This is a genomic window from Vibrio neptunius, from assembly GCF_000967495.1.
GTDB lineage: Bacteria > Pseudomonadota > Gammaproteobacteria > Enterobacterales > Vibrionaceae > Vibrio > Vibrio neptunius.
Window position 1 is genome coordinate 1 of sequence record NZ_JXXU01000030.1, and the last position, 57,671, is coordinate 57,671.

Annotated in this window: 55 protein-coding genes (1 of these 55 running past the window's edge); 27 read left to right on the plus strand and 28 right to left on the minus strand. The window is 44.9% G+C overall.

Features of this window, described 5'->3' with window-relative positions:
- Positions 1 to 495: hypothetical protein (locus tag TW84_RS24550; RefSeq protein WP_045975694.1), on the plus strand; the 495-nt coding region annotated here is incomplete at its 5' end.
- Positions 496 to 734: 239 nt separating this feature from the next.
- Here TW84_RS24550 and TW84_RS11055 read toward each other — a convergent pair.
- The 9 genes from TW84_RS11055 to TW84_RS11095 form a co-directional block, all read right to left on the minus strand.
- The gene (locus tag TW84_RS11055; protein ID WP_045975695.1) at positions 735 to 1,466 is read right to left on the minus strand and encodes a hypothetical protein; all 732 of its coding nucleotides are present in this window, start codon (positions 1,464 to 1,466) and stop codon (positions 735 to 737) included.
- 17 nt (positions 1,467 to 1,483) lie between these two features.
- On the minus strand, positions 1,484 to 2,224 hold the full coding sequence (locus TW84_RS11060) for a hypothetical protein (RefSeq protein WP_045975696.1): 741 nt from the start codon (positions 2,222 to 2,224) through the stop codon (positions 1,484 to 1,486).
- Between the two features lie 125 nt (positions 2,225 to 2,349).
- A complete protein-coding gene (locus tag TW84_RS11065) occupies positions 2,350 to 3,081 on the minus strand; it encodes a hypothetical protein (protein ID WP_045975697.1) in 732 nt (243 codons plus the stop codon).
- Positions 3,082 to 3,205: 124 nt separating this feature from the next.
- A complete protein-coding gene (locus TW84_RS11070; protein WP_045975698.1) occupies positions 3,206 to 3,949 on the minus strand; it encodes a hypothetical protein in 744 nt (247 codons plus the stop codon).
- 124 nt (positions 3,950 to 4,073) lie between these two features.
- Positions 4,074 to 4,823 (minus strand): hypothetical protein, encoded by a 750-nt coding sequence (locus TW84_RS11075; RefSeq protein WP_045975699.1) that lies wholly within the window; start codon positions 4,821 to 4,823, stop codon positions 4,074 to 4,076.
- Between the two features lie 124 nt (positions 4,824 to 4,947).
- Positions 4,948 to 5,685, minus strand: coding sequence for a hypothetical protein (locus TW84_RS11080; protein WP_045975700.1), 738 nt, complete (start codon positions 5,683 to 5,685; stop codon positions 4,948 to 4,950).
- A 124-nt stretch (positions 5,686 to 5,809) separates the two neighbouring features.
- Positions 5,810 to 6,541 carry a hypothetical protein gene (locus TW84_RS11085; RefSeq protein ID WP_045975701.1) on the minus strand — a complete coding sequence of 244 codons (732 nt, stop codon included), beginning with the start codon at positions 6,539 to 6,541 and terminating at the stop codon, positions 5,810 to 5,812.
- A 125-nt stretch (positions 6,542 to 6,666) separates the two neighbouring features.
- Complete coding sequence (locus tag TW84_RS11090; protein ID WP_045975702.1) at positions 6,667 to 7,404, minus strand: hypothetical protein; 738 nt, start codon at positions 7,402 to 7,404, stop codon at positions 6,667 to 6,669.
- A gap of 54 nt (positions 7,405 to 7,458) precedes the next feature.
- A complete protein-coding gene (locus TW84_RS11095) occupies positions 7,459 to 11,754 on the minus strand; it encodes a LysM peptidoglycan-binding domain-containing protein (protein WP_045975703.1) in 4,296 nt (1,431 codons plus the stop codon).
- A 576-nt stretch (positions 11,755 to 12,330) separates the two neighbouring features.
- On the opposite strand from TW84_RS11095, the gene TW84_RS11100 reads away from it, so the two are divergent.
- The gene (locus TW84_RS11100) at positions 12,331 to 12,942 is read left to right on the plus strand and encodes a DUF1007 family protein (protein ID WP_052707916.1); all 612 of its coding nucleotides are present in this window, start codon (positions 12,331 to 12,333) and stop codon (positions 12,940 to 12,942) included.
- 31 nt (positions 12,943 to 12,973) lie between these two features.
- The gene (locus TW84_RS11105) at positions 12,974 to 14,050 is read left to right on the plus strand and encodes a nickel/cobalt transporter (protein ID WP_420806542.1); all 1,077 of its coding nucleotides are present in this window, start codon (positions 12,974 to 12,976) and stop codon (positions 14,048 to 14,050) included.
- 149 nt (positions 14,051 to 14,199) lie between these two features.
- Here TW84_RS11105 and TW84_RS11110 read toward each other — a convergent pair whose 3' ends face one another.
- Together TW84_RS11110 and TW84_RS11115 are read right to left on the minus strand one after the other, a co-directional pair.
- Positions 14,200 to 16,026 carry a M4 family metallopeptidase gene (locus tag TW84_RS11110; protein WP_045975704.1) on the minus strand — a complete coding sequence of 609 codons (1,827 nt, stop codon included), beginning with the start codon at positions 16,024 to 16,026 and terminating at the stop codon, positions 14,200 to 14,202.
- A 391-nt stretch (positions 16,027 to 16,417) separates the two neighbouring features.
- On the minus strand, positions 16,418 to 16,993 hold the full coding sequence (locus tag TW84_RS11115; RefSeq protein ID WP_045975705.1) for an aldolase/citrate lyase/malate synthase family protein: 576 nt from the start codon (positions 16,991 to 16,993) through the stop codon (positions 16,418 to 16,420).
- 161 nt (positions 16,994 to 17,154) lie between these two features.
- Here TW84_RS11115 and TW84_RS11120 point away from each other — a divergent pair, with 161 nt between their 5' ends.
- Positions 17,155 to 18,684 carry a DUF3612 domain-containing protein gene (locus TW84_RS11120; RefSeq protein ID WP_045975706.1) on the plus strand — a complete coding sequence of 510 codons (1,530 nt, stop codon included), beginning with the start codon at positions 17,155 to 17,157 and terminating at the stop codon, positions 18,682 to 18,684.
- A gap of 503 nt (positions 18,685 to 19,187) precedes the next feature.
- On the opposite strand, the gene TW84_RS11125 is transcribed toward TW84_RS11120, so the two are convergent.
- On the minus strand, positions 19,188 to 19,622 hold the full coding sequence (locus TW84_RS11125) for an Mpo1 family 2-hydroxy fatty acid dioxygenase (protein WP_045975707.1): 435 nt from the start codon (positions 19,620 to 19,622) through the stop codon (positions 19,188 to 19,190).
- 100 nt (positions 19,623 to 19,722) lie between these two features.
- The gene (locus TW84_RS11130; RefSeq protein WP_045975765.1) at positions 19,723 to 21,081 is read right to left on the minus strand and encodes a diguanylate cyclase; all 1,359 of its coding nucleotides are present in this window, start codon (positions 21,079 to 21,081) and stop codon (positions 19,723 to 19,725) included.
- A 189-nt stretch (positions 21,082 to 21,270) separates the two neighbouring features.
- Here TW84_RS11130 and TW84_RS11135 point away from each other — a divergent pair, with 189 nt between their 5' ends.
- Complete coding sequence (locus tag TW84_RS11135) at positions 21,271 to 21,870, plus strand: alpha-ketoglutarate-dependent dioxygenase AlkB family protein (protein WP_045975708.1); 600 nt, start codon at positions 21,271 to 21,273, stop codon at positions 21,868 to 21,870.
- A gap of 4 nt (positions 21,871 to 21,874) precedes the next feature.
- On the opposite strand, the gene TW84_RS11140 is transcribed toward TW84_RS11135, so the two are convergent.
- Positions 21,875 to 22,786, minus strand: coding sequence for a DMT family transporter (locus TW84_RS11140; RefSeq protein ID WP_045975709.1), 912 nt, complete (start codon positions 22,784 to 22,786; stop codon positions 21,875 to 21,877).
- Between the two features lie 90 nt (positions 22,787 to 22,876).
- Between TW84_RS11140 and TW84_RS11145 the strand changes: the two genes are divergently transcribed.
- A complete protein-coding gene (locus TW84_RS11145; protein ID WP_045975710.1) occupies positions 22,877 to 23,764 on the plus strand; it encodes a LysR substrate-binding domain-containing protein in 888 nt (295 codons plus the stop codon).
- A gap of 295 nt (positions 23,765 to 24,059) precedes the next feature.
- Positions 24,060 to 25,211, plus strand: a complete 1,152-nt coding sequence (locus TW84_RS11150; protein ID WP_045975711.1) for a GGDEF domain-containing protein — start codon at positions 24,060 to 24,062, stop codon at positions 25,209 to 25,211.
- On the opposite strand, the gene TW84_RS11155 is transcribed toward TW84_RS11150, so the two are convergent.
- Complete coding sequence (locus TW84_RS11155; protein WP_045975712.1) at positions 25,198 to 25,485, minus strand: hypothetical protein; 288 nt, start codon at positions 25,483 to 25,485, stop codon at positions 25,198 to 25,200. The two genes, TW84_RS11150 and TW84_RS11155, sit on opposite strands and share 14 nt — an antisense overlap.
- 354 nt (positions 25,486 to 25,839) lie before the next feature.
- Complete coding sequence (gene ppnP, locus TW84_RS11160; protein WP_045975713.1) at positions 25,840 to 26,121, minus strand: pyrimidine/purine nucleoside phosphorylase; 282 nt, start codon at positions 26,119 to 26,121, stop codon at positions 25,840 to 25,842.
- Between the two features lie 171 nt (positions 26,122 to 26,292).
- Between ppnP and TW84_RS11165 the strand changes: the two genes are divergently transcribed.
- The 4 genes from TW84_RS11165 to TW84_RS11180 all read left to right on the plus strand — a co-directional run bounded on the left by TW84_RS11165 (position 26,293) and on the right by TW84_RS11180 (position 29,985).
- Entirely contained in the window at positions 26,293 to 27,609 is a 1,317-nt protein-coding gene (locus TW84_RS11165; RefSeq protein WP_045975714.1) for an ABC1 kinase family protein, read from the plus strand.
- A gap of 180 nt (positions 27,610 to 27,789) precedes the next feature.
- Positions 27,790 to 28,233: a DUF2850 domain-containing protein gene (locus TW84_RS11170; RefSeq protein WP_045975715.1), complete on the plus strand. Its 444-nt coding sequence runs from the start codon at positions 27,790 to 27,792 to the stop codon at positions 28,231 to 28,233.
- A 136-nt stretch (positions 28,234 to 28,369) separates the two neighbouring features.
- A complete protein-coding gene (locus TW84_RS11175) occupies positions 28,370 to 29,464 on the plus strand; it encodes a mechanosensitive ion channel family protein (protein ID WP_045975716.1) in 1,095 nt (364 codons plus the stop codon).
- A gap of 62 nt (positions 29,465 to 29,526) precedes the next feature.
- Positions 29,527 to 29,985, plus strand: coding sequence for a hypothetical protein (locus TW84_RS11180; protein WP_045975717.1), 459 nt, complete (start codon positions 29,527 to 29,529; stop codon positions 29,983 to 29,985).
- On the opposite strand, the gene TW84_RS11185 is transcribed toward TW84_RS11180, so the two are convergent.
- The 3 genes from TW84_RS11185 to TW84_RS11195 form a co-directional block, all read right to left on the minus strand.
- Positions 29,982 to 30,722 (minus strand): helix-turn-helix transcriptional regulator, encoded by a 741-nt coding sequence (locus TW84_RS11185; protein WP_045975718.1) that lies wholly within the window; start codon positions 30,720 to 30,722, stop codon positions 29,982 to 29,984. The genes TW84_RS11180 and TW84_RS11185 overlap by 4 nt on opposite strands.
- A 186-nt stretch (positions 30,723 to 30,908) precedes the next feature.
- Positions 30,909 to 32,153, minus strand: coding sequence for an MDR family MFS transporter (locus tag TW84_RS11190; protein WP_045975719.1), 1,245 nt, complete (start codon positions 32,151 to 32,153; stop codon positions 30,909 to 30,911).
- Positions 32,154 to 32,301: 148 nt separating this feature from the next.
- Positions 32,302 to 33,471, minus strand: a complete 1,170-nt coding sequence (locus TW84_RS11195; RefSeq protein WP_045975720.1) for an MBL fold metallo-hydrolase — start codon at positions 33,469 to 33,471, stop codon at positions 32,302 to 32,304.
- Positions 33,472 to 33,580: 109 nt separating this feature from the next.
- Between TW84_RS11195 and TW84_RS11200 the strand changes: the two genes are divergently transcribed.
- The 8 genes from TW84_RS11200 to TW84_RS11235 all read left to right on the plus strand — a co-directional run bounded on the left by TW84_RS11200 (position 33,581) and on the right by TW84_RS11235 (position 42,746).
- Positions 33,581 to 34,186 carry a TetR/AcrR family transcriptional regulator gene (locus TW84_RS11200; protein WP_045975721.1) on the plus strand — a complete coding sequence of 202 codons (606 nt, stop codon included), beginning with the start codon at positions 33,581 to 33,583 and terminating at the stop codon, positions 34,184 to 34,186.
- A 437-nt stretch (positions 34,187 to 34,623) separates the two neighbouring features.
- Positions 34,624 to 36,018 carry an exopolysaccharide biosynthesis glycosyltransferase VpsL gene (vpsL, locus tag TW84_RS11205; protein WP_045975722.1) on the plus strand — a complete coding sequence of 465 codons (1,395 nt, stop codon included), beginning with the start codon at positions 34,624 to 34,626 and terminating at the stop codon, positions 36,016 to 36,018.
- A 20-nt stretch (positions 36,019 to 36,038) separates the two neighbouring features.
- The gene (locus tag TW84_RS11210) at positions 36,039 to 37,229 is read left to right on the plus strand and encodes an outer membrane beta-barrel protein (RefSeq protein ID WP_045975723.1); all 1,191 of its coding nucleotides are present in this window, start codon (positions 36,039 to 36,041) and stop codon (positions 37,227 to 37,229) included.
- A gap of 4 nt (positions 37,230 to 37,233) precedes the next feature.
- Complete coding sequence (vpsN, locus tag TW84_RS11215; protein WP_045975724.1) at positions 37,234 to 37,752, plus strand: exopolysaccharide export protein VpsN; 519 nt, start codon at positions 37,234 to 37,236, stop codon at positions 37,750 to 37,752.
- Positions 37,753 to 37,761: 9 nt separating this feature from the next.
- The gene (gene vpsO, locus TW84_RS11220; protein ID WP_045975725.1) at positions 37,762 to 39,966 is read left to right on the plus strand and encodes an exopolysaccharide regulatory tyrosine autokinase VpsO; all 2,205 of its coding nucleotides are present in this window, start codon (positions 37,762 to 37,764) and stop codon (positions 39,964 to 39,966) included.
- Entirely contained in the window at positions 39,966 to 40,658 is a 693-nt protein-coding gene (locus tag TW84_RS11225; protein ID WP_045975726.1) for a VpsP family polysaccharide biosynthesis protein, read from the plus strand. The genes vpsO and TW84_RS11225 overlap by 1 nt, the downstream gene beginning before the upstream one ends.
- Before the next feature lie 137 nt (positions 40,659 to 40,795).
- The gene (locus TW84_RS11230; protein ID WP_045975727.1) at positions 40,796 to 41,371 is read left to right on the plus strand and encodes a hypothetical protein; all 576 of its coding nucleotides are present in this window, start codon (positions 40,796 to 40,798) and stop codon (positions 41,369 to 41,371) included.
- 55 nt (positions 41,372 to 41,426) lie between these two features.
- Positions 41,427 to 42,746: an O-antigen ligase family protein gene (locus TW84_RS11235; RefSeq protein WP_045975728.1), complete on the plus strand. Its 1,320-nt coding sequence runs from the start codon at positions 41,427 to 41,429 to the stop codon at positions 42,744 to 42,746.
- A 46-nt stretch (positions 42,747 to 42,792) separates the two neighbouring features.
- On the opposite strand, the gene TW84_RS11240 is transcribed toward TW84_RS11235, so the two are convergent.
- From TW84_RS11240 to TW84_RS11265, 6 genes are all read right to left on the minus strand, one after another.
- Complete coding sequence (locus tag TW84_RS11240) at positions 42,793 to 43,494, minus strand: DsbA family protein (protein ID WP_045975729.1); 702 nt, start codon at positions 43,492 to 43,494, stop codon at positions 42,793 to 42,795.
- Positions 43,495 to 43,504: 10 nt separating this feature from the next.
- The gene (locus TW84_RS11245) at positions 43,505 to 44,005 is read right to left on the minus strand and encodes a thioredoxin domain-containing protein (RefSeq protein WP_045975730.1); all 501 of its coding nucleotides are present in this window, start codon (positions 44,003 to 44,005) and stop codon (positions 43,505 to 43,507) included.
- Positions 44,005 to 46,107: a protein-disulfide reductase DsbD family protein gene (locus TW84_RS11250; RefSeq protein WP_045975731.1), complete on the minus strand. Its 2,103-nt coding sequence runs from the start codon at positions 46,105 to 46,107 to the stop codon at positions 44,005 to 44,007. Before TW84_RS11250 ends, TW84_RS11245 begins: the two co-directional genes overlap by 1 nt.
- Positions 46,108 to 46,198: 91 nt before the next feature.
- Complete coding sequence (locus TW84_RS11255) at positions 46,199 to 46,564, minus strand: hypothetical protein (protein ID WP_045975732.1); 366 nt, start codon at positions 46,562 to 46,564, stop codon at positions 46,199 to 46,201.
- 80 nt (positions 46,565 to 46,644) lie between these two features.
- On the minus strand, positions 46,645 to 47,067 hold the full coding sequence (locus TW84_RS11260; RefSeq protein WP_045975733.1) for a GNAT family N-acetyltransferase: 423 nt from the start codon (positions 47,065 to 47,067) through the stop codon (positions 46,645 to 46,647).
- Positions 47,068 to 47,116: 49 nt separating this feature from the next.
- Positions 47,117 to 47,755, minus strand: a complete 639-nt coding sequence (locus tag TW84_RS11265) for a LysE family translocator (protein ID WP_045975734.1) — start codon at positions 47,753 to 47,755, stop codon at positions 47,117 to 47,119.
- Positions 47,756 to 47,967: 212 nt separating this feature from the next.
- Here TW84_RS11265 and TW84_RS11270 point away from each other — a divergent pair, with 212 nt between their 5' ends.
- The 3 genes from TW84_RS11270 (at position 47,968) to TW84_RS11280 (ending at position 49,893) form a co-directional block, all read left to right on the plus strand.
- Positions 47,968 to 48,792 carry a helix-turn-helix transcriptional regulator gene (locus TW84_RS11270; RefSeq protein WP_045975735.1) on the plus strand — a complete coding sequence of 275 codons (825 nt, stop codon included), beginning with the start codon at positions 47,968 to 47,970 and terminating at the stop codon, positions 48,790 to 48,792.
- A gap of 76 nt (positions 48,793 to 48,868) precedes the next feature.
- Positions 48,869 to 49,585 carry an AzlC family ABC transporter permease gene (locus tag TW84_RS11275; protein WP_071209559.1) on the plus strand — a complete coding sequence of 239 codons (717 nt, stop codon included), beginning with the start codon at positions 48,869 to 48,871 and terminating at the stop codon, positions 49,583 to 49,585.
- Positions 49,585 to 49,893 (plus strand): AzlD domain-containing protein, encoded by a 309-nt coding sequence (locus tag TW84_RS11280; RefSeq protein ID WP_045975737.1) that lies wholly within the window; start codon positions 49,585 to 49,587, stop codon positions 49,891 to 49,893. The genes TW84_RS11275 and TW84_RS11280 overlap by 1 nt, the downstream gene beginning before the upstream one ends.
- Before the next feature lie 175 nt (positions 49,894 to 50,068).
- Here TW84_RS11280 and TW84_RS11285 read toward each other — a convergent pair whose 3' ends face one another.
- The 3 genes from TW84_RS11285 to yegD all read right to left on the minus strand — a co-directional run bounded on the left by TW84_RS11285 (position 50,069) and on the right by yegD (position 53,634).
- Positions 50,069 to 50,683, minus strand: coding sequence for a fumarylacetoacetate hydrolase family protein (locus TW84_RS11285; RefSeq protein WP_045975738.1), 615 nt, complete (start codon positions 50,681 to 50,683; stop codon positions 50,069 to 50,071).
- Positions 50,684 to 50,875: 192 nt separating this feature from the next.
- Positions 50,876 to 51,877, minus strand: coding sequence for a porin (locus tag TW84_RS11290; protein WP_045975739.1), 1,002 nt, complete (start codon positions 51,875 to 51,877; stop codon positions 50,876 to 50,878).
- A gap of 404 nt (positions 51,878 to 52,281) precedes the next feature.
- On the minus strand, positions 52,282 to 53,634 hold the full coding sequence (gene yegD / locus TW84_RS11295; protein WP_045975740.1) for a molecular chaperone: 1,353 nt from the start codon (positions 53,632 to 53,634) through the stop codon (positions 52,282 to 52,284).
- A 150-nt stretch (positions 53,635 to 53,784) separates the two neighbouring features.
- On the opposite strand from yegD, the gene TW84_RS11300 reads away from it, so the two are divergent.
- The 5 genes from TW84_RS11300 to TW84_RS11320 all read left to right on the plus strand — a co-directional run.
- Complete coding sequence (locus TW84_RS11300; protein ID WP_045975741.1) at positions 53,785 to 54,669, plus strand: LysR family transcriptional regulator; 885 nt, start codon at positions 53,785 to 53,787, stop codon at positions 54,667 to 54,669.
- A gap of 97 nt (positions 54,670 to 54,766) precedes the next feature.
- Complete coding sequence (dgcN, locus tag TW84_RS11305; protein ID WP_045975742.1) at positions 54,767 to 55,771, plus strand: N-acetyltransferase DgcN; 1,005 nt, start codon at positions 54,767 to 54,769, stop codon at positions 55,769 to 55,771.
- A gap of 8 nt (positions 55,772 to 55,779) precedes the next feature.
- Positions 55,780 to 56,760, plus strand: coding sequence for an N-acetyl-D-Glu racemase DgcA (gene dgcA, locus TW84_RS11310; RefSeq protein WP_045975743.1), 981 nt, complete (start codon positions 55,780 to 55,782; stop codon positions 56,758 to 56,760).
- Between the two features lie 348 nt (positions 56,761 to 57,108).
- Positions 57,109 to 57,417, plus strand: a complete 309-nt coding sequence (locus TW84_RS11315) for a helix-turn-helix domain-containing protein (protein WP_019276654.1) — start codon at positions 57,109 to 57,111, stop codon at positions 57,415 to 57,417.
- Positions 57,418 to 57,571: 154 nt separating this feature from the next.
- Positions 57,572 to 57,671, plus strand: partial view of a GGDEF domain-containing protein gene (locus TW84_RS11320; protein WP_240478168.1) — the beginning only. It continues 503 nt past the right edge of the window; the window shows 100 of its 603 coding nt (coding positions 1-100); the start codon lies at positions 57,572 to 57,574; the stop codon falls past the right edge of the window.

Genomic DNA, 57,671 nt, shown 5'->3' on the forward strand with positions numbered 1-57,671 from the left:
ATGCCAAAGCTCACGGCCGATCATGTTCTGAAAGTCCTCAATTCTATTTGTTACCGTATTCACACCGAGCCTGAATCGATGCGCTCCCATATGCGTGATTTATCGACGCTGCTCTATGGGGCCGACCCTAAACAAGCGTCCAAATATAGCTGGCTCGAAGCGTTTATTAGACAAGCGCAACTCAACCGCTTCACCGAGCACTGCTCCCCGTCTCGTGATACTCCTGACCTTTGTTTAGTCAAGATGCAGAACCAAAATGCGTATAATTTATGTTTTACCCAAGATGTCGATCAATGTATTTGTCATTTGCAGTCTTTGTGCGCGCAGCCGATTGAACTGGTGGCATACGGGAAGGCCAAACTGAGCCCAGATGCACTGCTTGAGGTACTCTCTGAACCGCAGATCCAAAAGAACCGCTGGTTTCCGTTGAGCGATAGTCAGCGAGATGGCATCGTTAAGACGCTCAAGGCAGAGCAAACTCTCACCTCGCGTTGATTGTTTTTCAATGGGCAGGTAACAAACCATACAGGTTTGGAGGCGGTGGTTCGCCCTAAGCCTTTTAGTCGGCTAGCGCGGATATGCCCCATTGTGTTTCAAGCACAGGCTCCAAGCCCGGGCAACACTGCTGTTTTGGCTTAAATTTGATGTCTGAAAAACGATTTATTGGTGAGTTATTGGTGTGTGTCCTAAATATAAAATATAAAAGGCTTGCTGTTTAGGAAACCTGTGAATACTTACTCTTCCTCGACAACAGTAATAAAGGGGGCTAAGTGTTTTACTATTTGAGCTTGCTCCTCGTGGGAGGCGGCATAACTTGACAAGTAAAAGTTTACATTGGCGTTATAAAGGTCTTCTTCACTGTCATCGTCATTATCATCCATTTCGATCATTGGGAACATATGCCAATGAACAAGGTTGTTTTTATATTGGATGCCTGCAATGTAGAATTGATAGTTAAGCAAAGAATTAAACGGCAACACTCGCTGCCTAGGTATATTGACTACTCCGGCCATTTTAAACGACATTAACAGCCCAGCGCCGGCGCCAACAAACATCATCGGCCCCACCAGCACCACACCGATAAGCGAAATAGCAACGCCCACATAGCCCGAGTAGCGTAAGGCGGCAAAGCAGGCGTCAGGGACCAGAGTCAGCTCGGTGACTATCATGCCTTTTTCGGTTAAGGTCACGGTTTGTTTTACATCTGGGTTACCAGCGTAATAGTAGTAACTACTCAGCGCGAAAACGAACAATGAAAATGCAATTATTCCAATCCATCCTAATTGGGAGCCAATCCACAAAATAAAGCTAGCTGTCGCTAGCCATATTATGATTGCCCCATAATCGGTAGGCGGCACTTTGACTACTTCAAATTGATAGACTACCTTGGCATCTTGTACCGCTTGCTGCTGGGCTTGTTGATACTCTGGGGTTAGCTCCGGTAACGAGTCAACAGATACATACATTAGTTAGGCACCATCAACTACAGATGGTAGTAGTCTTCATGTTCAACTTTGATGAACCTCTTCAAGTGGCGCATCATTTCTATTTGCTCTTGCTCTGTACTGGCATAGGTCAGGAAATAAAATTCTTTGTTATCGCTGAACAGGTCATCCTTTTCACCACCGTCATTTTCTAGCCTTATACGAGGCACGACTCGCCGAAGAATGAGGTTATTTTTGAACTTCATACATTGATTGTCAGCCATTTCATATTCAATGTTAGGATTGAAAGGGCGAACTCTGATTCTAGGTTGATTAGTAACCCCAGCCATTTTAAACGACATTAATAGCCCAGCGCCGGCGCCAACAAACATCATCGGCCCCACCAGCACCACACCAATAAGCGAAATAGCAATACCGGCATAGCCAGAGTAACGTAAAGCAGCAAAGCAGGCGTCAGGGACGAGAGTCAGGTCTGTGACTATTATCCCTTTTTCGGTTAGGGTTACTGTTTGTTTTGTATCTGGGTTGCCAGCGTAGTAGTAACTACTCAGCGCGAAGACAAGTATGGAAAACAAGACAATGCCAACCCACCCTATTAAAGAGCCTAACCACAAAAGTAGGCCAGCTGTCGCTACCCATATCGAGATTGCCCAATAATCAGTAGCAGGAACTATCACCTCTTCAAATTGATAGACCACCTTGGCATCTTGTACCGCTTGAAGCTGGGCTTGTTGATACTCTGGGGTTAGCTCTGGCAAAGCGTCTAAAGATATATACATCAGTTAGGCACCTCCACTTGTACCTGATAGCTGTTACTTCTTGTTTAGCACGCACTCTCTAGCTCGCGGAACCCACTTACACCGCCAGCACACATAGGCTTGCTGTTTAGGAAGCCTGTGAATGCTCACTCTTCTTCTGTAAGGATAACCAATTGTTTTAAGTGTTTTAAAAACTGTTCTTGCACTTCAGGAGAAGCGATACAGCAAAAGGAATAAAATATCCTATTTTCCCGATAAATCGCCTTCTTCTCTTCACTCTCCACTGCTTTTTCTATCTTCGGCAACAATTGGGATTCAATCAGTCCGTGTTTATAACGGCCTTCAGGAACGATATAAATGCTATAACTTGCGTTAGGGGCAAAAGGCCGCACTCGCTGCCTAGGTCTATTGACTACACCGGCCATTTTAAACGACATTAATAGCCCAGCGCCGGCGCCAACGAACATCATCGGCCCGACCAGCACCACACCGATAAGCGAAATAGCAATACCGGCATAGCCAGAGTAACGTAAAGCAGCAAAGCAGGCGTCAGGGACGAGAGTAAGCTCGGTGACTATTATCCCTTTTTCGGTTAAGGTTACTGTTTGTTTTGTATCTGGGTTGCCGGCGTAATATAAGTAGCTAGCCAAAGCAAAAGCAAGCAAGGTAAACACCGTCATTCCAAGCCACCCTAGTAGTGTGCCTAACCACAAAATAAAGCCCACTAACACTAGCCATAGTAAGATTGCCCCATAGTCGGTAGCAGGAACTATCACCTCTTCAAATTGATAGACCACCTTGGCATCTTGTACCGCTTGAAGCTGGGCTTTTCGATACTCTGGGGTCAGCTCTGGTAACGAGTCTACAGGCACATCCATTAGTTAGGCACCTCCATTTGTACCTGATTAGCTGTTACTTCGTGTTTAGCGCACTCTCTAGCTCGCCGAACCCAATTACACCGCCAGCACACATAGGCTTGCTGTTCAGAAAGCCTGTAAATACTTACTCTTCTTCTGTAAGGGTAACCAATTGTTTTAAGTGTTTTAAAAACTGTTCTTGCACTTCAGGAGAAGCGATACAGCAAAAGGAATAAAATATCCTATTTTCCCGATAAATCGCCTTATTCTCTTCACTATCCACTGCTTTTTCTATCTTCGGCAACAATTGGGATTCAATCAGTCCGTGTTTATAACGGCCTTCAGGAACGATATAAATGCTATAACTTGCGTTAGGGGCAAAAGGCCGCACTCGCTGCCTAGGTCTATTGACTACACCAGCCATTTTAAACGACATTAATAGCCCAGCGCCGGCGCCAACAAACATCATCGGCCCAACCAGCACCACACCAATAAGCGAAATAGCAATACCGGCATAACCAGAGTAACGTAAGGCAGCAAAGCAGGCATCAGGGACTAAAGTCAGCTCGGTGACTATTATCCCTTTTTCGGTTAGGGTTACTTTTTGTTGTGTATCTGGGTTACCGGCAAAATAGCAGTACGTCAGAAAGCCTCCGGAAAACAATATAACCAGAAGAACACCTGCCCAGAGACCGTCTTGTACTGCGATCCACATCATCCATAAGGAAAATAAGCCAAACAACGACCATATAGAAATTGTGCCGTAATCGGTAGCAGGAACTATCACCTCTTCAAATTGATAGACTACCTTGGCATCTTGTACCGCTTGAAGCTGGGCTTGTCGATACTCTGGGGTCAGCTCTGGTAACGAGTCTACAGGCACATCCATTAGTTAGGCACCTCCATTTGTACCTGATTAGCTGTTACTTCGTGTTTAGCGCACTCTATAGCTCGCCGAACCCAATTACACCGCCAGCAAACACAGGCTTGCTGTTTAGGAAGCCCGTGAATACTTACTCTTCCTCGACAACAGTAATAAAGGGGGCTAAGTGTTTTACGATTGTAGCTTGCTCCTCGAGGGAGGCGGCATAGCTTAAAAAGTAAAAGTTTCGATTGGAGCGATAAAGGTCTCTACCTTCTTCATCATCCTCAGCATGAACCATTTCGATCATTGGGGACATATGCCACTGAACAAGGTTGTTTTTATATTGGATGCAAGGTGCAATACGAAATTCATAGTTAAGCAGAGAATTAAACGGCAACACCCGCTGCCTAGGTCTATTGACTACTCCGGCCATTTTAAACGACATCAATAGCCCAGCGCCGGCGCCAACAAACATCATCGGCCCGACCAGCACCACACCGATAAGCGAAATAGCAATACCAGCATAGCCCGAGTAACGTAAGGCGGCAAAGCAGGCATCAGGGACGAGAGTCAGGTCTGTGACTATCATCCCTTTTTCGGTTAAGGTTACTGTTTGTTTTGTATCTGGGTTACCAGCGTAATATAAGTACGACAGTATACCGGCAGTCAAACATAAAATAATGACAGCGAGCGTCCAGAGGCCATCGGATACCGCCCACCATACAAGCCATAAAGAACCTGCCCCAAACAACGACCATAAAGAAATAGTCCAGTAATCGGTAGGAGGCACCTTTACCACTTCAAATTGATAGACTAACTTGGCATCTTGTACCGCTTGCTGCTGGGCTTGTTGATACTCTGGGGTCAGCTCTGGTAACGTGTCTACAGATACATACATCAGTTAGGCACCTCCACTTGTACCTGATAGCTGTTACTTCGTGTTTAGCGCACTCTATAGCTAGGCGACAGCCACTTACACCGCCAGCACACATAGGCTTGCTGTTCAGAAAGCCTGTAAATGCTTACTCTTCCTCGACAACATTAAGAAAGGGGGCTAAGTGTTTTACTATTCGAGCTTGCTCCTCGAGGGAGGCGGCATAACTTAAAAAGTAAAAGTTTCGATTGGAGCGATAAAGGTCTCTACCTTCTTCATCATCCTCAGCATGAACCATTTCGATCATTGGGGACATATGCCACTGAACAAGGTTGTTTTTATATTGGATGCAAGGTGCAATACGAAATTCATAGTTAAGCAAAGAATTAAACGGCAACACTCGCTGCCGAGGTCTATTGACTACTCCGGCCATTTTAAACGACATTAACAGCCCAGCGCCGGCGCCAACAAACATCATCGGCCCGACCAGCACCACACCGATAAGCGAAATAGCAATACCGGCATAGCCAGAGTAACGTAAAGCAGCAAAGCAGGCATCAGGGACGAGAGTCAGGTCTGTGACTATCATCCCTTTTTCGGTTAGGGTTACTGTTTGTTTTGTATCTGGATTGCCGGCGTAGTAGTAGTAACTACTCAGCGCGAAGACAAGTATGGAAAACAAAACAATGCCAACCCATCCTACTAGGGTGCCAACCCAAAAAATAAAGCCAGCGGTCACTAGCCATATTATGATTGCCCCATAATCGGTAGGAGGCACTTTTACTACTTCAAATTGATAGACCACCTTGGCATCTTGTACCGCTTGCTGTTGGGCTTGTTGATACTCTGGGGTCAGCTCCGGTAACGAGTCTACAGATACATACATTAGTTAGGCACCTCCACTTGTACCTGATAGCTGTTACTTGGTGTTTAGCGCACTCTCTAGCTCGCCGACAACCACTTACACCGCCTGCACACACAGGCTAGCTATTTAGGAAGCCCGTGAATATTTACTCTTCCTCGACAACAGTAATAAAGGGGGCTAAGTGTTTTACTATTTGAGCTTGCTCCTCGTGGGAGGCGGCATAACTTGACAAGTAAAAGTTTACATTGGCGTTATAAAGGTCTTCTTCACTGTCATCGTCATTATCATCCATTTCGATCATTGGGAACATATGCCAATGAACAAGGTTGTTTTTATATTGGATGCCTGCAATGTAAAACTCATAGTTAAGTAGAGAGTTAAACGGCAATACTCGCTGCCTAGGTCTATTGACTACTCCGGCCATTTTAAACGACATCAATAGACCAGCGCCGGCGCCAACAAACATCATCGGCCCCACCAGCACCACACCGATAAGCGAAATAGCAATACCGGCATAGCCATAGTAACGTAAAGCAGCAAAGCAGGCGTCAGGGACGAGAGTCAGGTCTGTGACTATCATACCTTTTTCGGTTAGGGTTACTGTTTGTTTTGTATCTGGGTTGCCAGCGTAGTAATAGTAACTACTCAGCGCGAAAACGAACAATGAAAATGCAATTATTCCAATCCATCCTAATTGGGAGCCAATCCACAAAATAAAGCTAGCTGTCGCTAGCCATATTATGATTGCCCCATAATCGGTAGGCGGCACTTTTACTACTTCAAATTGATAGACTACCTTAGCATCTTGTACCGCTTGCTGCTGGGCTTGTTGATACTCTGGAGTCAATTCTGGTAACGAGTCTACAGATACATACATTAGTTAGGCACCTCCATTTGTACCTGATAGCTGTTACTTCTTGTTTAGCACGCACTCTCTAGCTCGCCGAACCCAATTACACCGCCAGCACACATAGGCTTGCTGTTTAGGAAGCCCGTGAATACTTACTCTTCCTCGACAACATTAAGAAAAGGGGCTAAGTGTTTTACGATTCGAGCTTGCTCTTCATACGAAGCGGCAAAATACAAAAAGTAAAAGTTTCGATTGGAGCGATAAAGGTTTCTTGCTTCTTCGTCATCCTCATCATGATCCATTTCGATCATTGGGGACATATGCCACTGAACAAGGTTGTTTTTATATTTTATAGCGGGTGCGATATAAAACTCATAGCTAAGTAGAGAGTTAAACGGCAGCACCTGTTGCTTGGGTCTATTTACCACTCCGGCCATTTTAAACGACATTAATAGCCCAGCGCCGGCGCCAACAAACATCATTGGCCCGACCAGCACCACACCAATAATCGAAATAGCAATACCGGCATAGCCAGAATAACGTAAGGCGGCAAAGCAGGCATCAGGGACGAGAGTCAGGTCTGTGACTATTATCCCTTTTTCGGTTAAGGTTACTGTTTGTTTTATATCTGGATTGCCAGCGTAGTAATAGTAACTGCTCAGCGCGAAGACAAGAATGGAAAACAAAACAATGCCTACCCAACCTATTAAAGAGCCTAACCACAAAAGTAGGACCGCTGTCGCTACCCATATCGAGATTGCCCAATAATCAATAGGCGGCACTTTGACTACTTCAAATTGATAGATCACCTTGGCATCTTGTACCGCTTGCTGCTGGGCTTGTTGATACTCTGGGGTCAGTGCTGGTAACGAGTCTACAGACACATCCATTAGTTAGGCTCCTCCACTTTTACCGGATAGGTTTTAATTTGCGATGGCATAAAGCTATTCCTCTTTACCCTGTTTTTGGGCTGGTTCACCCACACTAGGCTCTGTTTGGGTTGGCATTGGCGGCATACGCAGTTGGGCCTGATGGGTTGGCATCAGTGATAGCTTTGACTCCGCTAGCTCTACCATAGGTCTGTACTTGCCGTTGCCATCCACAACCTCCGCTAAGGATTGCGCTTGGTAAACGCTGGCGAGTGCATGGCCGTTATCATACGGGTTATTAGCATGGCGACCAACAAACACGTTGACCTGCTCTTGCCTGACCGTGCCTTGCCCTTGTGCCACTAGGTGTTGCAGCGGTTTAGGTAAGGGTAAGTGGTAGCGGCACAGTGTAGGCTCATTTTTATCGCGTGTCACTTTGCCACTAAATAAGGTGTGAGTGGTCAGGCTTTGATAATCCGACGGCTTAAAGCCAGTCTCGATACACAAGCTTACCACTTCATTGTCATAAGCGTTAGGCAGAAGAATGGTGATCTCCTTTGCAAAGTTGACGGTCACGCTATTTGGCGAATCCGCTCTATCAATCTCGCGCTTAGTGGTACGAAATGTGATTGATGGCTGGTTAATCAGGGTTAATAAATCGTGGTACTCATCTGCGGCGCTGCGGCTAAGGTCTGGCTCTTTGCCCCATATTGAATGGCGCAGCCAGGTTTCCAACTCGGTTCTTTTAGTCAGCAGCAGGAGCACGGTCACCACTGCATAGAGAGCCGCGCCCCAGAAGTTAAGGGCTAAGATCCACCCATTGAGCACGCTACCAATAGCGAGGGTTCCAAAACGACTTCTCAGCGAGTTAACGACCAGATAACCCCAACTCGAAGCCTGCATTCCGAGCGCGCCTGCTTTGCCAATCAATAGCGCTTTTTCTAACGAATTTTTTGATGCGGAGATATCTTCGGCAACTTGCCAACCTTCAAGACCCGCGGCAATCACCCCCGCAGCCCCAGCAATCAGTGAGTGAGCAATATAGCGCTGAGCGTTAAGAGCATCGATTACTTCTACCCCTTTGATCTTGCTGGTTTTGAGGGTCTTTAGCGTATTCTGCATTAGATCAACGTTGCCTTGAATTTTACTTAGCGATAGCCCTTTTACTACCGCACCCGTGTTATTAATAAACCACGCGACACTGTAAGTCACGGTCATTTGTTGTTTGCGCGTATCCGGGTAAGGGGCCGACTTTTCCATCTCTTGCAAGGTTTGCATTTGTGAAGCGAAGTTAATCAGGTTTAAGGCCGCGACCACCAAATCCATGCCTCCGATGCGATTAAAGGCACCATTAACCTCGCTTGCGGCGTTACTGAAGGTGTATTTGCTCACGGATTGGCTCTGGTATTCGCTGAACACCGGCGGGATAGACTCCACATAGCGGCTGATCTGTTTGTTTATCTGACGTAGCGACTTCGACATTCGGCGATGTTCCGGCGATTCAGCCGGGAGCTTGGACAAGGCTGTATTGGTACTGTGCGCTTCCATTAACAACTGGTGGTAACGGCCATTGGCGGTTTGCATTTTCGCACTCAGGCCCTCATTGAGAAGTACCTTACCACTGCTCATTTGGGCTTGCCCCCACAGCGACATCGCCATGGCGCGGCGCGCCGACAAACCCGGCAGTTTCATCACGCGGTTAATGATACGAAAGCGCAGCATTTGTAGGCTGCGCACCGCTTTATCCCCTTTATCCGTGACCGCTTGTTTGGCCTGATTGATTTGCCTTTCAAGGGGGATGAGTAGGTTCTTCGTCGCCGTAAACAAGGCCGAATTAGGGTCGCTGAACCCAATCACGTCGTTAAACGCCGAGATGAACCCACTCAGTGGGATACGCGTTTCATTGGTAAAGTCAGAAAAGGCCACGTCCTTGAACAGTTTATCAGTGGCGACATATATCTCCGACGAGAAGCCGTAAGAGGCCAAGCCTAACAAGTTATCCGGATCGGTGAGCAACTCATCAATGCTGTCGCTCAACCCAGCCACGTGCTGGACACTCAACTCTAAATCATTGAGTACCGCATCCATTAGGGTGCTTAAAACCAGGTGGTGAGCATGCTCGCCGACGTCGAGGCCAAAGCGCCGTGGGTCGGTGCCTAAGGCGGCGATGGCCTCTATCACGTGTGGCGCGTCGTGCTTTATCATCGGCACGAAGTGATGAAGGGTGCTTAGGTAGCCTTTATAGAAGGTGTCTAAGTCTGCCCAGTTGACTTGGCGGTGCGCTTTGCGCCGCTCAGCATACTCCTTAAAGCGTGACTCCAGTAGAGCTGGTGCAATACCGTATTCATTCAGTCTGGCTCTGGCTTCAGTGTAGGCTAAGCTGAGGCGATGTGCTCGTGCATACAGGCCAGCTCCTCCTCCGAAATTGCTGATGTTATCGGATTTCTTCAATTGCACTTGAGAGTAATGGTACTCCAAACAGGTATCTAGGTCTTGCTCGACCTCAACCACCTTGTCGACTGGCACACTGTCTAAGGTACCCGGTGGCAGTGAAATGCGCACCAAGCTCCGAATGGCTTCCGCCACCACGGTTTTTCGCTGAGAGTGGTCGTCTTGCAATAAGGGCAATACCGATTGCGACAGGCGCAGGTGCAGGTCGGTGAAGTCAGCCAAGGGGTCATCCAGAGCAACAAAATGATGAGCGCATAATATCGGCACTTGATACTGGTAGCTGGTAAGGTAAGCGGGCTGCAGTGGGGTGATAAGCCCTTGTTCATCGACTTCGGTGATCGAGGGGGACGCGCAGGTCCAATAAAAAGCGTTTAAGTCTTCTTTGCCGACGTCAGCCACCTCTTTTGAGATTTTTTCAATCGGCAGGCGGTGCGTTGAGGCGGTGATATCGCGCAACCACTCTTGTCTCGCTTGTTGGCTCTCTGGAGTATCGCCTGTGTAGAAATCTTGCAGGTTTTGTGTCCAGCGCTGGCTCGCATAACCGACAAAATAAGGCCGATCAGTTTGATAAAGCACGTAAGCCTGCGGCTTTTCAGCCTCTGCGTTATATCGCGTTTCGGCAAGGTCACCAACAAAGCGTTTGAACTCGCCTTTGACGACTTGGTATTCGGCCACAGACCAGGCGTCGGTCTCGGGATCTTGGCTTAGGGCATAGAGCCAGCCATCGCGCAGCTGCCGTAAGGTATAAGGGATTTTGTCTGAGCGCAGCACCCCTCCCGGGAAGAGCTTGGTGTCAGTGATGGGGTTGAGCCCTTTAACTACCTCATGATTAAGTGTCTTTGGGTCTCGGTTGTCGATGGCATAACGCACCGGAGCCAAGGCGGCAAAGGCACTCTTGTTTGAACTGGCCACCTTTACCACGGGAAACGGTTTCTCACGGGCGATGCGGTCTATCGATAGCAGCCCTTCACTGAGCAGGGCACTGAAGGCTGGGTAGCCAACGTCCAGAGCATGGTTGTAAACTCCTACCGGCTCGGTGTAGATGACGGCCCCTTTGTCCAGTGGCGATAATGGCAAGGTTGGGTTTAAGTCTTGCAAGGTCTCAAGAGAGACGCCGTGCTGCTGAGCAATCTGCTCTAGGGTTTCCCCTTGAGCCGCCTTATGAGCGGCTCGCCGGCTAACGTCTTCCAAAACATGCCCTTTGGTCAAAGGGATGATGGCGTCCATATCGAGCTTGACGCCATGCTCATTTAAAAAGGCCGCGTCTACCGCCGACATGGCTTGGTCATCCATAGCTTTCCGACTAAACAGCAAGTGTTGGTCGACCACTACCTGCCCCTCTCGCTTCCACAGGGCCAAGACAAAGTCGATGCCAAACTTGGTTGCGGGCTCTGGATTCATGGCCCCCGCTGTGCTCTTCGTGATCAAAAAGTGATACTTAGTTTCCCCTTGGAAGCGGTATTCATGCAGCAGTTCACCATCAATAAAATGGTACAAATAGCCTTCGGTCGGTAGGCCGAGCATTTCACCACTTTGGATCGCGGGGCGAATCGGCACAAAAGCGTATTCGATAGTAAGGTTATCTTTGTCTTGAGGCGTGATGTCTGACCAACGGACGTCGGCCTGAAGCGGTGCATTCCATCCGACCCACAATCGTTTGGCTTCTTGCTTTTCTATCGAGAGAATACTGCGAGTATGGGGGCCATTGGCGACATTGAGCCATTGAGAGAGCGGACCTTCTTGCTCGGTCCTACCTAGCAGGCCACCTATATGCGGCTCGACCCCTTTGCTGTACAAGCTTTGTTCGCACGCGTATTCGACCGCGTAAGCGAAAGCCGGCTCCTTCTCTTCGATTGGACACATGGCCGGCATCGGGCCAATCGGTTTCTCTTCAATGATAGGCTTGTAGCCTGCACTCATATGAGGTCTTCGTGTTTTAAACAGGTCGGATGGTTTACTCACAATGCCAATACTCTCAATCAAAAGTTGAGAGGCATTTTATGCGATTCGTTGCCCATAATCTGTAGGTAAAACGTCGGAATGTTTAGTGTTTTTATCTAAATTACTAAACGATGCGATCAATACTCAATATGGCGCCTATTCTATACCGAATTGAGTGGGATATTACTCTTCCCGATTGGCCCCTTCCCACGGAAGCAAACATTCCCCACGAGCAAAACTTCACCGCTGCAGAGCTTAAGCACGCTCAATGATGAATGAATCAACTCTGTGTTCGATTTAAGTCTATCTCGTCCCAATTGTGACAATTTATAAAATGTCCCATATTGAACTTTTCCATTCTTCATGCATCATACGTTATAACATAACAATAAAGCCGATTTCGTCAGCATGAATACACTCGAACACATCTTCAAGCAATGGTTGCACCAGATAAAGCCGACCACTGATATTCGCACCACATTCCGTGGCTTATCCTTGGCCCATTGGGTTTTTTTTCAACTTCCTTGGTGTCGTCAGTGCTGGCTTTTGATCGCAATGATGATGACTGCTTCTGTACAAGCTCACCCCCACTCTTGGATCAACTTGAAGACCGATATTCAAGGCCAAAATGGCATGATCACTGGTTTAAAAATGGAATGGACATTTGACGCTATGACCTCCGCTTACATGCTGGATGGAAAAGATATGAGCGCTGAAAATCAGCAGGCCTCTTTGCAGGCGGTCTCTGCTTCGGTACTCGACAATATGTTGAATGAACACTACTTTACCTATTTCTACGATGGCGAAACGCCGATTAAGTACAAAACGGCTCAGAATGGCACACTGCGCCGAGAACGGGCAAAACTGGTGCTAAGCTTTGAACTGCCACTTGCCACACCACACCCGATCACTAGTGACTCGCTGCGCTTGCTGATTTTTGAACCCAGCTATTATGTCGGCATGACGTGGAGATCCTCCAATGACGTGACCTTGTCCCCCGATTTGGCTCAGGACTGTCATCTAGAGCTGATAGAACCGAACCCAACGTCTGAACAAATGAGCTACGCCATGTCTCTCTCTGCGGATGCCGACCCGGACAATGCACTAGGCCAGTTGTTTACCCAGACCGTCAAGATCCGCTGTGCCAGCTTCCCTTCCGTTGAATAATGAATGTACGAGTATCGATATGAAAACGCTGATGATTAACACTCAAGCGCGTCAAGAATGCACTTCTTCTCGCCCTTATCGGGCTTGGCTTGTCGCCTTTGCTGTCGCCGCTATATTGGCGATAGGACTTTACCAACTCTGGCTGGCGTGGCCGACACTGGTCGTAAACACACTGCATTGGCAACGGGAGGTCAATACTCAACTGGCAGACTTACTCTATGACGCCAAACAAAATACGATGGTTGCCGGAGGTTATCTGATTGGGTTTAGCTTTTTGTACGGCATGCTTCACTCCCTTGGTCCAGGGCATGGGAAAGTGATTGTGACCACCTATTTAGCCACTCACCCTACTAAGGTGAAAGCCAGCTTGATGATCACTGTGGTGTCCGCCATGGTTCAAGCTTTAGTCGCGATTGGATTGGTCACCGTCTTAGTCTGGGGTTTCAGTGCCTCCATGCGGGTCGTCAACCAGCAAGCTTCGCTGTTTGTCACCATCAGTTTTGGCCTAGTCGCGTTATTCGGTGGTTTAATTCTGTTCAAAGCCGTGAAAAAGATTTATCAGTCGATGCGCAAACCTCAGATTCGCGTTCATTCGGTTAGACCCATAGAGGCGCTTTCCTCAGCAAAAACCTCACTTATTGGCGGCAGCGCAACCGGCCAACCTTCTCTCAGCCTAGCTCCAAACGTCCATCAGCATGGGCATACTTGTGGGTGTGGTCATAACCATGTCGCTCAGGCCGACGCGATTAATCAGGCTTCTACATGGCGCGAGTACCTTGCCATTATCAGTGCTATTGGCATACGACCATGCACGGGCGCGATTATGGTGCTGCTTTTTGCCAATGTTGCCGATTTGTATTGGATGGGCGTTGTGAGTGCGATCCTAATGGCAGCGGGCACTGCGTTAACTACCTCTTTGATTGCCATCATGACGTTGACGGGTAAACATGTGGTTAAGCGCTACCTTACCAACACCGATAATAAAAGTAGAGGCTGGGCTGTTGCTGGCGCTTATCTGCAACTGTTTGGCGGCTTAATTCTCATGGTGTTTGGTGTATTGCTGATGGCTGGAGAACATTACGGCGTGTCACCGATGCTTTCGGTATAGCCGTTACGCTCAAAGACGCTGAGTGCTGGCTGATGGTGCTTTACCGAATGTGAAAAGGTCCATTCGATGATCGTAGCGCTTGAGGCTTTAGACAAAAACAAAGGACTCCAGAAGGAGCCCTTTGATTTACGATGTTGTGTTTTGTTTTATTAATCGAGTCTTAGAGTTACACCAGAGTAGCTAGAGTAGCCTCTTAGCATCACGTGGTAAGTGGTACCTGGTGTGGCTGATAGACTGCACTGTTCGCTGTTGCCATAACGGTATGGACGACAATCATAGCTACCTGTTGTGGGTTTGCTGCCTGCTTTTAGATAAAGGTCCGCATCGCCCGTACCACCAGAGATAGACACCACAACGCTAGACGCTGAGTCGACAGTAAAGGTGTAGAAAACCTCAGAAGAGCTCGCGCCAGATAGGTTAGTTACTGGCGTACCTTTGACCAATACATCGCCTGTTGGTGGAGGCGTCGTACCACAAGACGCATTGACGCCAACTGTAGTGAACGCATCTTCCACGTCCGCTACTGTGTAACCCATATCAGCGGCGGCTTTTGCTACACCACAAGCACCTGCATCGAACGTGCTGTTTGCTGTCCAGTAAAGTTGGTTTGCCAAAGTAAAGATTTCGAAACCTTTACGCACATCCCAACCTGCTTTGTTCGCCAACAAGTAGAACGCACGGTTGTATACACCACTTGAGTAATGGACGTTCAGGCCATTGTAGTACTGAGAAGCGTGGTCGATTGAGCGGCCATCTTTCGATGGAAGATCGAAGTAGCGTAAACCACCGGAAGACTTAAAGATATCGGCACCAACAATCCAGTCAACAGAACCTTTCATGTAGAATTCCGCCGCTTCACCAGCAATATCAGAGTACGCTTCGTTCATACCACCGGACATATTGGAATACACTAACCCTGAGTTTTGCTCAGTAAAGCCATGGCTCACTTCATGCGCACTGACGTTGATATCCACCAGCGGATAGAACCTGTCTTTACCATCACCAAACGTCATTGATGAACCGTTCCAGAATGCGTTTTCGTAGTCGGTACCATAGTGAACACGCATGGTGAGCTGGAAAGTTAGCGGCGATGTGTTCATCCAATCTTGGAACATATCAAACACAACTTTACCAAAGTAATGCGCGTCGTTTAGAGGCGAATACGCGCCATTAGTAAATCTATTGTCGTTGTAGTTGGTATCATCACTACATGGGTAGCTGAATGGGGTACTGCCTGACGTTCTCCCTTTCAAATCAACGGTTTTTACCGCTGAAATGTTCATCGTACAAGTGGTGCCTGATTTATCGACGATAAACCCTGGGAAATCCGTACCGTAGTTGTATTGACCCGTCTTTTCGTTACCACCAGGGCCTGTGCCTGTCGCTTGAGCGTGGTTTATGCCTTCCCAATGTTTCAGCACTTCGCCTGTAGTGGCATCAACCAAGTAAAATGGGCGTCTTGGTACTTTTGCTGCAACAAAGAAGTCTACCATGTAGACGACTTTTGCGGTTTGAGAGTCATCAAGCCACACCATCAGCTTAGTTTTAGAATTTTCGAACGGTGCATCTGAAGCGCCAAGAGAGTGCTTCTTAAACGCATTTTTCGCTGCTGCGATAGCTTGTTTCTCGTCCAGAGCGGGAGCGACTGTTGACAAGTCACCACTGATTCCCTGTGCCATCACGCCGTAAACTTCACTCTGGCTGCTTTTGGTCTGAGTGGCAACCACAGAGGTGTTAAATACTGGTAGGCCCATGTGTGTCTGTTGATAACGAACTTTGACTTTACCATTCGGCAAAACGACGCGTTTCACTTCAGCGAAGCCAGTTTCCAACGGAACGACGCTGTTTGACTGAGCTTTAAGTGCTTGTTGTAGTAATGCATCACTGTCTACTTTAACCATCTCTGCGGCCGTCACTGGTAGGCTAGCTCCTAATCCAGCGGCAATCAGCCAGAGCATTTGACGTTGTTTCATCATACTTTCCTGTTATTGGTATAAAAATCCTTCTCCCCAACGACTCAATAGGAAGTGTCACTGCGATAGCTCGCATCAATAACATGGATGATGACAGTGCAATCAAGCAAGCCACATACAAAAATAGTATCCGAGTAGTGGCAACAAAAATTCACACAAAACACTCATTAAATTCGTGAATAATGAACAAGCGATCAATTTGTAACCAGAAAAACAATGAGATAGTGACTAATGATATTTTTGTGCAATAAAAAGATGACACATTTCTATCATTATTCATACGTGACACTCAGTCACATTTTTCCTTTTTATTTCATAAATTTACAGAACGTCAGATACAATAAAGGCCCCGCCTAACGCGGAGCCCTTGTCAATAGAATTAATTATAGTCAGATTAGCGAGTTAGCGTGTAGCAACACTCTAAGTCATAGTCGTCACCATTTTTCGCGGTGTACTCTTTCTGCTCAGTACAGGCACGAGGTTTGCCTTTTTCATCCCCTTTGACCAAGCTGATCCAGTGTCGCATTGCAGAAATCTCACTGCTGTCTTGGGGAAACATGGTGCAGGTTTCCAGTTGGATATCTTCAATGTCTATCAGCTCGACACAGCCTGTCCCTTTGTGCTTACCAAATGTCAGCTCAACATGGCTACCTGTACCATCTCGGTATAGGATGGATTCTGGGTTCTCTTTTTCACCAGTGTAAGCAACAAAATGTTTAGGATGCTTCAAACCACTGTGGCTGCCATCTTTGAAATACGCCATCACGTGACGATAGTCGATAACGTAGGCGGTCACGTCTTTGTGTGATCCACTCTCAAGCGGGAACAAGCGATCTAACAATTGTTTCGCCTTTACTTGCTTTTCAATGGTGTGATTAGCGTTCATATTTTCTACCGCGAAGACTGCTTCAGCGATAAATGGCTTGTCTTGCTTTTGGATGTCTGTTTTATCGAAAGTAAGCATATTCATAGTGTTTCCCTCGCGGATATTTCACAACTTTCCTGTCCTAGAGCAAATATTTCAAACTTGCGTTTAACTGATTGCAGTTTTGTGACTTTGCTTACTTTGTATACTAGTGAATTTTTAACTACAATTTCACAACAAAAATTTTACAATGTGAATTTTACAAAATGATGCTGTCAAAAAGTCTAATCCGTCAGTCCCACTTTTTAGGGACTAAGATTCGAAACCTGAGGAAACGCAACCACCTGACAATGGAAGATCTGTCAGCGCGATGCATTCGGGTCAACCCAGAATACGCTCCTTCCGTTTCCTACCTGTCTATGATTGAGCGTGGCAAGCGTGTACCAAGCATTGATATGTTGGAAGTCATTGCCGAAGTATTCCAGAAAGACCCGACATGGTTTCTGGATGATGAGCCCGAGCAAGCAGATATCACGCCCGATAAAGGTAACAGAGGTGGCATCAGTGGAATGGCCCTTGAACCCAGCTTTCTATTCTCGAATGAGATTTTACAAATCGCCATTCCAGAAATGCTCTCTCAGACCGGAATTACTGGACGCCAATTTGCCCATTTATTGATCCGTGCCCATCAGGAAAGCAACCAAAACCATTTTCCTGATCTGGAACGTGCAGCAGAAGAAGTGGGATTAAAGCGGCTCAACTTATCTGCTGAAGATCTGATGGATATTGCACGTAGCATGGGGTTAACCATTCGCTGGGTGTCACGTCCACCGCAAGATATTGTCGATGAGCTTGGCATGAGCGCTAAGCAAATCGTGACCTCTTTCTTCGAACCACCTGGCTTTATCTATTTAAATGAGATTTTAAAACAATACCCAACCCGCTTAAAATACGATTTGGCTGTCTATATAGGCCACTGTGTCCTGCACAGTAAAGAGGGATTAAAGAGCGTCCTATCGGTTGGTCACACCAATAGCTGGGAAGAACATCACCAAACCGCCCCTAGCTCAGATCTGAATTCTCAGGATATATTGCAAGCTTGGCGAGATTTTGAATCCAGTTTTTTCGCTGGTGCTCTTTTGTGTCCGAAAGTTCCATTCAGGCAGCTTCTCGATCGCAGTGGCTATGAGATTGATGTTCACCTCAAGGCGGGCGTCTCACCTTCTGTTGCTATGCGCCGCATGACTGTGGTCTCACCTTACCCACACTGGCACTACTTTGATGCTTATGGCCAGAACAAATTAAAAGCCGTATATCGAGGCAATGGGATCCCGCTGCCGTGGGGAAACATGCGCAAAGTGAACGACCCTTGTCAGCATTGGGCAGTGTTTAGAAGACTGTCGGAGCCGCAGAGTGGCAGCTCAGCGCAGATCTCCATCCTTAACGTCGGTGATGAGCCAAGGATCTACTGCTGTGAATCCGTCAACATGACAGACCCTGCGGGGAATAACCGGGTTCTCTGTGCTGGCATCGATTTAAACCCAGCGATCGATGCTCAGGGGGGAGACTCTCGACGTATAGCTGAGGAACTCAAGTCTTTATGTGTCGATAACGGCGGCAGTGCGTCTATTCCTAGACATATACAGAAAGAGTTCACCACAATAGCAAAAATTTTGAACATTAATTGGATAGAGCGTGGTATTCAAAGTGATGCCAGAGTTATCTGCTCAAGAGGAGCGGTCTGCCCGAGAAAACCGAGCTGCTACAATGGCTGTCAGGACAAGGTGCCGATGTGATTTTCACAACCTAAAAAGAAAAAAAGCCAATCACAATGAGCGTGATTGGCTATATATGAATGTGAACAAAAATAAGGTTCACTAACAACGTCAGTTGGCTAGGTGACCCTCGGCTTATTAAGGGTCAATCTCTATAAAGCATTAAGTGTGCCAACTTTATTTATCAATAAAAACGCTTGTTTTTGCTCATTTCTGCATCAGATGCATGAAAACTACACGCATAATCCATTTTCAAATCGCACTTAATTGCAAAGTGCGAATATCAAACCATTGCAATTTGCAAAACCACAACAATTTCCCCTCTGAATTCAGTCGCTTTAGTCGGCGAGTATCGTGTTAATAAACCGCGGGTGTCATCGCCGATTACCCTACCCGCCCCTCTTCAGCAAATAGTAAGTTGCTAAAGATGGCATTGGTACACCAATCACATTGAATTTCGCAGTGGAATGAATAGCTAGTGCTCAATTAGGGATGTCACCTAATTCAGTTCGGTGAGAGAAATGCTATTTCTGGCGAAATACCCAGACAGGGCCAATCAGAAGAAAGAAAAGATCGTCAAAGAACGACGGTTTTTTGCCTTCGATCTTATGCCCAATGAACTGTAGCATCCACAATACGGCAAACAAGACGAGCGAGACGAGCAAAACAGGGGCCTGAAGGATCTCCAACGACCAAATCAAAGAAATACACGCGAATGTAAAACCGAGCATCATAAGAAACACACTCAGCGACAGTTTAAAGTAGAAAACCATGACAGGTAACATAGCAACCCACACCCAGTTGAGGGTATAACCCAACAAGGATATCGGTGGAATTGACCAAATTAAGCCGACAATGGATAGAAAAATGCCCGGTACCGCCACTTTATGGATTTTCTGATTGACTGGATTTTGATGGCTTTCGCCATAATCGCTTAACCATTGGCTCAAATCCCGCATCTTTATCCCTCTGAATCATGACCTTATAATATTGTCTATAGCACGAAACGTGAATAAGCGCCGAGACACATTCAAAGATTCGTGACTAAGATCCGCTAGGCTAAGGTTGTCGCCGTTTCTCTTCGTACATTCTGATATCAGCAAGCTTGAGCATCTCATCAACATCTTTAAACTCTGGGCGGTATAGGGCAAAACCAATGCTGACTTGAATATCGATCAGGTGCTGTTCAAAGATGACTGGCTGACGGCAAATGGCTTTCTGCAGTTCAATGTTTATCACATCAACATCTTCGCTAGAGGACATTCTTGGCAGCATAATTAAGAACTCATCGCCACCTATTCGGGCCACAACATCCGAGGCTCGGAGTACGCTTTTAATCCTCTCAGCAACGGCGATTAATACCTTGTCCCCTGCCGCGTGCCCATAGGTATCATTGACTAACTTAAACTTATCAAGGTCAACATTGAGGATCGCAAACGCCTCACCTTTGAAAGAATCTGAGATGGCATCAAAATGTGCTTGGAGGGTATACATGAAATAACGTCGGTTGGGTAACGACGTTAACTCGTCATGGAGGGCAAGCCGGTCTGCTGCTTGATAGAGACGGAAAATAGCCAAAAAAGCCATCAGCAAAGCAATGACCATAGGATAACCGAGCAAGCGAACGGCATGGACTCTGTACCACTCACTGTGTTGGAGTAAATCATCCTTAGTAGAAGCCGCGATTCTCCAACTTCCGTATGGGAAATGCACGGTTTCGGTTGCGAAAGCATCATCAAATGTCTTCTGTACCCCATAGAAAACAGCTCCATTCGCCCCTGAGCTGTTTGTTCCGCGCATGGCAAAATTGTATTTAAAGGAAAACGCTTCAACACCTGCGTCTGCGAATAAGGTTTCTAATGAGATGACAACGCTACAGACTCCCCAGTAATCGCGGTTATAGAGCGGATCGGTAAATATCGGTATGCGCGCTACCAGTGCCCTTCCCCCCTGAACCAAATTGACAGGGCCAGCGATAAAGATTTCCTGCACCGCGCGCGCTTTTTTTATCGTTCGCCATTGGCTAGGTACAGTCCGGTAATCAAGACCGAGTGCTTTCTCATTACCCTCCAATGGGTAGATGTATTTGATGACATCGTCAGGTGCTAAACCGATGACAGTCACGTGATTCGCTTTACGCATAATGCTGGATGCAAGCAAATCCCAACCTGAATATTCGAAATTCGGATTGGACGCGACCAACGCCGATATGTCGTCAACAGCAAAGATGTCGTACACGATGGCGGACTCCAGCTCTGAGCGAACGATAGACAACTCTTCCTTAGCACGGTCCAACAAGCTATCTCTCAAAAAACTCTTCTGACTGCGGTCAATCGACTCGATAAGTCCGACAGCGAAAGATAACATTGTAAAAGCCAGCAAGAACACTGACCACCGATTGCTAAAGCGATATTTCATTCCACCCCCAGATAAGCTCATCAAAAAATAACATTTGCAAGACCGATGAGCATTTCTACCTCTATACCTAACGCGTTAGAGGTATATAATTGTCATTATGGCTGCTATTTTAGCATTTATATAAAAACTACATTAACTTAACTGAATTTTTATCGATTAAAGTTAAAACAATCAATAAGAGGGTGCATATTGGATTTGTTTGACGCCTTACCTTTTGATCAGAGATGGATAGACCTGCCTAACGGTCGTTTGCTGTGGATCCAAGATTTCATGTCGCGGGCAGAAGCGGACGCTTTAATGTTAGGCCTCAAGCAAAATACGCCTTGGTCACAACAACAAATCCAACTGTTTGGTCGAGCAGTGATGCAACCACGTCTACAGGCGTGGTATGGCGACAAATCATACACTTACTCCGGCCTAACCATGCCTCCAATGCCAATGGATAGTAGGCTGAACGCGATCAAATCTCGATGTGAAAAAATAGCCAACCAAACGTTCAACTCAGTGCTGATCAACTTGTACCGTGACGGACAAGACTCCATGGGTGCACATCAAGACAATGAGCCCGAACTCGGACCCAACCCTACTATCGCATCACTTAGCTTAGGTGCCACACGCAGATTTATACTCAAACATAACCAAACAGGTCAAAACCATAAACTAGACCTATCCCATGGTAGCTTGCTGATCATGGCCGGTGAAATGCAGCACTACTGGAAACACAGTATACCTAAAACACGCCAACCAAAAGATGAGAGGATTAACCTGACTTTCAGGATGATTTACTGATTATTCAGGCAACTTTAAAGCTTTTGCTTTGTAACCACTTAGGCAGCAGTACACAGACAATGTTGGCCACAATAATCAAGCTCAAGCCAAGAACTTGGTATGCACTGTATCGTTCGTCATAAAACATCACCTGCCAAACTGCTGTGAAGAGTAAGTTGGTAAAAATCAAAGGCGCTAGTTGGGAGCCAGATTCAGCAAGCCTATAAGCTTTGGAGCGAAAAACTTGCGTATTAATAATCAGTAAGGCCAAAATCCCAAGAACAGTAACGATAAGCCAAGGATTTGTGTTTGACGCCTGGTACATAACATGGTCGTTCACCAAACTAAACGCGAGCAAAGGCATGATAACAACGGAGGCGAAAAGAAACGTCCATAAATTGATTTCAAATGCATTCAGCCGACTTTTACTAATACGATAGAGGCTGAGTTGAGAGCCGGCATTAAACACACCAGCGGCAAGACCCACTAACAATTCCCCCCTGAAACTAAAACCACTGACGTCCCCAGCGAGCAAAACTACACCAACAAACGTACTCAACAGTCCGAGAACGTTTACCGGGCGAATTCGAGTTGAAAATATTAGCTTTTCTAACACGGGAATAAACAGTGGCCCCGTGCCAAACAACACCACACTTTCTACCAGTGTCAGATGTTGAAGTGAGTAGATAAAACAGACCTGGCACGCACCGATACACAGAGCTCTTATCCACAAAGGCACTTGTTCGCTTCGATCAGGCCATCTTACTTCCTTGCCAATAAACATCAAAATAAGCACCATAGCAGGCAGAATAAAACGCAGAAAGCTGAGCAGGTTAGCATCAAAATGCTCGCTGAGAAATTTGGAAAACAGTCCCGTTAGTGACAAACTGAATGTTGAAGACAACATGAATAAAACTGGGTACAACTGATTTGGCATAACTCCTCCCTATTTTTCACTCAGTGTAGGAGTTCGACGCTGAAATAAAAAACGAGTAATATTTACAGGTTGAGTAAGAAAAACTTACATATGAAGAAACTAGCACCACTCAAATCCATCTACTCCTTCATTGCTGTCGCCGAAACAGGCAGTATGACGGAAGCCGCCCATCAGTTGAGCGTCAGTCATTCCGCTGTTAGCCAAGCGATTAAATCACTCGAAAGCCAAATTGGTCAGGCTCTGTTTCTACGAGCTGGACGTAACGTCGTTCTTAACGCTGCAGGCCGAAGGTATTACAAACAAGTGGCTCCAGCGATAGAGCAAATCGTCACAGCAACACAACAGCTCATTGATGAGAAACAAAGCCAGCGATTGACTCTCAACATGGTCAACTCATTGGCGATGCATTGGTGGATCCCGCGGGTGAATCGCTTCAATCTATTTGCGCCTCATCTAGATATTCGAATTTCGAATTTGATTGGCAGTTTCGTGATGGAAAACGAAGGGGTCGATGTGGCCATTATTCATGGTAAAACCGATGACTGGCCAGACTACTATTGTGAACTGTTGGCGCGTGATGAACTCGTGATGGTGGCTAGCCCAGAGCTGGTGGATACAGACACCACACCAGAGTATCTTCTCGAACACTATCCCGCCATTATTGCCGCCAATGACAGGCGAAAGTACGATTGGCAGGTTTGGTGTCAGAGCCTCCAATTGCCAGAACCCAACTCGGTAAACAATCTGCGTTTTTCAGCCTCTATACAGGCAGTCCAAGCCACTATCCGCAAACTGGGTGTTTTTGTCACCCACCGCCAGTTCATACGTGACGATGTATTGCATGGCTCATTGGTCGAAGTTGGTGAACCCGTCCTGAATCCACATCAAGATTTTTATTTCGCGTGTCAGCGAGAAAAACTCAAAAATGAACACGTTCTTACCCTGCGAAACTGGCTACGCAAAGAGTTCAGCTGTTAGTCGTTTTATAGAACGTTTTATTATAAGGAGTGCTTGAGAAAAATTATTTTTGTCAAATTACTCATAAAGTTAAAATGATAAAAATATTAACAAAAACAAGGTTTGATTATTAATTACAGTAACTTATCTAAGCACCTACATTCAAACACAGCGAGTTGCCGTCGCCTGCATAAGCAACAAAACACATATAATTGATTGATATTGCTTAATTTCTTTTTCTAATACCTTAGTCCAGCCTGTATTTTTTCTTCTAGACTTTAATAGCCTAATTATAAATCTTGAGGCAAAGGGATAAATGGTGGGATTTGCAGGACAACATTTAGAAGAGATGGCCGACCTACGCTCAGCTCGCAAGAGCAAAGCGGTACTTCTATGTTCGCTCATTTCGTTGGTTGTGCTGGTCTACTACGGGGGCGTCCATATTGCTGACCAAAACTACTGGTTCGCTGCGCTAAACCTACTGTGTGTGGGTATTTTGGGCGTCAATCTGTGGTATTTGAAACTTAATCCGACAACAAATGTAACTGAACTTATACTTTCTGGTGTTTTATTGTTTCACGCCACGATGCTACTGCTGTATGGAGATAACATATCAGATCGCCTGCTCTGGCTTTATCCCATCTTAACTGCAGTGATTTTTGTCTGCGAGTTCCGCGCAGGTCTATTACTCAGTGGAACGTTTTACGTCCTGACTGCGTTAGCCTGTCTGTTCACCAACGTTATCCCAATACCCGTAAATCTGTCGGTCGATCGGTTTCTGCTGAGCCTGTTTGCGCTTTGCTTGCTTTGCAATACATCGTCATATTTTTACGCCAAAGTGGTCAATTACATTCAATCTCTTTACAAAGAAGGGATCGAAGATCTTGCTTATCGAGATCAACTGACTGGCCTTGCGAATCGCTGGAGCTTTGAAAGCTGGGCTTTGGAAAAACTGACTGAAGTGAGTGATAGCCAAGCGATTACCGCAATGGTGTTTCTTGATATCGACAACTTCAAAACCATCAATGATACCTATGGGCATGAGGTGGGCGATCGTGTACTTAAACACTTTGCCAAGCGGTTGAAAAACAACATCCGCTCTAAAGATAGAAAAACAGAGAAACACGATTATTCTATCGCTCGCTACGCTGGAGATGAATTCGTTTTGTTACTTTATGATGTGCGTAGCACTAAAGACCTTAACGGTATTTTAGATCGTATCTGCCATCTATTCGAAGATAGTTATCAAAGCACAGAAAGGATCAATAAACTGACAGTTAGCGTCGGCGTAGCCATTTTCCCTGAGGATGGTGATTCACTGCCGGAATTAACTCGTTGTGCAGATAAAGCAATGTACGCAGCGAAACACGGTGGGAAAAACCAGTATCGATATTATCAACGTGAGCGCCCCACTGCGGTCACCGACACCGAGAAGGTGACACCGATAAAGAAGTTTAGCGGCTCATGAACATGAGCCATAGACAGAAAGCCATCACAACTAGCATCCAAGCAGCATAACGAGCAGAATTCGGTTTGTCTTTCTTTGGCACAACGATTGGTTTCATCGCGGCGTCTTTGGCCGCTCTCGCAGCGGAAGACAGTGTTCGGCGCTGTGCTATTTCGTCACGCCGAGCTTGAGCTTTATTCGCTACTTTACCAAATCTGTGTAACTGCTCAGCAGTAAGCTCTTTATTTGGATCGTAACGAGCATTTGGGTCTCTCTGTTTGGGTACAACAGCCATCATCGACCTCCTCTCGAAGCGGTTCTGCCATAGCTTAAGTATAGTCAACCATGTAAATGATAAATTTATTTATTACTTAGCAATCATTCGGGATTTCCGAACCATTTATCTGCTAAGCTATAAAATCAGCTGAGATTTACAGCATTTCAATGATTGATTTAAGCAAAGTGTTTGCCAAGTTTTAGGGTTGGCTAACCAGTTTTCAGGCAAAATGGTACTCAATGAAAAAAGACGCTGTAACCGATAACAAACGAGAGCAGTAACGATCGATCCGAGCCCAATTCACATCTCATTTGACGATAGTAGTTATAACGTGTACACCCTGTACACGCCACAGTAGGGTGAGATCGGAGTCTATAAATACTCACACAGATACGCAGTAGCGACCGATACTTGGAGATCAAAAGAGGAGTCTCCTACGACGTCAAACGACTCTCCTTGCGAATAAGTCGTCCAAACCTCATCGCCTGCACGTTTAACCGTCAAGCTGCCTTTCACTACCGTCATACATTCTGGTACAGCTGTTTCAAAAGTGTACTCACCAGGGGCCATCACACCTACACTTGATTTATCGCCTTGCTGCTCAAAACCTAACGACTGAACATTTCCTTCAAAATAGCAGTTTGCTTGAATCATGTTTCCTCCATGAAAATTGCGCGTTGTTTTCGTTATCTAGTTGTTGTTTTTATCGGATTGATTCGGCCCAATCAAGTCCTGAACGGTTTTACATGCTAGGCGATGCATTTACAAAGTGATATAAAAACAGTGGGTTGCCGTATAAACATCCAAAAGCTAGGAGAATGCTCGATGTCTAAGGAAGAATCCAAGATCCCTACCAACAGAATATCTCGTTTTGGTCAGATAGCTTCACTGGCAACAAAGGTTGGTTCCAATGTCATTGCCGAGGGAACAAAACAATGGTTGAAAGGCAATAAACTTACCAAACAGGATCTGCTGCTGACACCCAAAAACATTAAGCATTTAGCCGATCAACTTGCTCACCTTCGAGGTGCCGCAATGAAAGTAGGCCAAATGTTGTCAATGGATGCTGGTGATATTCTGTCACCCGAATTGGCTGATATTCTAGCTCGTCTGCGTTCAGACGCGAATCCCATGTTGGCAAAACAACTCGGTCAAGTCATGACTGACGGCTTAGGTAGCGATTGGAAATCTCGATTTCTCTCTTTCAATTTTAAACCTATAGCGAGTGCCTCCATCGGACAAGTTCACTTTGCACATACAGACTCAGGCGAGCCGCTGGCTGTCAAAGTTCAGTACCCAGGCATTAAACAAAGCATTGATAGCGATGTCGATAATGTCGCCACACTGCTCAACGTGGTTGGCCTAATACCCAAAAATGTCGATATAGGTGGCCTATTAACCCAAGCAAAGGCCCAGTTGCACGACGAAGCCAATTATACTCGGGAGGCAACGCTGCTCGAAACGTATCGACATCATCTCGCCGATGATTGCCGTTTTGTTGTCCCTAGGGTTTACCAAGACATCAGCTCCGAAACCATACTGGCGATGTCGTACCTTGAGGGTCAGCCTATCGAGACACTCTCTGAACACAGTCAAACCACTCGCGACGAAGTCATGACCGCATTGCTGTCTCTCTTGTTTCGTGAGCTGTTTGAGTTCAAGCTTGTTCAGACCGACCCCAATTTCGCTAACTACTTGTATCTCTCTGAGAGCAAGCAAATTGCCTTACTGGACTTTGGGGCAACCAGAACATACAGCAACGTCATCAGCGAGGGATACCGTCACGCCTTTAAAGCCGTGATCCAAGGAGACAATCAAGCGCTGGACTCCGCACTGGCACAAATTGGCTTCTTTAGCCAAGACATCAAAACTGAACAAAAAAATGCCATTCTGAACTTAGTCACACAGGCTTGCGAGCCAATGTTATACGAGGGTGATTACGATTTTGGCAATAGTGATTTGTCAATGCGATTGAGGGAAGCTGGAACCGTGTTAAGCATGGAAGAAAACTACTGGCATACCCCTCCAGCAGACGCACTGTTTCTCCATCGTAAGATTGGCGGGCTATACTTACTAGCGGCAAGATTGAATACGAGAGTGAATGTTAAGGCACTGGTGAAACCTTACATTGACTCAAATTGACCGTGCATTTTTTGGACTGAAGATCAAATTTATCATTGATAATGAAGATCAATAACCAAACTCTTACACCATAGCGGACGAAATAAAGGTAAACTTTAGTATTGGTTTCGCTGATCAGAGCAGTTTAATGTGGCGTTAAATAAAACGACCAATGCACCAAAGTTGAGAAAGCGCTCTTACATGCAAAAAGAAGCTTTTCTAAAACTGTCCTTCGCAACGCTATTCGTGACATTGGCGGTCGCTTTCGCGGCCCTTCTTTTCTTCAGCTATAACGATTACGTTCACCCTAAAAATGTCTATGGACGCTGGATAGAAATAGGTACGCCCGGATACAATACTGAGGTTCTTACCTTTAACGAAAGAGGCGTCTATCGAAATGACCGTCTGATCACGACCACTTTCGATTTTGATGGCAAGGTCATCACTGTAACCACTGGCGGGGGTATTTCGATTTACCAAATCGCTGGTACGTTTAAATCACCGCAACTTCGCCGCTTGGAGCCTAACAGTCCAACTCAGCGCTTTATCAAAGCAGGTTACGAAGACACCGTAGATATGGGGGGTGGCGGCTCCGCCAAAAATCGTCGAGCCGCGTTGTCTGAACACTTCAGTAGCAAAAAATAAACAGGCATTACTCGATTAACGACTTCGTAGTCATCTAGTCGTGAAGACAAATCAAGCTTATACGACAATGTCGGTAGTTTGCATGCCGACAAGCTCTTATACTTATCTCCACAATTTCAACAGTAAGACCCAATAAATGAATGAGTTAGTTGCTTTACTGCCACAGAACCTTGTCACTGCCCTGCAAAGCTGGGATACCAACGTTCTGTTCATCACTGCCGCAAGTTTGGTTGCTTGGATCGCGTGGCGCATTATCTACGGCCGGCTAGAGATTCTCGTCAACAAAACCCAGTTCTACTGGGATGATCTGACTTTACACGCCCTCAAAACACCCATCAGTACATTGATTTGGTGTTGGCCCGCGACCATTTCGCTCGGGTTCATCTTACAAGACTACATGGGCTCTAAGCAGAACTGGCTGGGTACGCTAAAACTTCTGCTAGTGATCGCGATCTTTGTCTGGATCACTATGCGACTGATTAACAACGTGGAAGAGTATGTTTTAAAGCAGAAATCTCGTGATGAAACCACCGTTCAGGCCATCGCTAAAGTCTCAAGATTATTCTTTATCATCATAGGTGTTCTGACCATCATGCAGGCCTTTGGTCTCAGTCTGTCAGGCTTACTCACCTTTGGTGGTGTTGGTGGCTTGGTTGTCGGTTTAGCTGCCAAAGACCTTCTCTCCAACTTCTTTGGCGGTATGATGATTTACTTCGACCGCCCGTTTAAAGTCGGAGACTGGATCCGTTCTCCAGATCGCCAGATAGAAGGCACAGTAGAACGCATCGGGTGGCGAATGACGATTATCCGTACGTTTGACAAACGTCCGTTATATGTCCCTAACTCCGTCTTTAGTAGCATAGTCGTTGAAAACCCATCACGAATGCTAAACCGAAGAATTAAAGAGACCATTGGCGTTCGCTACGATGATGGCGAAAAGGTTGCTCAAATCGTAAAAGAGATTAAAGCAATGTTGAGAAATCACCCAGATATTGACACAAAACAGACTCTTATCGTCAATTTCAATGCATTTGGCCCATCATCACTGCAAATGCTGGTGTATACCTTTACCAAAACTGTTAACTGGATTCGCTACCATGAAGTCAAAGAAGATGTTCTATTAAAAATAATGTCTATCATCCACCAGCATGACGCTGACATCGCCTACCCGACTCAAACTCTCAAGTTTGAGCCACCAATTGCAGGCGAAGATTCACACACTGATGTTTAACCTATGACTTGATAACCTAAGTTATACAAATCACTGTGGTCACCATTTACTAGAGACGAATCATGACTATGACGGTAACCGAGCAGATCAATGCTTCATTGGGTATTGAGGACATTTATATTTCTATTCGAATTAATGATAGCAAGACTAGTGATGTCATATCGAATATGCCGGATAAATATAAAGAAATTTATTACTCTAAGGAATATCAACATATAGACGATACCTTTGACTATGCAGAGGTTGAACAGACAAAGGTTCGCTTCCCTAATTTCCTTGGTGATTATTATTCAAAGTATATTGCGAAAATGGAATCACACGGCTTTTACAATTTATTTTGTTTTTCTTTTGTATCTGACAGTAAGCTTATTTCCTGTATTGTTACAGTTCCTTGGAAGCCTGTTGACAATCAAAAGCATTTTGAACAGTTTCGAGAGGTAACTCTCAATGGCATACAAAGTATATTAGAAGATTTCAAAAAGATTAAAGTGGTTAAAAAGATAGACCTAGATAGACACTAAGATATCCAACCCAAGCTTATTGCTTTCACGGCGGCGTCAATCGTCTTGTTAGCAATAAGTTTTTCTCTTACATTCTTTAGGTTACTATGAACTGTTGATAGCTTGTATCCTGTTAGCTTTGATATTTCCTCTGCACTCAGTCCATCTTTAGCCAACGACAAGCATGCTAACTCACCATAGTTCGGCTTTTGAATCTGTTTGTCGCTAAAAAGTGTCTTTTGAACCGCCATTGGGTTCAAAACCATGCCTGAAAATTTTATATCATCGTTGGTTAATGATAAATCTGACATATATTTATTAATCATTTCCTTCGAAAAACCAATTACTTTATCATCAATAGCATTGCGATACATAAAGGTATCTCTTTGACTAAAGCTGCCCACCACATAGGATATTTTCACAGACCCGAGTGTAGACGCTCTTGCATACAAATTATTAATACCAAACTTATCATTAATTACATCATTAAAAGCAGTTTCTTTGGCATTTCTTGTTTCTCTACACATGAAAAGGCCGTGATGATTATTGTTAATCATTGGATCTAAATCTGACCAACCTTCATTGCGATAACTCTCTTTGACGTAGTAAGGTAAATTTGACATCACTGAAACACTTGAACGAGTTTCAATATATAAGCTAAACAGGTCGATATTGACCGTTCTCTTCAAATACTCAAAATCCGATTTTATATCTGAGTCTCTTTTAATTGAGAGGTCATTATTTGAACTCGATAACATTTTCTCAATCCACTTACTGTTTACGTCACTAGTTATCTAAATCAACCCTAATTATAGGGTAACCATTAAGCCATTATTTTTGTATTGTTATTGGACAGCAGCTCTCGTAAGGCGTTGTATTTAAGCCAATTAGTATTCTCGTTAAAGATGACGGCTACCCCTCACATAGTGAGGGGTATTTTTTCATCATGATTGAACTATGGGCTCCCTTTCGATGGGATCGTTAGCATGCTCTGCGTACCAATAAAGCCAGATCATTGAGATACATACGATAAAGCAGAAGCCAAACAACCAATTAGCGCCTAACCATTCGATCATCACACCGCCAAGTAAAGGCCCAAAAGCAAAACCTAATGTATACAGGGCGGTTGCACCAAAATACGAGCCACGTAAATGTGATGGCGCAAGGCGGTCAATTTGAACGTTGATGGTTGGAAAGGTCACCACTTCTCCTAAACTGATGATAAAACTAGCGACAGCCCAACCCATAGCGACATCTTTTGGTGACACAATGAAAGCCAATTGCCCGATCGCTATCAGAATCATCCCTATACGAGTACGTGTAAAAAGAGGTAGTTTCTCCATCAGTTTAAGCAAAGGAAACTGAAACAGAACAATCGTTGCTGTATTGATAAACAGCAACATAGCGATCAAAGTAGCCGAATCCTCAATGCCACTTCTCACTATCACTTGAGGTACTGACGATTCTAGCTGTGCGTATACAAACATCAACATCAGATTCGCTACCATCAGCAACACAAAGATTCTATCCTGACCGATCACTTTAAGGGTTTGACGAAAGTTAGGTAACTGAGAACGATCCGGTTGTTTAAATTTACCTTTTCTTTCAATACCGAATAGAATCCAAAAACAGTAAACTAGATGAGTAAAACCCGTCACCATAAACAGGTTTTGAGGGTTGGATAGTGCTAAAGTAACTCCGGCAAGCGGCCCTATCGCACCACCAATATTGAGTAAGAAATAACGCGCATTGAGCGCAAGTTCTCTGTCTTTTAAATCATCCAGAGAATCCCCTAATACCGCTTTAGCAGGTCCATCAATCAGCGGCTGCATTAGACCTGTGAACAGAAGCAAAATGTAGAAATGCCAAACGTCACTGGCTAACGCAATGCCATTGTATGCAAAAAAAGCAATGATACAGCCAATCGACATCAACCACTTTCGACCAAACTTATCTGAAAGATACCCTGAATAGAGGCCAGTAATCGAACCTACTAAAGCTGAAGCCGCAAGCATTGAGCCTACTTCGATTGCGGACGTCCCATAATCCCGATAAAGGAAAACAATCAAAAATGGCCAAGCCATAAAGTAACTGGTTCTCGCGATAAGTACACCAATCAGGACCGTCCATACAGAAAAGTTGAAACGCTTAACTCTTTGCCATTGAAATAGACTCTGTTCTTTGTCCATTGGCTCACTCCTTAACTGATCAGCTTCTTGCATATGCGTTCGATCGAGTATATGAATTTTCAGCCAAAAAGACAGTGTTAGTTATACAATGAATAAAAAAGCCCATAATCAGTGGGCTCTCATTTAAATAGCGCTAAAATTTAGATAGTTATAGCGTGTTATTTTGCAAACTAAAGCCCCTTTTAGCGACCTTTTCTTCAAAGTTTTTCCACCAGAATGATGTACTGATGTCGTAATTAAGCTCTAATGTTTCTCCAACCATGGGAGTGACTAAATTTTCGCCTTGACCACTCGCTTCTTCGATAAGATCCGTCATAGGTTCATCCCACTTGTGAGCAAACAATTCAAAAGTAGACCAATGCACTGGGAAGAGCTTCGCCGCTCCTAAATCAATAAAGGCTTGCATCGTATGACGAGCTTGCATGTGACCCCAGTTCTCAACTGGGAAACCGCGGCCATTCTTCACATTCGCCGCAACTTCAATAAATGCCATGTCAAAAGGCCCCAGTCTGTCACCTATTTCTTTAAAGTGTGAATCATAAGCAGAATCTCCACTGTAAAAAAGCGCTCCAGATTGCCCCTTAATAGACCAAGAAGCCCAAAGCGTGCTATTTGAATCAAAGCCGGTTCTCCCGGAGTTATGATTAGCAGGAGTTGCAGTTAATATCACACCATTGATAGATGTCGATTCCCACCAATCAAGTTCTTTAATTTTATCCGGGCTCACTCCCCAGCGTTCAAGGTGCCTACCGACTGCGAGTGGCACCATAAACACCACCTCTTTATCGGCATAATAGCGGATAGTCGATTCTTCCAAATGATCGTAGTGATCATGAGAGATAACGATGGCATCTGGAAGAGGCAATTCATTACGCTCGATCGGCGCTTTGACGTTGCGAGAAAATAGTTTCTTCGCAATCCAAGGTGAAGCATATTCAAACACAGGATCAATCAGAATTCGTGTACGATCGATATCAATGAAAAGACTTGAATGGCCTAGCCAGGTCACCCGTATTTCTTCGCTACGTCGAGCCAACTTCTCAGTATCAATAGGCGCATGAGGCAAACTAGAACTGGGCTTTAATGATTTTCTTTCAAAGAAAAACTTCCACATCACCGCAGACATACTTTCGGGGCTTGGCACGTTAGGCATTCGAACTATGGCCTTACCATCCTGAAACTGTTTTGAGTTTACAATGCGTTCAGCTCTTAAGTTTTCGCTTTGTTGCAACTCAACGTCACTCTTTGCTTTAAGAAGTTGACTGAACCCCATAACACCGAGTGCTGAAATTACCGATGCTTTGATCATATTGCTCATTTTCATGACCTACTGGCTACCCAAGAAAGTAAACGATGGTGTATACTTTAGTCACTGCAGCATTAAAAGTAAACACTATCGTTTACTTTAAGTACTTTGAGATACGTGCATGATTAAACGAAGCGATATAAAACAAGAAGATATCATCAGATCCGCCATTGAAGTTTTTTCTCAAAAAGGCTTTGAGCAAGCCAGTATGGAAGGTATTTCCAAACACGCGGGAGTTTCCAAACGCACGTTATACAAATACTACCCAAACAAGGATGCGCTATTTGAAGTCATTGTAGGAAAGCTAATGTGTCGCTTTGATGAACAATGTGAGCTTAAATTTGAACCTTCTGTTTCAGTTATAGAGCAGCTCGTTGATATCACAGTCAATAAAATGTGTTACATCAACACAGAAGATTTCCAAATGACTGCGCGCTTGGTTATGGCCGAGTGCATTCGTTGTTCTCATACGTCACAACTGTTGATGAAGCAGTTTGCAGCTATCGAAGATTCCTACGGTTTGAATCAATGGGCTCAAGAAGGAATTGATGCCGGTGTGCTTGAAATCGACGATATACCGATGGCCATCGAGCAATTTATAGGCAGCATCAAGGCGATCGTATTTTGGCCACAATTGTTAGGTCACCAACCACCGGCAAGTAGCGAACAACTAAAATCCACTGTTGAATATGCTGCTCACACCTTTGTGGCCAGACATCAAAAATAATAGCTTTCCTTCAGACAAGGGCACTCACAAGAGCTCTTGTCTACCTAACCTCTTGTCAGACTCATGTCAGCCACCTCAAAGCCAATTCACAAGAATAAAATAAAGTAAATAGCAAAAACTGAGCGTTCTTATATATAAGAAACCCAAAACCAACAACTGTTTCTATTTTGAGAAAACCAGATAAATAGAAAATATAAATGAGATAAATCTATTCAATAGTACAAAGAGTACGCGCTCAAACAAACAATCCAATCACTATCTAAGTCGCTATTTATTAAGAATAATTTAGAAATTTTCTTGTTCACAGAAAATACGCCACCAGTCTTAATATTGAGCCACCTTATATCATTGCAACCTATATAAAGATGTTATAAAAATGCGCCTTGCTATTTTCAAATAAAACCTTACGGAAATTACATGTATTTCAGGAGCTCACAATGAGTGAACGAGGAAGGATACGTATTACCAATTATCACGGTAAAATCTTTTATCGTTTGATTGACTGTTTGGTAATATTAGGTGCGTTGTATATTGCGATAAAAGCTAACGCCCATACTGTTACCTTAGGTTACGTCTCTGCGGGATTGATGGGGGTCATCATCTACTCTTTCATCGCTGAAAGCTTAGATATATACAGCCACTGGCGTACCGCAAAACTTCGTTCACTTGCGCTTTACACTTCGTTCTGTTGGTTCTCGACCGTTGGCGGGCTTACGTTACTCAGTTATTTTTCAAAAACGGGTCCAGACTTCTCAAGACTGATCATAGGGTGTTGGATCGTTTCCACTTTTGCCGCCTTACTTATATGGCGGGCTTTTGCGTTTACGGCCCTTTATTATCTTCATCAACGCGGTGTGCATACAAAGAAAGCAGCCATCATTGGCTTAACTCCTCAAGGTTTAGAATTATCGAAAAACTTGAATAGCCATCCAGAGTTGGGGATACAACTCACTGGTTTTTATGATGATAGAGAACCGAAAAGACTGTCCAGCGACCTACCTATATTGGGCACAATTAAAGATGCAATCGCGTTGGCCAAAAACGGTGAAGTGCAAAACATCTATATCGCGTTACCTATGCAGGCACAAAAGCGTATTTCAGATATCTTAGAAGCCTTTTCGGACAGCACTGTTAATACCTACGTTGTACCAGACTTTTTTACCTTTAACTTGCTTCATTCTCGCTGGTATACCATTGGTGATGTAAACGCTTTCAGCATATTCGACACGCCATTTAATGGTTTATCTACCTGGCTTAAGCGTTTAGAAGACCTTGTTCTAAGCAGCCTGATACTCATCTTGATAAGCCCGATACTTCTTGCTGTTGCTATCGGAGTTAAAATCTCTTCTCCAGGACCGATTGTATTCAAACAGCTCAGATATGGCTTGGATGGCAAGCCAATCAAAGTGTGGAAGTTTCGCAGTATGAAGGTGATGGACAACGGTGAAAAAGTTGCTCAAGCCACAAAGAATGACCCTAGAGTGACCAAATTTGGTGCCTTTATACGTCGAACATCACTGGATGAATTGCCACAGTTTATTAATGTACTCCAAGGCCGAATGTCTATCGTTGGGCCGCGCCCTCACGCAGTGGCGCACAACGAAGAATACCGAACAATTGTTAACCGTTACATGTTACGTCACAAGGTAAAACCTGGCATCACAGGCTGGGCTCAGGTTAACGGTTGGCGTGGTGAAACTAATACCATCGACAAGATGGAAAAGCGTGTCCAATTCGATCTCGACTATATCCACAGATGGTCACTATGGTTCGACCTTAAGATCGTTTTCCTCACTGTTTTCAAAGGTTTTGTTGGCAAAAACGCCTATTAAGTCATGGACATGATTTTATTATGAATAGATTCAACACATTCATCTCATCCACTAGCTCAGTGCTGACGCTTGTGGTTGCTTATTCAGCTCATGCGGCCCCAACACCAGTGCCGATTGAAACCGAATCAGGCATCGCAATCGTACCTTATCTGAACCTCTACAGCGGCCATAACAACAACGTCGCTAAAGAAGAGTTCAACGAAACCAGCTCTTGGTTTGCAGTCTATGAACCTGGCGTGGGCTTTGAACTGGAAAATGGCAAGCAAAAACACAACTTAGGCTATCGCATTCAACGCGGTGAATTCTTCAGCTCTCAACGTGACAACTATACCGATCATTTTCTTGATCTTACGAGTTATTGGGAAGTCAATTCAAGAAATGCACTCGACCTACGCTATAGCGTTACCAAAACGCACGAAAATCGTGGTGATAATGACACGACGACCAACCTCGACTACAACAAATATGTCTCAAACTCTTTCAATATTGGCTATCGCTATGGCAGCACTGAAGCAAAAGGCCAAATTGAGACCAATTTGGGCTGGGGTGATTTGTCGTACAAAAATAACCGAGACGTCACTCGCTATCAGGATTGGGATGAAGGTCGATTCAGCACCGCATTCTTCTACAAGGCGTTGCCAAAAACTGCTTTATTAGCTCAATACGCCGTCAATGACCGAAGCTACAACGAAGTCGCATTGGGCTCTAGCGAGCGTGATAGCCTGCACCATTTCATTTATCTAGGTACATCATGGGATGCGACAGGTAAACTTCGTGGGAGCGTTAAACTGGGCTATCAGAACAAGGATTTTGACGCGCCGCAACGAGAGAGTTTTAACTCATTCTCTTGGGATATTGACGTTGCTTATATGTTGAGAAGCTATTCAGCTGTGGAGTTTAAAACCAGTCGTAAATCGACAGACCCGAATGGCTTGGGCGGTGCGATAGACAACTCCATTTACAATGCAAATTGGTCACATAACTGGTCACAAATTATCTCTACCCACGCAGAACTTTCCTATCTGTCTGAGGACTATACCGACAGCGTGCGAAAAGACGACACGTCGAAAGCCAGTGTTTACCTCGATTATGACTTTCGCCGCTGGCTAACATTCAAAGGCGGTGTGTCTTACGAATCACGTGACTCAAATCTGACCAACTTTAGCTATAACCAATCCGTGTATTATTTCTCGGTCGAAGGTGTGATGTAAGCTCATGAAGTGTCTATTTTCAATTCTTCTGCTGTGCCTTTCATTTCAAGTTATCGCTAATGATGATCTGTATCATCTTGGTGTTGGCGATCTGATCAAAGTTCAGGTTTATGATGAACCTGAACTGTCACTCGAAACTCGCGTTAGCGACAGCGGTTCAATGGATTATCCTTTCTTAGGCAGTATTGCACTCAAGGGCCGTACGCTTCGAGAGGTAAAGGAATCGATCCATGATGGTTTACTGGATGGCTATTTAGTCAATCCAAATGTTTATGTCAGTGTGGTTGAGTATCGTCCTTACTTTATCAATGGTGAAGTCATGACTTCAGGCGGCTATCCATTTCATCCCGGGCTAACAGTCAATCAAGCGATTACCATAGCTGGAGGCTTTACTGAGCGCGCTTCAAAAACCAAAATTTTTGTTTCGTCCAGCGATAAGCCTAACGAAAAACCAGCCCGTGTTTCCCTACTTCATCGAATCCAACCAGGTGACATCATCACCGTGGAAGAAAGCTTCTTTTAATTGAATATTATGGAAAATACCCAGAACCCTCCGGTGAGCAAAGAAGAGCTCATTGATATCCGCCAATATTTCAAAGTGCTACTTAACTATAAGTGGCGCATTGCTATTTTCGCTTTATTGGTAACGGCCATTACAGTGCTGGTTGTCTTGTCTCTGCCGTCAAAATATACCGCCAGAGCGACTTTGTTGATTGAGTCCCAACAAGCCAATATTATCTCGATAGAAGACTTTTACGGCTTGGATACCAAAAGCCAAGAGTATTATTTAACACAGATTGAGATTCTCAAATCTGATCGCGTCTCTGAAGAAGTCATCCGTCGTTTGGACCTCGCCAACCATCCAGAATTTGATCCTCGCTCTAAAGAGAAGACTGAAGCCTCTTTAAAAGACCGTTTGATTGAGTGGTTTCCTGTGTTGCAAGCATTTAGGAAGTCCCTTCCAGAACAAGATATTGGCAAGTCTGAGTACGCGCGAAACAAGCTGGTTTTATACAAATTCAAACGTGGTTTGGCCATCAATCCAATTCGAAAAACTCAGCTAGTACAAATCTCTTATACCAGCAAAGACCCTGAACTATCTGCGCAAATTGCGAATGAAATCGGACGCGTTTTCATGGACAGCAATATTGAAGCGAAAATTGAGGTCACTCGGCAGGCGTCAAGCTGGCTAAATGAGCGTATTGGCGATTTACGCGAAAAATTACGTCAATCCGAAGCACAACTACAAGCTTTCTTACAAGCCGAAGGATTGGTTGATATTCAAGGCGTTGAAAGCCTTGCTTCTCAAGAGCTGGCAGAACTCACCTCTCAGCTTAACAAAGCCCGTGATAGACGTGTCGCCTCGGAAACCTTGTATCAGGTTGCCAGAAACTATAAATCTGACTCCAGTCAACTATCTGCCCTCGCTTCCGTCCCAGAGATTTCCAATCACCCGACGATTCGTGATGTTAAAGTAGCGGAAGTTCAAGCAGAGCGGAAAGTCTCCGAGCTTTCGAAACGCTACGGCCCTAAGCACCCAAAACTCAAAGCGGCGATGGCTGAGTTAGAGTCTGTGAAGAAAAATCTCAGTTCGGAGTTAAACCAGCTTCTAAATGGCATCAACAATGAACTCAAAGCAGCAAAACAAGCCGAAAAGACGATCCGCAGCGAGCTCGAAAACCGCAAAGTTGAGTTTCAGGACCTGACGGTTAAAAACGCCAAGTATTCAGAGCTTAAACGGGAAGTACAAACCAACCGAGAGCTGTTTGATTTATTCTTAAGTCGTCAGAAAGAAACCAGTGCATCGAGTGATTTTAATGCCAATATTGCGCGCTTTACTGACTATGCTAGCCCTCCACTTGCGCCAAGTAAGCCAAATCGCAAAATGATCGTAATCCTGGCATTTTTGGCATCGCTAAGTTTTGGTTGTGTGATGGCGTTTGTCGCTGATGCGGTGAACGATACGTTCACAGATATTAAGCAAGTCTCCAAACAACTCTCTCTGGAGATCCTTGGTATTGTACCGTCACTAAAAACTAAGCGACCGTTAGATGGCAAAGCCTATTTCGATGAGCGCAATCGCCAGTTAACAGAAGCCATACGAACAGTCCGTACTGGGTACTTGCTGGCAAACTCGAATAAATCGAGCTCTGTCCTCATGGTGACTTCATCACAACCTGACGAAGGCAAAACAACATCGGCGCTCAACCTTGCTCTTTCTCTTGCCCAGATGGAAAAGACATTGTTAATCGACTGCGATTTGAGGAAACCCGCTGTTGCTCGCCGCTTTGGTCTACCGTCAGCACAACCTGGAGTCACAAATATCCTAACCAAAACTCATGTCATAGAGGATTGCATATATAGGGATGAAGAATCAGAGCTGGATGTACTTGCTGCTGGCACATACACCAATAATCCTCTTGAACTGATTTCCTCTTCAGGGTTCACCGATTTTATTGAGCAGCTAAAAACGAAATACGATCGTATCATCATCGATACCCCTCCTTGTCTCGCAGTTAGCGACGCATTTATGCTGTCTCGCTATGTTGATTCTGCGGTTATCGTGATTAATGCGTCTCATACCCGAACCAAGACGGTACGCGATGTGGTAGGAAAGCTGGCCCAGCAAGGGACTAGAATCGACGGTGTCATTCTCAACAAACTTAACGTAAAGAAGGCATCAGCGTACAGCGGCTACAAACAATATCAGTCTTATTACGGGGTCGAGAACGTGTAATGAGAAAGCGAGCAGCAGCTTCATTATTCAAACTAGGACTGGCATTTTCCGCCATCTGTGTTCTTTACCTATCGTATCACTTTGGCGTAGCGTCACTCTACGCCAAAGCGGTATCGAACCAGATTGAGCAATGGAATGCGTCCAACAAAAAGCCCTCATTCAGCGACATAGAAAGTGCTGAAAAACTTATCAGCGCAGGCCTCACACATCATCCATCGCATCCGCACTATTTCGACTTACAAGGAAAAGTGTACGAGTGGAAAGCTTACATTAGTGATAGCCTCGATAAAGAGGCTTACTTGAAGTTAGCGAAAAGCGCCTATCTTAACAGCGCAGAACTGAGGCCAAACTGGCCGAACACTTGGGTCAACTTGGCAACGCTAGAAACTCAAATGCAAGGTGAAAGCCGTGAACTCTACCTACGCAAAGCTGATCAAAAAGGCCCTTTTGTACCTCAGGTCAACTTGAAAATCGCGACTTTGGCCTTATCCCATTGGCAACAGTTTACGCCCCAAGAACGTAAGCTTGCGATGCCCCACATTTACAGAGCGATCAAGCATAAAGATGTCCGACAATCATTCCGTGACTACCTAACAAAAAGCAGTAAATTTCGTTTCGCTTGTATCATAATGAAGCAAATGCCCGATATCGATTACGCTTCTATCGGCTCATGTCGCTACCTCAAGGTATAAGTGTTTCAGATATGAGCGCAGCGTTGAATCATTTTTAAGAAAAACAGAATGTTAAGATAATATTTATCGATAAATCTAAACCAGTCCATATACTGGCAGTACTATAGGCTCATTAAGAGTATTCGGGAACTAACATAATGAATTACAAAGCATGGGTATTGATAACCAGCATAGTGTTTTCAGCACACAGTATGGCTGAGAAAGCACCTGATGTTACTTGTTCAGATGCAGATGCCATTCAAGCATCAATAGAAAACGCTACTGACGTCACGTCGACACTAGTCAGCTTACTTTCTAACTGTCCTGATCAGTCAACCGATATACTCTCTATCGCATCACAAGCACATTCCAATGAGAGCCTCGCTGTACTCGACGCTGCCAGTCAAGTATTGGCACCGGAGCAAATGGCTAAAGCAACCGCTATTGTCGTCAGCCACGCAAATCCCGAGGCCTACGATCAGCTTATCCAACAAGCGGTTCTCTCTGCTCCAGAGCACGCGCAAGATATTGTTGATGAAGTTGCAAAGCTCGGCCTTCTCGACCCGACCGATATTCTGATTGCAGCTATTTCAGGTGGCGCTGACCCGGCGTTAATCAGTGAACCAACAGCTGCGGGTATTGCCACTGCTCCACCTTTAGCGGTTAACCCAGGCGCAACGACCGCATTGGGAACTGGCAATGGTAGTGGCGGTGGTACAGCCTCTCCGAATTAGGTTGTGGATATTTGACTAAGGCAGGCCTTGAGCCTGCCCTTTTTTTGTGCTTTTTATGACAAGTTTGCTTGAAAGACTGATTTACCCTTTTTTCCTTCTATTTGTGTTTTGGCTCCCTATCCCTTTAGGCGGAAACCGTCCGTGGGCCTGGTCGATCAATGAATTCCTTATCGCTGCGTTGTTGCTTCTCTGCGTGATTAGTTACTCCAGTGATCATTGGCTGCATTATTTAAAACGAACCCGATGGGTGATAGTGCCATTAGCTCTTTTTACTCTGTGGAGTTTTATCCAGCCTCTACTTCCTTTTGGCTCTTTTGAGGACACTGGACTGGCGATCGTCTCATCGGTTAAAACGCTACATTATTTACAGTTGTGTTTAGTTGCATCGGTTGTCATAACTAGTATGTCGCGACTCAAAGCCCTGACTCTCGTCATGGTGAGCAGTGGTGTATGCCAGGGTTTTTACGCAGGTGTTATTCAACTGCTCGATCTCCCTCTGTCTCCTATATTAGATTTACCCGTCGGTCACAGAGCTTCGGGGAGCTTTGTTTACCATAACCACTTGGCCAACTTCCTGCTGATCAACCTATGCATTGGCTTTGGACTACTGATCTCACAATTGCAAGATAATCAGAAACAAAGTATTCGTCTTTCTGCGCAACACTTTTTTGCCGTGTTCCTATCTGACAAAGCTTTCATTCGTTTGGGCTTGATCATTATGGTTATCGCTCTGGTTTTAACCCGCTCTCGGATGGGAAATGTGGCATTTTTTATCGCTCTGACTACGGGCTGCTTGCTTCTACTGCTGCTTTTTAAAAACAAACCCAAAAGCATGTATGTACTTATTGCCAGCCTGTTTGCGATTGATACTTTGATTGTCAGCACATGGTTTGGCTTAGACAAAGTGAAACAACGTTTAGTCGAGACCAGTCTGAGTAATGAATCAAGAGATGATGTGATATATGCAGCTTTTGAAGCAATCCAACAACAGCCCTGGGTTGGCTTAGGTGGTGGCAGTTTTTACTCGTCGTTTCAGGCCTACAATAACGGAAAAATTCAACTCTTTTACGATCACGCCCACAACGACTATATCCAGTTTGTCTTCGAGTATGGTCTGATTGGTACATCAATACTGGCAGTGGCTGTTGTCGCCGCTCTGCTTAAGTCAATGCAAGCTTTTCGAAATCGACGCAGCCGTCAGATGAAAGGAGCGGGGCTCGGGGCTTTTATGGCTATATTAGGGATGCTGATCCACATGAGCGTTGATTTCCCACTACAAGCACCAGCAACGACTATCTATTTCTTACTTTGTCTACTCATCGCTCACTGGGCTTTTTCTATCCCTGCCGTAAAACGTAAACGCTCAGATGACTAGCGAGTAAGCGAACACTCCCTCGCAATGAGGGAGTGTTCCTTTTTCATTACAATTGTTTTTCGATGATTTCTTCCAGTTTATCGTAAGGCACATAACCCGGGATCACGCTCTCACCAACAATCAAAGCAGGCGTTCCACGCAAACCGAAGCCATTGAACAACGCGTAATTGTTTTCCAACTGCTTTTCAATGTCTTCAGGGTTGTTCAGGTACTGTTCTGTACCTGTTTTCTTGGCAATTTTAGCCAGAGAAATCGCATCGTGGGTCCCTGGTTTCGCCACTAAAAACTCGTGAACTTGAGGGTACTTGTCACGTGCATTTTGCCACACATTCAAAGCATAACCCGCCGAGTTCACACTCGAAGAACCTTCTTTCAGCGGAACATACAAGTTAACGACTTTGATTTGCGGGTAGTCCTTTACCAACTTCTGCAATTCAAGATCTAGCTTCTTACAATAAGGGCAGCTGTAATCCGTCACGTTAACCAAGGTTAATTCCGCATTTTCTGCCCCTATAGAGGTGTGCTTAGGGTCGTTGATATACGCTTGGCTGCTCGATAGCAACTGATCAAATTGTTGCTGTTGCTTAACGTACATGCCCAAACTTTCGTGAAGCCCGTTGACGACACCTGGATTGGCTTTTAGCATCTCGACAATTTCGTTGATTTTTTCGTCCTGATTTTGAGCTTGAGCCAGAGGCGATAACGCCATAACGCCCATCGCCAATGCTATTGTTAATTTCTTAATCACTGTATCTTTCCTACTGATTTAACCAAAGTCTGGCTAACATACCAGGTGGTGTGATGATGCCTGTTGTAATGCTTTCCACCTTGCCATCTTTGATTATGAAAATGGTTGGGGTTACGGAGATATTCCAACGATTGAATATCTCCCCTCTTTCATCATTAATATTGTTAAATTGATACTCTTGAGCCTGCATAAACTGCCGAACTCGAGCGGACGTTCCTGACGAGCCAGCGACACCGATGACCGGATAGTACTGACTCAACCAGTCAACCGTTGGGCTGACAAACTTACACGCAGGACACCAAGTCGCCCAGAAATAGACCATCACTGGCTGCTCATAGCTCATGGCAATCACATCTACCGACTCTCCATCCAGAGTGACACCCGTGATAGGTGGCGCCGATTCAGTCGGTAAGCTCTGGCTACGAAACCAATCCATCGCCACAGAAATCGCAATGGCCAATATCACCAGAATCAAAATCTCTTTAAGCCAGTAACGCAGAGAACGTTTCACTAACTGTTCCCTCCCCCAGCGGTTGCAATAGCTTCCATCACAGCCTCACTTGATAAGATGATAGGCAATGGAATACCTTCAGGAGCACTTGGCCCATAGACAATGTTAAACGGCACACCAAATCGGCCATTAGCGCGTAGGTAATCCGTGACTAAGCCATCTGGATGCGTCCAGTCCCCTTCAATCAGAGTGACCGATGGGGGCTTCAGTGCCGAATAGACAGGATCCTGAAGAATGACGCCAATTTTGTTCGCTTTACAAGTGACACACCAATCTGCCGTCACGTTAACAAACACCGTTTGGCCTTGACTCACGGCTTGCTCAATGCGCTCATTAGATAAGCGCTCCCAAACCAAATCATCTGGCAAGGGGGTTGCCCAGTGATCTGTCGTCATGCTCGCTAAAACAAAACCACCCGCTATCAAGAGCACAGTTCCACCACCTGAAATCGCCATGGCTTTATCGCCATACACCTTTTTCACACGGATCAGTAGGGCAACAAATGCCACTAAGGCAATAAGCAGCGTCCAGAAGGGAGGAATGTGATTATTGAGTAATATGAGTAGCCAAATACTAGTCGCCAGCATCATGACGCCAAATAAGAGTTTGAGCTTATTCATCCATGCGCCTGGTTTCGGCAGCCGTTTTGCAATACCTGGGAAAAGTGCCACACCAATCCAAGGAAACGCCATTCCTACAGCTAAGGCAGTAAAGATCGTAAATAGCTCCAGTGAGCTAGCGGCCAATGCAAAAGCGACTGCCGTTCCTAAGAACGGGGCAGAACAGGGAGTGGCAAGCAAGGTAGCAAACATACCTTGGGTAAAGTGTCCGGCATAGGAATTGTCACCTTTTGATGCAGCCCAAGTATTGGTTTTTGAAGACAGGCGGATCTCGAACAGTCCCAACATATTGGCACCGAACAGACTGGTGACCAGCACCATAATGGCGATAAACCAACCGCTTTGGAACTGAATCCCCCAACCCACTGCATTTCCGGTCAGCTTAAGTATCAGCAGGAAACCAGCCAGCAACCAGAATGAAGTAAGAATACCGGCCGAAGACGCGAGAAATTGCCAGCGAATTTGGCGTCGTTCAACACCTTGAACTGCCACAATACTGCTGAGCTTCATCCCCAAGACAGGTAGAACACACGGCATGACGTTGAGAATCAAACCGCCAAACAGAGCAAAGCCAATCATCTGCAATAAAGATATATTGGTCTTGGTCACTATCCCATTTGAGACCGTAACATCCTGTTCAGCCAGAAAGTTGTTGTCTTGAACCGTGACGAAAATACTCTGATCAATGAAGCTGATGTCGCCTAACCAACTCGACACATCAAACGTTGCCGTAACTGTATCTCCATCGACACTATAGCCAGTCAGTTTGTAGCTGTACTCCTTTGCATCATCCGAATGCCCATCGACAATAAAATCTGGTTCCTGCCAACCAAGCGCTTTGGTCAACTGAACTTGAAGAACATTAGCATTCACATCCCAAGTTGCTTTTGCATTCGACAACAAAGGCGAAGACTTAGGCACCTGACTGATGGCTTGAGCATGGGTATAAAGTGCGTCTTGATTGATCATCATCTCACTTGGGGTGAAAGTGAGTGAAAATGGGTAATCCGTGAGCACGCAAATCGTGGTACAGGACGACATCGTTAGCTTGGCATTCAATACCACTAGTTGAGCAAAATCCTTGACTGCTAACGTCATAGGAATCACGGTTTTATCTTTGTAGCCCAGTGTATGAATGCCAAGCAAACTGAACTTTTCCGGGTAAGGCCAATGCCACTCTACGTTTTCAAGATTGGTCGACTCACCCCAATCAATAGAGGGGGCAATACCACCTTCTCCTGGGCTGCGCCAGTAGGTCTTCCAGTCGTCATCCAGTTCAACTTCTAGATAACCTTCAACGGTTTTACTCGCTGCATCAGCCTGACCCGTTAGAACAAAGCGAGTTTTGAGCGGCGGATGTTCCTGTTTGGTCATCCAGCCAGTATCGACTTCTGCAAAGGCTTGGCTTGTAAATAGCAAGGTACTCAATGCAAACCATAGAGAGATTACACTCATGGCCATGCCTTTTAATAAACTTCTCATGTGTATTTCCAAAATAGTCACCATTTTTTAAATGGTTGATATAAAAGACGTATTAAATCCTCTGACCGAAGTCAGAAACACATAACTGAATTTATTCTCTGAAAACACACAATGTGAGGTGAACCCTAGATTTGGGGACGATAGGTTCGGTAAAGGATGGGGCTTCTGGTCGAATTCGAACCAGCCAGGCAACGATGACCACAATGAACAAAAACATCGGTACCATCATGTTATCAAGATTCACCTTGGCACTGCTGAGCAGTTTTTCTGTCAGGTCACATTGTTTTTGAATGCCACCACTGTCGTCGGTGAGCTGAATTGTGTCGGTAAGAGCAGACTGCTTAAACGAGCAGATGCTAATGATGCTGGTGTTCTGCATAAAGCAGACAGCAAAAACCCATCCAACTAAAAGTAGGGTAATTCTCGCCATCACTGCAGATTTTAAACGCTTGATCATTAACTCTGTAAAACCCGAGGATTAAAACCGCTCCATTATGGGTATGCGGCTAAAGTAAATGTTAGTGTAATGTCAGAACTTCACGATACAATTTTCTTTTGTAAAAAAATCTTATCAACGCCTGCCGTTGGAAAACCTTGGTAGCGTCCAACTTCTTTAAAACCAAGCTTGAGATAAAATTCCGCAGCCTGAAACGAGTAGGTATCCAAATAAATATCCGTTACACCATAAGCTTTGGCTTCTTGTTCGACTCGCGCCATTAAGCTAGAACCTGTGCCTGCAGAGCGATTGGCTTCATCTACCCATAAGAATTCAACAAAAAGTGTGTTGGTAAAAATTTCACCCGTTAATCCACCAACAAAATCACCTTGTTGATTCTCAGCAATGCACGCCAGCGACACGATTTCTTCATCAGGGAAATGCTTGAGATTAAATGATTTCAGACCATTGTAGATAACATCTTTAATGTTCTTTGGCGGGTTCAACATAAAACTTATGTGCATCGGTTTCCTTTCCTATTAACAAATAAGGCCAGCAATAGCTGGCCTCACGTTACAACTCCGCGATAAAGGAGCTTAGCATCCACAATGCCAGAATGGCAAATACCAGCCCCATAAACTTATGCTGATAAGTCCGGAATTTGGCGTTTTCAAGCAGTGGTTTACCCAAGGTACCCACCAATGCCACCAACAGGAAGTTGAAAGCTAGCCCTAGCACATTGAGCAGCAACCCCAATGCCAACATTTGTTCTCCAGATGATGCGTCTATATTTACCGAGACAAACTGAGGTAAGAACATAACAAAAAAGACCAAAGCTTTAGGGTTAAGCAGATTACTGACCAGTGCTCTCTGATAGAAAGTCCCAGCCATTTTGTTTGACGGGTCCAAATCAGGATTCCCACTGTCACTCGCTCGTAGACAATCCCAGCCCATTTTTAACAAGTACGTGCCGCCAAGAAGATGAAGCGCTTTAAGCGCTAAAGGGCTCATAGCCACCAAGGCTGAGACGCCTGCGGCAGCTAGCAGCGTTAAAATTACACCGGATGTCGCGTTACCTAAACTGGCAAAAACACCTACTCTACGGCCATAACTCATACTTGAGCTGGCGATCAGAAGCATATCCGGGCCAGGCAACAATAAAAGTGCCACCACCGCTGTCAGATAAACAGGAAGCACCGAAATATCAATCATATTTATTATATTAAACAAATGAGAAAGTGCGGGATTTTATAGCAATTGGAGATCTATAACTAGATGCATCAATCAAATAAAGGGTAGTAAATCAAAAGATATAACTAAGTGACATTCATTCCTGCGTCTCAAAGAGAAAGCAATTTTGTACAAAAATAATTGAAACTAATAAGCTAGACTGCTGAGAGTGTTTACAACAGGACGTCGCAACAGTGACAAAGAAAAGCAAAGAATCGGTACATTTTCATCTGGCGTCTGAGCTCGGTGGTCTAGAGTTACTCGACGCCAAATACACTCACCAAAACTTTTCTCGCCACAGCCATGAAGGCTTTACCATTGGTGTTATAGAAAAAGGCGCTCAAAAGTTCTATCGCACCGGAGGCAATCATATTGCACCTCAAGACAGCATTATTTTAGTCAATGCGGATGAAGTGCATAATGGCCAGACAGCGACTGAAGGTGGATGGGAATACAAGGCCATGTACCCTCTTCCAGAACAATTCTCTCAGATAACCTCAGGCTTAACCCCTGCGTTATCTGTCCCTTACTTCCCAGAGCCTGTTGTATACGACCCTGAAATGGCACAACAGTTAAGGTTGGTGTTTGAAGTACTAGAAAAATCAGACAATAAACTACTTAGAGAAACCTTGGTTTACGGCACACTGGTTAAACTTATCGCTCGCCATAGCAAGAGCCGACAATCAAGCGATTTGCTAACGCCTGGCTCAACACAAATTGGTATCGTTAAGGAGTTTCTCGATGACTTTCCACAGGCGAATGTGTCGTTGGAAGATCTGTCCAAGCTTGCTGGACTGAGCCCATTCCACCTTGTGAGAAGCTTTCAGAAAGCATATGGGTTGCCACCACATTCCTATCAAATCCAATCTCGACTTCGATTTGCGAAACGCCTCTTGCGTCAGGGAATGAAAATCTCCGATGTTGCCCAAGAATCCGGATTTCACGATCAAAGCCACTTTCATCGCCACTTCAAACGAGCGATAGGAGTCACACCCAAGCAGTATGCCAAAGGCATTTAATAGCGCAATTTTATACAAGGCACACGATTTGACATGTGTACTAATGATGACAAGTTTAACAACCAATCAAATTTTTATGAGTAGTACAACTTTGAATTCGACTGACATACCAAGTAAACAACGATTATTCATGCAAGGAGTATTCGCGATGATGCCTCTGAGCATTGCCGTTGTTCCTTGGGGCCTACTTGCAGGATCGTTTGCCATTGATGCAGGGCTAAGCATTGCTGAAAGCCAAGCACTATCAGCCATTCTTTTCGCAGGATCAGCACAGCTTGTGGCTACTGGTATGTTAAAAGTGGGAGCAGGACTCACCACCATGCTCCTAGCGACCTTCTTTATTACTTCACGCCATTTCTTATATAGCGTTTCTATGCGCAGTAAAGTCAGTGTATTGCCACTCAAATGGCGATTAGGGTTAGGTTTTCTGCTCACGGATGAGTTATTCGCGTTATGTGGGCAACAATCTGAACAGCAGTTTAACCGCTGGTACGCACTCGGTGCTGGTCTCAGCTTTTACCTTTGCTGGAACCTCGCCACCTTGGCCGGTATCATTGCTGGCAGTCAAATCCCAGCAATGAATGAGCTCGGATTGGAATTTGCGGTCGCCGCGACATTCATTGCCATTGTCACACCAAACATCAAAAACTTACCTACATTAATGGCGGTGCTAACTTCGCTTTTCGTCTCAGTAATCTGCAGCTATTTGAACATTGAATCAGGGCTAATGATTGCCAGCCTATGCGGAATGGTGGCGGGCTATATTTGCGAAACAATAAGAGGAGCGAAATAATGGTTATGCTCTCTATTCTAGCGATGACAGTACTGGTTTTTCTAAGCCGGTATGTATTTCTTGAGCCTAAACTACCGTTGCGATTAAGCCCTAAAACGCATCGACTGCTCAACTATTCAAGCCCTGCGGTCCTGACTGCGATCTGGGCTCCTATTGTATTTATGCCTGAGAAACAGCTTTGGCTTGCGCCAGATAACCCGTACCTACTTTCTGCAATATTGGCGGCAATCTTGGCTTGGAAAACTAACAATGTGTTACTGACGACCTTAGCCAGCATGTTGGTGTTTGTTGGCCTACGGCTGTTTTAGCCAAATATCAAAGCTAATAACAAAACACCGCATCCTAGTATCATGACCCATTTGACCAGAGCACCTAGCTGGGTAGTACCGCCTTTTGGTGCTTGATTACAACATCCCATAATAATGACCTCTGAGTTAACCAAAATTCAGAGGTTACTCCTTTCCCTAAGGGAAAGGTAAAGGGTTATTGAGCTAACCATTCAATTTCGATCAGCGTTTTACCTTCAGCTTTTAGTCGCCCAAGGAACACATCACCAGTATGCACTTCACCAACACCTTGCGGGGTGCCAGTCATCACAATATCGCCATCATTTAAAGTGGTATACGTTCTGAGCTCTTCAAGAATGGTATAGGGCGGATACATCATTTGGGTGACAGCACCCTTTTGAACACGAACACAGTTAATAAACAGTTCAATCTCCAGAGATTCAATTGCAATACCATTTAAAGAAATAAAGCGGCTAAATACCGCTGAGCCGTCAAACGCTTTCGCGCGCTCCCATGGCAACCCTTTATTCTTAAGTTTGGATTGCAACTCGCGTTTGGTTAGGTCCAATCCGAGCCCAACTGCACTCAATTGACCTTCACGAACAATAAAGCAGATCTCACCCTCGTAATGTAAGGTTTCACCGTGGTGAGATATTAATTGAGAAGAGATAGAAGAAGACGGTTTGTTGAACACAACCATTTCATCCGGTACTGCATTATTGAGCTCTTTGATGTGTTCAAGATAATTGCGCCCTACGCAAATCACTTTGCTTGGATAGATACTATTATCACCAACTTTAACCGAATTCATGCCTCTTTCCCTGATCATTGATAAAGATTCCAATATTAATTCAACAGGTTGATGAGTTAACCCATCGTTTATCGAAACTAAGATCTAATCCCCATATTTGATACACTCGTAGCCTAAAGAACAGAAAAACGCCTATTCAATACTGGATAGGCGCTAACACAAGTACGTGTTGAGGCAGTAGATTTTATTGATTTACAGGAAGTATCGCGCACCGATAGTCCACTTATCTTCCTCTTTAACACTAATGTCATTACCTAAATCAAACTGATAACCTGCGAAACCCATAAACTTAGGAGTAAAGGTGTATTCAGCTTGTAAAGCAGACTGACTGTATTGAGTTTTACTTGCTTTATCATCAACCACTGCTTCGTAGTTAGCACTTAAGTTCCAACCATTCCCAAGAGCGTATGCAAGTAAAATCTCATACTGATCGCTTTCCGCAAGTGGCGAACTACTTGGGTTCATATTTTCGTTCATCGCATAAACAACTGCAGAGTACAGGCCGTCACCATAAGATCCTGAACTAAAAGCAAATACGTGAGAATGACTGTCTACATTTGCAACATCACCACCATTGTATGAATAGCCTAGATTAAAACCATAAACATTCATTGATAGAGCAATCTGACCGCGTGCATCATACAGCTTGCTATTTGCAGAATCTGTGTGCTCACCCTGCCAAGCCAGACCAAGATTTAAACTGCCCATGTCACCAAGCTCAATCGCTTTGCGGTAACTGACCATATCTTCGCCACGTGCTGTGCCAAGATTGTTATGATCCTGGTACAAGAAGTCGTTGGCAAATGCGATAGGTAAATCTGCAACGCCAGCGATATCATAATATGGAGACCATTGCGTACCAACAACAAATCGACCAAATTGTTCGTGTGTTGCACCAATGTAACCCAGACGGGTTGTGAAAGAAGTGTCACCACCATCAAGGTAGTTCAACGCCCATTCACCTTTGGCATCAACAGTGAAACCGTGACCGATATCTTGTGTACCTGCGATATTGATTCGAGGTGATACGTCATGTACCTCAACTTCATCCGCCGAGTCATACTCACCGATACCTACATCTACGTAGCCACCGAGAGAAATTGTTGATCCTTCACCGCTATAGATTTCTGCAGCGAAAGCGTTAGTACCACATGCTGTTGCCGCAATAGCTGCGACTAATAATTTAATTTTCATAACTTAACGTCCGTTTAGGGTTGTAACCTTTTGTTCGTGCATGGCCACTGCAGCCAACGCTTCACGAACAATTAAAACGTAGTACGAAATATTTAAAAATGAAGTGCAACCAAACGCTTAGCGATACAATTTATTAGGAATTGCTCAAACAACAAAAATATGAACAAATTTTAACCCTATGAAAGTGCTACTATTTTCAATAGCAATCGAGGCATTCATTATAGGTACGATCAATGTCACAATTTTTGAAATTTAAAGGGAACTATTTTGAAAAACGTAAAAACACCTCTATCAATAGAGTGTTTTTGAAGCCAATTCCAGTTGAATTGACAGGATAAAAACTAGTAAAAATGCAACATGCAACCAATCCAATGGACAGCACACTCCATTTACCTGAATATCGTTTACTTGAATATCGTTTCCGCCCAACGAGCGAGACCAGCGGTCACTGAGCCGAAATGATTTCCACTGGCTAAAGGGGTTTCAGGCAATACTGACCTAACGGCATTCACCAAGATCGGTGAGCGGGCAGATCCCCCTGTCATGTAGATCACATCAGGCTTGATGCTGCTTTGCTGAATCGCTTCGATGACCAGCGCTTTGATTTTCTCAGTTGGGTTGAAAATGGCCTCTTCCATCTGCTCACGAGTCACAGATAGTGGAAACACTTCAGAAAGCAGATCCAAGTTTGCTTCATAAACCTTCGCATCAGCCAATGCTATCTTAGTTTTCTCCGCTTCCCGGATCACAGAGTAACCAAGAGTTTCTAGGTGTATCTGCACGAGTCGAGACAGTTTTTCTGGCTCACGAGCTTCCTTCAGCAATAGTCGGAGCTGCTTAAGGTTTTCATGTGCGTAGAACTTGCGCTGCGCCTGAACATCATTGATTGCAATCGGGTTCCAAAATTGAGTGGTTGGTATATCTAAGCCTGAATGGTTGGTTGACCCCATACCAAACTCCTGCATAAAGCATTTAAAGGCAGTGAAAATGTCTAGGTCATTCCCGCCAATTCGTTGTCCAGAGTGCGCAATCAAAGAGCCACTTCTATCTTGTTTTCCACGCCAACTTGGGCCCATCTGAACAAACGAGCAATCTGTTGTACCACCACCAATATCCACCACCAGCACATTTTTGTTTTGTTTGAGGCTAGCTTCATAGTCTAAGCCTGCCGCCAGAGGCTCAAACTGAAACTCAATGTCTTTGAAACCAGCTCGGCGAGCAGCACGGCGCAATATACCTTCAGCTTGTATATTCGAATCATTTCCCCCTCGCCCGAGAAAATTAATCGGGCGACCAATGACCGTCTGCGACACCTCTTTTTTAAGTGCAATTTCTGCTCGAGCCCTAATATTGGCCATCATGGCACAGACCAAATCTTCGAAGAAAGCTAACTGCATATCACGTAAGCCAGTCACACCAAGAAACGATTTTGGTGATTTAACGTAATATACATCCTTCGGGTCTTCCAGATATGACTCTAAAGCTTGCTGCCCAAATCGAACGTCATCAGAACAAACGTCTAGCCCTTCCTCTCGGTTAAGCTTAATCGCCCGGCGCAAAACACTTTCACTGATATCACTTCCTGGAGCAACATCAAGGCAACGAAATAGATATTCAGAAACGACTTCCGCAGTCGGCGCAGATAACGTTGAAGCAACATAATAGCTTTCACCGTCCAGAGGAATTTGTCTAATCGCACCATTGTTCAACTCCGCTACCGAACAATTTGCCGTTCCATAATCGAATCCAATCGCCATCAATCACCTCTTTATTGTCTGCCAAAATCGGGCCGCACAGTAAAGCCTAGACAAATAAGCAGGTCAACCCTGTTAGGTTAATTCTTTTTAACTTCAGCCATTTGCTTTAAAGTAGTCGCTATCTGTTCATTTACTCAGGTAAGCAAGGAAGTGAATCTACGCCAGATAGAAGTGTTTTATGCCATCATGCAGGCAGGCACAGTGTCGGGGGCAGCCAAGCAACTTCATGTTTCACAGCCCAATATCACCCGAGTATTGGCTCATACTGAACAGCAATTGGGTTTCATGCTATTTGATCGAGTCAAAGGTCGACTGGTTCCAACTCAGGAAGCGCAGTCACTCATAGCGGAAGCAGAAAAGATATACCAGCAGCTCGGTCAGTTTCGCAGTTTAACCAGCAAACTCAAACATGGTCAGCACCACCTTCGTATTGGATCGCCGCCGATACTTGCTTCTGGTTTCCTTGCTCCGATCATAGCGCAGGTGTGCAATAATACCGACTATACCTTAGAAGTATGCACTGCAAATCGAGATGAGTTGATTGATGGTCTAATAAAAAACGAGCTGGATGTGGCGGTTTGTTTTGGAGAAGAGAGCGTTTCGTCCATTATCCAAGAAACTATACTCAATACTGAAATGAAAGTACTGCTCCCTGCAGAGACGGCGATTCAACACTCGGTTACCATTGAGGAATTACTAGAGAGCCCGCTACCACTGGTTGGACTCGACACCCGAGACCCACTTGGATTTCAACTGCATCAGTCCATTCACTCCGTCGCCCCAGACTTTCTCCCTAAAGTGAGCGTTAGAAGCTATAACGTGGCTGCAGAAATGGTCGTGCATGGTGCCGCAAATGCGATTATCGACCCTTGGACTGCCATGCATTACCAATCGTATCCGCAAATCCAATGCACATCATTAATTCCATCGATCCCGGTCAATGTCTCCCTGATTTACTGTCAGCATCATCCGCTTTCTGTTTCTGCCAAGTTGTTCGCTGACCGTCTTCAACAGGCAGCTCAACAAGGGGTATAGCTTAACGTTATACCTTAACAACAAATAGATATTCGGCAACGGGCATTGAGTTCAATAGAGTGTATTTATCTGCTCACTCTAATATTCAAGGATGCTTATGTCGATTGCTCAACCTTACTTACTCTTTCTGGGCGACGTTACTGACCCTATTTCAGCCAAAACGGGCCGAGGTATTGCACTTTGGCGACCTGAACACTGTATTGGTGAATTGCGCTTATCATGTGACGCCGTCACTCTTAATTTAACGAACCTCACGCTAGAAGAAGCCAAAAACAGGGGAGCAAAAACACTTGTCATTGGCACAGCCAATGCCGGCGGCCTCATACCTGAGAACTGGCGGGCTTGTCTGATTCAGGCGGCAGAGCTGGGATTTGAAATAGCATCCGGCATGCATCAACGACTGAAAGGTATCCCTAAGCTGGCTGAGCTGGAAAAACAAGGTATCACTAAACTTCACGATGTTCGCCACTTTGACCAAAACCTAGAAGTTGGCAATGGTACCCCACGCAAAGGCAAACGTCTCTTAACCGTTGGTACGGATTGCTCTGTCGGTAAAATGTTTACCGCATTGGCTTTGGAGAGAGCACTACACAAAATTGATGTCTCGGCACAATTTAAAGCAACAGGCCAAACCGGTATCTTGATCGACGGAAAAGGTATCTCGATTGATGCAGTTGTAGCAGATTTCATTTCCGGCGCAGTAGAGAAAATCAGTCCTGAATTTACCGATCACGAATGGGATATCATCGAAGGACAAGGGTCACTGTTCAATCCTTCTTTTGCAGGGGTTAGCCTCGGCTTACTGCACGGCGCGCAGGCAGATGCTTTGGTGCTATGCCACGAAATTGGCCGCCCTCACATTCGCCATCTACCCCATTGTGAATTACCGACCATTGAAGCAACTATAAAAGCTAACCTCGCGGCTGCACAACTGACCAATCCCAATACTCAACTGGCTGGTATTAGCCTAAATACCGCTGCAATTAGTGAAGAAGATGCCATGGCACTTTGTGCTGATTGGCAAGAGCAATATCAGGTTCCGGTCACTGACCCAGTCAGATTCGGTATTGACGCCATTGCAACACATATTAAAGCTCTGTGAGGCCAAACATGGACATAATAGCATTCAGCCAGTCTATTCCGCTCGCTAGGCCTTTTGCCATTTCGCGAGGAGTAAGGACACATTGTGACGTGGTTCGAGTCGAAATTCGCCATCTTTGCCATGTTGCGATCGGAGAATGTACACCTTATCCAAGATATGGCGAAAGTGTAGAATCGGTATTAGAACAAATCGCTCAAATGGCTCCTACACTGCAGGCGCTTACTCCCTCGGAAGCAAAAATGACGCTGCAAGCAATGCCAGCTGGAGCAGCGAGAAACGCGCTAGATTGTGCTTTGTGGGAAATGATCGCCAAGACGGACGGATTACTCTTTCCATACCCCTACTTTGATATTCGCTCAAAAATAGAGACTGCAATGACGGTCTCGATCGACACAACTGCAAGGATGGCTCAACAAGCTTCTGATTATGTGGCTCAGGGTGCGACTCTGCTCAAGGTTAAACTGGATCACGAAGATATTGTATCTAGAGTGACTGGCGTCAGAGCTGCCGTTCCTGGTTGCAAAATTATCCTAGATGCCAATGAAGCCTGGCACAATGAAGATCTAGACGAGCTTTTTTCATCGTTAGACCAGCTTGATATTACTATGATAGAGCAGCCCGTACCCAAAGGTTACGATGCTCTACTGAAGAAGGTTTCACATCCGATTCCTATCTGCGCCGACGAAAGCTGCCACGTTCGTAGTGACCTACCCAACCTAGATGGGTGCTACGAGATGATAAATATTAAACTTGATAAATCGGGCGGCCTAACAGAAGCACTGGCGTTGGAGCAAGAAGCCAGAGCGAAAGGATTTTCTATTATGGTGGGCTGTATGCTCGGAACCTCCTTGGCAATGAAGGCTGCCTTACCCATAGCAACGAGAGCAGAGATTGTTGACTTGGACGGACCAATACTGCTCGGATCAGACACTCCCGATGGCTTAATTTACCAATCTGGTACTTTAGGCTTAACCAATCATAAAAAATAATATATTCCTTCCAAATATATAATCTCGCTTTAAATAAACTCAACATTAAAGCGAGCATTTTTGCCTACCTATCAATCAAAATAGTCACAATTAACTACGCTGGCAATAGTAATAAAGTGCTAGTACAAATAATAAGAAAAGCATCTATAATAAGCCCTCTCTTAAGCCACAACCCGAATTAACAAAATATTATTCTAAAGTTCATGGAACAGCTGTCGATACCAGTGAAAAAGTCATTTCTTTTTTAATAGATATACCCAAAAACTTAGAATCTAAAAATTCCTTAGTAATATATCTAATACTATAAGGTTAAAATGACTCTACTTTGTTAGTGGAGGTACTCACTGCATGACTAGCCCATTACCTAGAAGGCTAAGAGACATAAGAAAGAAAAGAGGTATCACTCAGGAAGAGCTGGGGCAAAAACTAGGGATGGAATCAGGAAGCGCAAGCGCTAGAATTAGTCAATACGAAACTGGTAAACATGCTCCTGATTACACGACTGTAAAACGCATATCTGCGGCACTAGAGATAACCGTCGCTTACTTCTACTGTGATGACGACACATTGGCAAATATCATAATAGAAGCTTCCAGCCACAGTGAAACAACAAAGCTTGATATTCTTAAAATACTAGAAGGAATTCAAAAACAATAAGTTAGCATCTTTGCTGTTTTGGATAGACATGACAATGATTTCTGAACTCGACCTCGCCATACAACTGACAAAAATAATAATTCTTCTCTACATATCCTATCTTTTATTGCGCCACCAGGTGAGCAATAAAATACTGTATGGATGTTTATTAGCTATGATTTCGATGATCATTGAGCTACTTATCAACTATTGTCAGCTATCATGGCCAGCTATTAGTTCTGCTCATAAAGATGAAGTTTTGCTAATTTCGTCGA

Excerpts from the sequence above, each read along its gene's own strand:
- TW84_RS11055 (WP_045975695.1), bottom strand. The coding sequence starts at position 1,466 with ATGTATGTATCTGTTGACTCGTTACCGGAGCTAACCCCAGAGTATCAA.
- TW84_RS11060 (WP_045975696.1), bottom strand. The coding sequence starts at position 2,224 with ATGTATATATCTTTAGACGCTTTGCCAGAGCTAACCCCAGAGTATCAA.
- TW84_RS11065 (WP_045975697.1), bottom strand. The coding sequence starts at position 3,081 with ATGGATGTGCCTGTAGACTCGTTACCAGAGCTGACCCCAGAGTATCGA.
- TW84_RS11070 (WP_045975698.1), bottom strand. The coding sequence starts at position 3,949 with ATGGATGTGCCTGTAGACTCGTTACCAGAGCTGACCCCAGAGTATCGA.
- TW84_RS11075 (WP_045975699.1), bottom strand. The coding sequence starts at position 4,823 with ATGTATGTATCTGTAGACACGTTACCAGAGCTGACCCCAGAGTATCAA.
- TW84_RS11080 (WP_045975700.1), bottom strand. The coding sequence starts at position 5,685 with ATGTATGTATCTGTAGACTCGTTACCGGAGCTGACCCCAGAGTATCAA.
- TW84_RS11085 (WP_045975701.1), bottom strand. The coding sequence starts at position 6,541 with ATGTATGTATCTGTAGACTCGTTACCAGAATTGACTCCAGAGTATCAA.
- TW84_RS11090 (WP_045975702.1), bottom strand. The coding sequence starts at position 7,404 with ATGGATGTGTCTGTAGACTCGTTACCAGCACTGACCCCAGAGTATCAA.
- TW84_RS11095 (WP_045975703.1), bottom strand. The coding sequence starts at position 11,754 with ATGAGTGCAGGCTACAAGCCTATCATTGAAGAGAAACCGATTGGCCCG.
- TW84_RS11100 (WP_052707916.1), top strand. The coding sequence starts at position 12,331 with ATGATGATGACTGCTTCTGTACAAGCTCACCCCCACTCTTGGATCAAC.
- TW84_RS11105 (WP_420806542.1), top strand. The coding sequence starts at position 12,974 with ATGATTAACACTCAAGCGCGTCAAGAATGCACTTCTTCTCGCCCTTAT.
- TW84_RS11110 (WP_045975704.1), bottom strand. The coding sequence starts at position 16,026 with ATGATGAAACAACGTCAAATGCTCTGGCTGATTGCCGCTGGATTAGGA.
- TW84_RS11115 (WP_045975705.1), bottom strand. The coding sequence starts at position 16,993 with ATGAATATGCTTACTTTCGATAAAACAGACATCCAAAAGCAAGACAAG.
- TW84_RS11120 (WP_045975706.1), top strand. The coding sequence starts at position 17,155 with ATGATGCTGTCAAAAAGTCTAATCCGTCAGTCCCACTTTTTAGGGACT.
- TW84_RS11125 (WP_045975707.1), bottom strand. The coding sequence starts at position 19,622 with ATGCGGGATTTGAGCCAATGGTTAAGCGATTATGGCGAAAGCCATCAA.
- TW84_RS11130 (WP_045975765.1), bottom strand. The coding sequence starts at position 21,081 with ATGAAATATCGCTTTAGCAATCGGTGGTCAGTGTTCTTGCTGGCTTTT.
- TW84_RS11140 (WP_045975709.1), bottom strand. The coding sequence starts at position 22,786 with ATGCCAAATCAGTTGTACCCAGTTTTATTCATGTTGTCTTCAACATTC.
- TW84_RS11145 (WP_045975710.1), top strand. The coding sequence starts at position 22,877 with ATGAAGAAACTAGCACCACTCAAATCCATCTACTCCTTCATTGCTGTC.
- TW84_RS11150 (WP_045975711.1), top strand. The coding sequence starts at position 24,060 with ATGGTGGGATTTGCAGGACAACATTTAGAAGAGATGGCCGACCTACGC.
- TW84_RS11155 (WP_045975712.1), bottom strand. The coding sequence starts at position 25,485 with ATGGCTGTTGTACCCAAACAGAGAGACCCAAATGCTCGTTACGATCCA.
- ppnP (WP_045975713.1), bottom strand. The coding sequence starts at position 26,121 with ATGATTCAAGCAAACTGCTATTTTGAAGGAAATGTTCAGTCGTTAGGT.
- TW84_RS11165 (WP_045975714.1), top strand. The coding sequence starts at position 26,293 with ATGTCTAAGGAAGAATCCAAGATCCCTACCAACAGAATATCTCGTTTT.
- TW84_RS11170 (WP_045975715.1), top strand. The coding sequence starts at position 27,790 with ATGCAAAAAGAAGCTTTTCTAAAACTGTCCTTCGCAACGCTATTCGTG.
- TW84_RS11175 (WP_045975716.1), top strand. The coding sequence starts at position 28,370 with ATGAATGAGTTAGTTGCTTTACTGCCACAGAACCTTGTCACTGCCCTG.
- TW84_RS11180 (WP_045975717.1), top strand. The coding sequence starts at position 29,527 with ATGACTATGACGGTAACCGAGCAGATCAATGCTTCATTGGGTATTGAG.
- TW84_RS11185 (WP_045975718.1), bottom strand. The coding sequence starts at position 30,722 with ATGTTATCGAGTTCAAATAATGACCTCTCAATTAAAAGAGACTCAGAT.
- TW84_RS11190 (WP_045975719.1), bottom strand. The coding sequence starts at position 32,153 with ATGGACAAAGAACAGAGTCTATTTCAATGGCAAAGAGTTAAGCGTTTC.
- TW84_RS11195 (WP_045975720.1), bottom strand. The coding sequence starts at position 33,471 with ATGAGCAATATGATCAAAGCATCGGTAATTTCAGCACTCGGTGTTATG.
- TW84_RS11200 (WP_045975721.1), top strand. The coding sequence starts at position 33,581 with ATGATTAAACGAAGCGATATAAAACAAGAAGATATCATCAGATCCGCC.
- vpsL (WP_045975722.1), top strand. The coding sequence starts at position 34,624 with ATGAGTGAACGAGGAAGGATACGTATTACCAATTATCACGGTAAAATC.
- TW84_RS11210 (WP_045975723.1), top strand. The coding sequence starts at position 36,039 with ATGAATAGATTCAACACATTCATCTCATCCACTAGCTCAGTGCTGACG.
- vpsN (WP_045975724.1), top strand. The coding sequence starts at position 37,234 with ATGAAGTGTCTATTTTCAATTCTTCTGCTGTGCCTTTCATTTCAAGTT.
- vpsO (WP_045975725.1), top strand. The coding sequence starts at position 37,762 with ATGGAAAATACCCAGAACCCTCCGGTGAGCAAAGAAGAGCTCATTGAT.
- TW84_RS11225 (WP_045975726.1), top strand. The coding sequence starts at position 39,966 with ATGAGAAAGCGAGCAGCAGCTTCATTATTCAAACTAGGACTGGCATTT.
- TW84_RS11230 (WP_045975727.1), top strand. The coding sequence starts at position 40,796 with ATGAATTACAAAGCATGGGTATTGATAACCAGCATAGTGTTTTCAGCA.
- TW84_RS11235 (WP_045975728.1), top strand. The coding sequence starts at position 41,427 with ATGACAAGTTTGCTTGAAAGACTGATTTACCCTTTTTTCCTTCTATTT.
- TW84_RS11250 (WP_045975731.1), bottom strand. The coding sequence starts at position 46,107 with ATGAGAAGTTTATTAAAAGGCATGGCCATGAGTGTAATCTCTCTATGG.
- TW84_RS11255 (WP_045975732.1), bottom strand. The coding sequence starts at position 46,564 with ATGATCAAGCGTTTAAAATCTGCAGTGATGGCGAGAATTACCCTACTT.
- TW84_RS11260 (WP_045975733.1), bottom strand. The coding sequence starts at position 47,067 with ATGCACATAAGTTTTATGTTGAACCCGCCAAAGAACATTAAAGATGTT.
- TW84_RS11265 (WP_045975734.1), bottom strand. The coding sequence starts at position 47,755 with ATGATTGATATTTCGGTGCTTCCTGTTTATCTGACAGCGGTGGTGGCA.
- TW84_RS11275 (WP_071209559.1), top strand. The coding sequence starts at position 48,869 with ATGAGTAGTACAACTTTGAATTCGACTGACATACCAAGTAAACAACGA.
- TW84_RS11280 (WP_045975737.1), top strand. The coding sequence starts at position 49,585 with ATGGTTATGCTCTCTATTCTAGCGATGACAGTACTGGTTTTTCTAAGC.
- TW84_RS11285 (WP_045975738.1), bottom strand. The coding sequence starts at position 50,683 with ATGAATTCGGTTAAAGTTGGTGATAATAGTATCTATCCAAGCAAAGTG.
- TW84_RS11290 (WP_045975739.1), bottom strand. The coding sequence starts at position 51,877 with ATGAAAATTAAATTATTAGTCGCAGCTATTGCGGCAACAGCATGTGGT.
- yegD (WP_045975740.1), bottom strand. The coding sequence starts at position 53,634 with ATGGCGATTGGATTCGATTATGGAACGGCAAATTGTTCGGTAGCGGAG.
- dgcN (WP_045975742.1), top strand. The coding sequence starts at position 54,767 with ATGTCGATTGCTCAACCTTACTTACTCTTTCTGGGCGACGTTACTGAC.
- dgcA (WP_045975743.1), top strand. The coding sequence starts at position 55,780 with ATGGACATAATAGCATTCAGCCAGTCTATTCCGCTCGCTAGGCCTTTT.
- TW84_RS11315 (WP_019276654.1), top strand. The coding sequence starts at position 57,109 with ATGACTAGCCCATTACCTAGAAGGCTAAGAGACATAAGAAAGAAAAGA.